The sequence below is a fragment of the Pseudomonas lini genome, from assembly GCF_964063345.1.
Taxonomy (GTDB): Bacteria; Pseudomonadota; Gammaproteobacteria; order Pseudomonadales; family Pseudomonadaceae; genus Aquipseudomonas; species Aquipseudomonas lini_B.
In genome coordinates this window covers 5449046-5506332 of sequence record NZ_OZ061318.1, presented here as the reverse complement: position 1 = coordinate 5506332, position 57287 = coordinate 5449046, and the positions used below count along the sequence as shown (strand labels likewise).

Below are 57287 nucleotides of genomic sequence, written 5' to 3'. Positions count from 1 at the left end.
TCGCCTTGGCGATTTGATGGCAGAAGGGAAAAGCGGACCTAACGGTTTTAAGCGATTGCACAGGACATCTGTCTTCTTTCGAAACGGCGCATGGCGCCAAAATTCTGGCAATTGTATCAAGATTTTTATATAGAGTAATCCTCCGTTGGGCTGGAACTCCCCCTGTAACGAGTGGAGTTCTACCTCCGATGACGTGCCTTGACACACCACACGCACCCAACCGGAAGCTGGCCTTTGTGCCGCAGCAGAAACTCAGTTTGGCTGTTCTGATGTGGGCGAATTCAGATACCGCACTGCGGATACGATGCGGCTGGGACCTAGCCTTTGATTCGGCAGCGCTCAACAGAATCCACCCAAAACCCTTGTTGCTGCCGACAGACCTTTTTTCACCGCAATGCGTGCCTTAGGGTTTGGCACCCCAACGACCAGCCTTAACATGTCGTTGTTTGCTCGGCGCGCATCACTCTTCTTTCGGATATGGACAGTTAGCTCTTGTCGATAACATTGGCAGGCGAAGATTCTGGCCGAAAGCAGACATGTGAGCCGAAATGAATATTCCTTTGCAGAAAACACTCGCCCACAAAAAAGCCCACTGACCGTCACCGATCCAGTGGGCTTTCCGATTACGCTTCTAGTTACAGAGCCATATCAGTCGCAGCATTAGCCTTCGGCGCCTTAGCCGGAGCGGCCGGAGCAGCAGCCGGAGCCGCCACCTGACCAATCGCCGGCGGCGGAGTCAGCTCCAACACCTTAGAGGTGTAAGCCCACTCTTGAGCCACTTTCTCAGGGCTGCTGTTCAGCTGAGTGCCATAGCTCGGCACGATCTGATGCAGCTTTTCCTGCCAGGCTGGCGAGGCAACCTTGTCCTTGAACACTTTCTGCAGCACGGTCAGCATGATCGGTGCGGCAGTCGATGCGCCCGGCGATGCACCCAGCAGACCAGCAATAGTGCCGTCAGCAGAAGCAACAATCTCGGTACCCAACTTCAGCACGCCACCGGCAGCTTCATCACGCTTGATGATTTGCACGCGTTGGCCGGCTTGCCACAGGCGCCAGTCTTCGGCTTTGGCGTTCGGGAAGTATTCTTTCAGGGCGTTGAGGCGGTCTTCGTCAGACAGCATCAGTTGGCCTGCAAGGTACTCGACCAGCGGGTATTCCTTGATGCCGACCTTGGTCATTGGCCACACATTGTGTGTGGTCGTGGTGGTCAGCAGGTCCAGGTACGAGCCTTCTTTCAGGAACTTGGTGCTGAAGGTCGCGAATGGGCCAAACAGGATGACGCGCTTGCCGTCCAGCACGCGGGTGTCAAGGTGTGGAACCGACATTGGCGGTGCGCCAACGGAGGCTTTGCCGTAGGCCTTGGCCAGGTGTTGTTCGGCGATGGTCGGGTTTTCGGTCACGAGGAACGAGCCGCCTACCGGGAAGCCTGCGTATTCCTGGGCTTCAGGAATGCCGGACTTCTGCAGCAGGTGCAGTGCACCGCCGCCCGCGCCGATGAAGACGAACTTGGCGTCGGTTTCGGTTTTGGTGCCGTCTTTCAGGTTTTTGTAGCTGACGCGCCAGCTGCCGTCTGCGTTCTTGGTGATGTCTTGCACTTCGCTAGACAGTTTCAAGTCGAACTTCGGTGTGGTTTGCAGGTGCGCGACGAACTGGCGGGTGATCTCGCCAAAGTTCATGTCGGTGCCGAGCGGGCTCCAGGTGGCCGCGACTTTCTGGTTCGGGTCACGCCCTTCCATCATCAGCGGAACCCACTTCTTGATCACAGCCGGGTCTTCGGAGTACTGCATGCCGGCGAACAGCGGGCTCGCTTGCAGGGCTTCGTAGCGCTTCTTCAGGAACTTGATGTTGTCATCGCCCCACACAAAGCTCATGTGCGGAGTGGAGTTGATGAACGAACGCGGGTTCTTCAGCACGCCTTGCTGAACTTGCCAGGCCCAGAACTGACGGGAGATCTGGAAGGCTTCGTTGATTTCAACGGCTTTCGCGATCTGGACATTGCCCTTGTCGTCTTCCGGGGTGTAGTTCAACTCGGCCAGGGCGGAGTGACCGGTACCGGCGTTGTTCCAGCCGTTGGAGCTTTCCTGGGCGACGCCGTCGAGGCGCTCGACCATTTCCATCGACAGGTCGGGTTCCAGCTCATTGAGCCAGACACCCAGTGTTGCACTCATGATGCCGCCGCCAATGAGCAGCACATCGACTTTCTTTGCCTCTTCCGCGTAGGCGGACGTGATCCCCATCGACAAAGCCAGCCCCAGCAGGGCCGTGTTCAGTTTCTTAAACATTTGTAGCACCTATGATAAACGCCATCCGCCCCCAATCCTCAACATGAGCAACCCAAGAGTACGGGTACGCAGGCAGCGTGCCGTGGGTTCCTGCACTTACAAGGATTTGGAGGTGGGCACACAAGGCCGACGTGTCTCCATCGACCTCAGTTATATGTCCCTCGCGTACTGATTTTTATCATTATTGGCTCAGCTACTTTGAGCGACATTGATTCTGTCGGACGTCTGTGGACGTACGAACCGAATAAGTCAAACCAAGTTAATGCGACAGAATATCACGCCTCGGCCAGCCTGCGCGCCCGAAAGGACTCAACAGTCTAGACGGGACGAGGCCCGCGATCGGCGTCTTTGCTCAAACGTTCCAGCACAAACGCCTTGGCGTTACGCGTCATCTGGTCGAGATGCCGGTCGCGCTGCTTCTCCGCATCGATCATCGCCCGCTTGCCGTGTTTGTGCAGCAGATACGTATGTATCTGCCGCACCTCCAGAGAACTGTAGATAAATGTGACATCCAGTAAGCCCATCAAGCCTTCGGTACCGTGATCACGGGTGTTCATCAGCACCTGAGTGCCGCGCACGCCCAACACCTGGAAGCCCATCGATTCGAACCAGGGCACCTTGGCGACCGTGCAGGTCAGTTCGGCATGCGGGTAGCGACCGAGCATGTCTTGCAGCATCGCCCGTGCGACACCCCGCCGCCGATGGCTGGCCTGCACCGCCATATACGCCACGCCGCACGCTTCGGGATCGTCCTTGACGGGCAGGTACAGCAGAAAACCGATGACCGTCTCGGGGTCTTCGTCATCCGTTGCAACAATCAGTTCGACAGCGATGCCTTTGGCGCCGCTGAGCGCTTCGAGGTAGAGATGAACCTCGTAGCCCACCGTGTATTGATAGACGTTGTACAACGGGTTGCTCGGCGCGATGCCCACCATGCTGATGTCGGTTAAATTGTCGACGACCATCTGCAGAATCTGGCTGTTGATGGGCTCCGGGCACGGGGTGGCAAAGTGGGTGAGCTGGGGCATTGGGTTTCTGACTCCGGGTTAAGCCCGCTATTGTCACAGATCGAGCCCCTCACAGGAAAATCAGCGCTCGGGCGCGACGATGCGGAAGCGGATGTTGATGTCGTTGGAGACAACCTTGTCGCCCCACTCCCCTTCCCCGATGTTGAAGTCCCTGCGCTTAACAATGATGTCGCCATCGAAGATCCCGATGGCTTTTTCCGGCTTCAACTGCACCTTCACCTGCAACTCGCGCGTCATGCCCCTGAGCGTGAGATTGCCGGTGATCAAGTAGCGATGGTCGCCCAGTGCTTTCACCCCGGTCGATTCAAAGGTCGCCACCGGATAGTCCGCCGTGTTGAACCAGGCAGGCTTTTGCAACTCGCTGTTGGCATCGCTGCCCCCGGCGTCGATGCTGGCAAGGTCGATGGTCAGCCTGGCGTGGGCCGCCGTGGGGTTCGCCGTGTCGAAATCGAGCGTGGCGTCGAACTTGCCGAAGGTGCCGTACGCCCGGGAGCCGAACTGGTTATAGGTGAAAGAGATCTTGCTGGCGGTGGTGTTCACCTGGGTGTACTCGACGGCATGGGCGCACGGCAAGGTGCCGAGCGTGAGGATGGCGAGCAATGCGGCGAAACGCGTGAATCGAGGGATCATGGGATTCTCTGGTTGAAGCGCCCTGGGATTTAAGCGCCGCATAGGTGTGCCTGCGATAGTTGGACTTAAGCAAATAATCGATGGTTATTCCAGCGCAGCCGTGCCCGCACGCCTTTACCCGCCGCGCCATTACTGGATAATGGCATCCCGCCACAATCAGGCCCTGACCTTGATATATCAAGGTTTTCTATTGCTACAGCCTGACAGTCGCCTTCAAGGATGGACGATCGGCTACGGAACAAGGAATCAGCACTGTGATATCTCCGCAAGATTCAGCAATATCGCTTACCCGCACTCAGAAATTCACCTCATTGATCACCCGCGGCATGGCAGGCCTCAGTGTCGTGCTGGGCGCCATGTGGGCGTTGATCACTTATGCCGTGCCGGACCCTAGCGTGTTCGGCTTCAGCTTCATCAGCTGGAAAAACGTCGTGTTGCTGGTAAGTACCTTTCTGTTTCTGGGGGCCGTTTCAATCGGCTGGCAGATTCGTAACTTCACGCCGATGCTCCGCGGTGCATTGCAGTTTTCCATGGTTGCCGGCTTGTCTTTCGGCTTTTTCATCCTGGGCACCGAATACGCCAAGCCCTCTTTCGAATTCGCCAAACTGCAAACCAAGATCGTCGAAAACGAAGGCAACAACCTGCTCGGCAAGCGCATGGAAGTGCTGGATAACGTACGTATCGAACTGGAGGGTTGCGAAAATATCGGCCGTTTGCCCACCTGCACATTTGAACTGACCAACCTTAACGTGGACCGCAGCTTTCGCTTCGATGACGGCACCCGGCTATTCGACGAGTCCGGCGGTCCGCTTGAGTTCGAGTCGATCCGGGTGGGCCAGGTCGAGGACAGCGCCCGGCTACGCTTTCAGCTGATTCGCAACGTACCGACACGCGTTACGCTGATCTTCCAGCAGAGCAACAGCAAGCTGAGCAAAACGCCTGCGATCAAACTGGCGTTTCGGGATGGGAATGATGAGGCGCTTACCGTCAAATTCAGTGAGATTGTAATGCGCTAGGTGCTGGAATAAGGGCTCTTTACCGGCTCCAGGAAAGTCCTCGATGTCGAGGACCTTCCTGGCTTTTTTTCAAACGGTAACGTCACCAACCCGAGGGATCAGACGCTCGGGTGGGTGTGGTAGATCTTACTGACGATGGTCCACTTGCCTTCTACCTTCAGCAGGTTGAAGAAGTCGGTGAAGCGCAACCCCGATACGTTGTCGGTATCGACCCGCGCACTGGCCGCCGTGCCGACGATGTCGATGCGCACGATGGCGGCTTTGGCTTCCGGGGACGGACGGAATGCGGTGTCGATGACGTCGTAGAGATTCTGGATCGCGCCGCCGACGAGCTTGTCGCCATCGACACCAAACATCGTGGCCTGCTCGTTGAAGGCGGGCTTCATTAGCGCGCTATCGGCCTTCGCGCCACCTTCGTTGTACTGGTTAAGCACCTCGACAATCGCGTTGTATTCCTGAACGTAAGTAAGACTGCTCATTGCATGACTCCTGATAAGTAACTGACACTGAATTGGTTTTTTCGCACTCATGCGCTGTTGCCAGGCGCCGGCCTGCAATCATTCAACCGGCGCTTTTTCGGGGATGAGGCCGCGCACTTTCAGCGCTAGCGTCGGTGGTGGGCCAGTCGGTGTAACCCTCTGCCCCACCGCCGTAGTAAGCCTCACGGTGTGCAACGACCAACTCGAAGCCAAAGCGCAGACGCTCGACCAGATCCGGGTTGGCGATAAAAGGTCGGCCGAATGCGACGGCATCGACCTTGCCTTGCGCGCGCCGCGAAACGGCCAGATCAAGGTCATAACCGTTGTTGCCAATATACGGGCCGTCGAACAACGCCCGTAGCGCGTCCAGGTCAATGCCTTCCGGTACATCGCGAGATGTGGCGGTGGCCCCTTCGACGATATGCAGATAAGCCAGTTGGAACGCGTTCAGTCGCTTGATCAGATAGCCGTAGGTGGCCATGACGTTGCTGTCGGGCTGTGTATTGCCCGCGTCCGGCGTCACCGGCGAGAGGCGGATGCCAACCCGGTTGCCGCCCCAGATCGCGACCACGGCTTCGGTGACTTCGAGGGTCAACCGAGTCCGGTTCTCGATGGAACCGCCGTATTGGTCGGTGCGCTGATTGGTGGAATCTCGCAAGAACTGGTCTAGCAGATAGCTGTTGGCAGAGTGAACTTCAACGCCGTCGAAGCCTGCGCGTTTTGCACATGCGGCTGCGTGCTTGTACTGCTCGATGATGCCCGGGATCTCCGATGTCTCCAGAGCGCGGGGCATGGACACTTCAACCACGCCGTTGGCGGTGTAGGTGGTGCCTTGGGCTTTGATCGCCGATGGCGCCACCGGAAGTCCGCCATCCGGTTGCAGGTCTACGTGGGAGAAGCGTCCCACGTGCCACAGCTGGCAAACGATTCGACCGCCCGCGGCATGGACGGCATCGGTCACCTTCTTCCAACCAACCACCTGCTCTGGCGTCCAGATACCAGGAGTCATGGCATAGCCGCGACCTTGGGCGCAAATATTGGTGGCCTCGCTGATAAGCAGTCCGGCGCTGGCCCGCTGGGCGTAGTAAGTGGCATGCAGTTCGTCAGGCACACCGTCTTCACCCATGCGGCTACGGGTGACTGGCGCCATGACAATACGGTTGGGGAGATCGAATGCGCCCATTCGGCACGCAGAAAAAAGATCGGTTCTCAGGCTGTTATCGGTCATGTTTTACCTCGAATAAAAGACCAGAGCCATCGCCCAGGGTTGGCCGACGGCTCTTTATCAATGGCTAGGTTTTCTGCACCACTCGGGCAACCCCTGAAGGCTCAATGCTGACCTTTTCCCACTTGGCGATGACCAAGGGCGCAATCGCATTGCCCAGCACGTTCAGGGTGGTGGTGCCGCTGTCGATAATCCGGAAGATGCCGGCAATCAGTGCGACCCCTTCCAGTGGAAGACCGGCAGACGCCAGGGTGGCGGACAGGATGATGATGGCGAATCCGGGGACGCCGGCAGCCCCTTTGGAGGTCAGCACCATCGTCACCACCAGCAGTATCTGCTGGGACAGCGACAGATCGATCCCATAGAGTTGCGCGACAAAAATCGTCGCCACGCCGAGGAAGATCGACGCGCCATCGAGGTTGAATGCATAGCCCACCGGCACCACAAAACTGACGATACGGCGCGGCACGCCATAGTGTTCCAGCTTGCTCATCAGCTGCGGCATGACCGACGCCGATGCGGCGCTGGAGAACGCCAGAATCAACTCATTACGCAAATACTTGATCAGTTTGAAAATATTCTCGCCAATCAGGTAGCAAATACCGCCCAGCACCACCAGCGCAAAGACAATCAGAGCCAGGTAAACCACACCGATCAACTTGAGCAAAGGCAATAGCGAGGAAAATCCGAAGGTCGCAACGGTAGCGCCGATCATGCCGAATACCCCGATCGGCGCATAAGCCATGACAATACTGACGACCTTGAACATGGCATCAGAGATGCCTTGAACCACCGCCACTACTGGTGCGCTTTTTTCTCTGGGGAGTGAGTTCAATGCCAGGCCAAACAGCACGGCAAAGAACAGTACCGAGAGCAACTTTGCTTCCGACATCGCGACAAAAACGTTATCGGGAACGATGTTCTGCAGGATGACGAGAGCGCCCTTCGAAGGCTCCATGTTGACCGACGCGGTACTGTGGGAAATGCCCGAAATATCGGTACCCGTGCCGGGCTCGAAGATATTGGCGAAACACAACCCCATCACAATGGCCAGGCCGGTAATCGCGAAGAAATACCCCAGCGACTTGATGCCCATGCGCCCAAAAGACTTGTTATCACCACCGCCGGCAATACCCAGAATCATGCAACAGAAGACAATGGGAACAACGACCATCTTCATCATCTTGATAAAGATATCGCCAAGGGGTTTGAGGATTTCAGAACTGATCCAGCCTTGATACTGCGGGTGTGTATTGAAGTACCAACCGACGAGCACGCCAAGCAACAGCCCGGCAACTATTTGCCAAACCAAAGGGATACGTTTCATGTCTAGCCTTCTTGTTGGAATGAAAGGACTGCGTTACGTAGCAGTTGCTAGAGTCATGAGCTTCCAGCTCATTTGAATTCGAATGGCACAACAAGGTTGTGTCATTCCTTCTATTACTTGGCGAAGAGCTGGCTCATATCCTTGAACGCCTTGAACTCAAGTGCGTTGCCACACGGATCGAACAGGAACATGGTGGCTTGTTCGCCGACCTGCCCCTTGAATCGAATGTAGGGTTCAATCACAAACTCTGTACCAAAGGACTTCAGGCGCTCGGCCAGGGCTTCCCACTGCTGCCATTCCAGGATGATGCCGAAGTGCGGGACGGGGACGTCGTGCCCGTCTACCGGATTGCTATGCACACTCTCCTGAGAAGCAGTTTTTGGGTGCTCATGGATAACCAGTTGGTGACCGTAGAAATCAAAGTCGACCCACTGCGTGCTGGAGCGCCCCTCTTGCAGACCGAACACTTCACCGTAAAAGGTGCGTGCCACCGCGAGGTCATAAACAGGGATCGCCAGGTGAAAAGGAGAAAGGCTCATCGGAACTCCAAAGGTGTTTTATCGGTTTTGTTTTTGATTACGGAGCTAATCGTAGAGCCGCAGACCAAGCAAAAAAATCAATATATATTTCTTAGAAACACAATTAATATTTGTGAATGATCAAAGAACTGAAAACACTTATCGCCGTCGCGCGGGAAGGCACCTTTGCCGCTGCGGGCAACAGGATCGGGCTGACCCAGGCCGCCGTGAGCGCCCAGATGCAGCGTTTGGAGGCCGAGCTGGGTTTTCAGATTTTCGACCGCAAGGGCCGCTCGGCTCACTTGAACAGGATGGGGCATCAGATACTTCTGCAGGCGCAGGAGCTGCTTCGCCTTTATGACAATCTGGGGTCCACCACGGTTGGGCTGCCAGCCAGCGTGTTGGTAAACATCGGTGCCATCGCTTCCGTGCAGCGCTCGTTCTTGCCGGACGCGCTCGCCAAATTTCACCAACAATGCCCGCAATGCCGAACGCGTGTGATCCCCGGTCTGTCGATGGAGTTGGTCAATCTGGTGGATGCCGGCGAGATCGACATGGCGGTGATCATCCGTCCGCCCTTCTCGCTGCAAAGCGATCTGCGCTGGACGACCCTGGCACTTGAGCCCTACCGGCTGATCGTTCCGCGCGATGTGCCCGGAGAGGACTGGTCGGCACTGCTTTGCAGCCAACCCTTCATTCGGTATGACCGATCATCGTTCGGCGGCAGGCAGGTCGATCGTTTCTTGCGGCAGATGCATTTCACTTTGCGTGAAGTGTGCGAGCTGGATGAATTGGAGGCCATTATCAAGCTGGTCGAAAATGGCGTCGGTGTAGCGCTGGTGCCGCAGACGGCGCCCAATCAGGACTGGCCCGCCGGGGTGCGCGTGCTGGATCTGGGGCAACACACCTTTCATCGTGATATCGGCCTCGTCCATCGGGCTCGGCAAAGTTTTACCGAGCCGGTTCGGGTACTGGCCCAACTGATCGTTGAGCAGGTTCAGAGCGGTTACGAATAAGCCCCAATCATCCACTTCACTTTTTCCAGCGCCTCCCTCAATGCGCCCATTTCCACCGAGCCCAGCGCCAGGCGAAACGCATGCGGAACGTTGGCCGAGGTGGCAAACGGTTCGGCGGTGGAAACCGACACATTTTCGCGCATCAACGCCATGGCGATCTGATCGGCCCTTGCGTCTTCCGACAACGGCAACCAAAGAAAATACGACGATGGATGACGAATGCAGCGCAGCCCCGCCAGTACCTCGCCGGCCACGACTTGCCGGGCCTGCGCGTCCTGGCGCTTTTGCGCTTCCAGTTGCAGGACGGTGCCGTCGTCGAGCCATGCAGTGGCAATTGCCGTCATCACGCCCGGGGTGTTCCAGGTGGTCGCTTTGATCGTGCGCTCCAGCGCGGGCACGTGTTGAAGGGGGGCGACGACGAAGCCGACGCGCAATCCAGTGGCCACACTCTTGGAGAGCCCTGAAACGTAAACCGTCCTCTCGGGGGCGAGTGCCGCCAGCGGTGCGGGGGGATTTTCCGCCAGGAAAGCGTAAGCGGCGTCCTCGATTATCAGCAGCTCATGCCGGCGCGCAATCGTCACCAGATAGTCGCGTTGATCGGCACTCATCACCCACCCCAGCGGATTGTGCAGGGTCGGCATTGTGTAAATGGCCCGCACGCGTCTATGCCGGCACAGGTTTTCCAGCGCCTCCAGATCAGGGCCGTGATCGAGCACTGGAATAGGCACGATTTCAAGGTGCAGGGAGTCGGCCAGGGCCTTGAATCCTGAATAGGTCAACGCGTCCGCTGCAATCACGTCACCGGGTTGCAACAGCGCCATCATCGTCACGGCCAGCCCCTGCTGGGCACCAGTGACGATCAACACCTGCTCCGCCTCAACCGTCAAACCCCGGACGCGCAGATGGCGCGCCACAGAGGCGCGCTCATGCGGGCGCCCCGCGTGTGGCTGATAGCGCAGCAGCGATTCCAGATCGCCGGCCGATGCGAGTTGGCGCAGGGCATTTCGCAACAGTTCTGCCTGCCCGGGAAGCGCCGGGTAATTGAAGTTCAGGTCCGTCATGCCAGCGGCAACGGCATGCTGGTCGATAGCCTGGTTGGGTGACCACGAGGTTTCCCTGACGAATGTCCCCCGCCCCGCTTCCCCGCTGACCAGCCCCATGGCTTCCAACTCCGCATAGACCCTGGTTGCCGTCACTAAAGCCAGCCCTTCGGTTGCCGCCAACTGACGGTGCGTCGGCAAGCGCGTGCCCGGCAACAGTCGCCCGGAGCGGATATCCGCCGCAAACGCATCCACCAGTGATTTGTAGCGTGAACGAGGCATGCGCAAGTGTATCCATGACAATATTTTGATTGTATTGAGTTTCGTCCATACGATGCCTCCCATGCAACCCGCATAAAGGGAGTCCTCAATGGAACGCACATCGAATCTGCAACACCACACCACGGAAAATGTCGCGAGCGGCTGGCTCAACGGGTTCATTGGCGTGCTCATTTTCAGCGGCTCGCTGCCCGCGACACGGGTGGCCGTTGTGGAATTTGACCCGGTCTTTTTGACGGTTGCCCGGGCCAGTATCGCTGCCCTTCTGGCGCTGTGCATGCTGCTGCTTTTCAATGAAAAGCGACCGGCCAAGCGTCAGCTTCTCTCCCTGGCAATCGTGGCGCTCGGCGTTGTATTCGGGTTTCCGCTGCTGACTGCGCTGGCGCTGCAATATGTGACGTCCGCGCATTCCATCGTCTTCGTTGGCCTGTTGCCACTGGCCACGGCAGCGTTCGGTGTCTGGCGCGGTGGCGAGCGCCCCCGGCCGGTTTTCTGGTTTTTCTCAGTGCTGGGAAGCCTGCTGGTGGTGGGGTTTGCCGTCTCCCAAGGCCTGACCGCCTCTCCTGCGGGGGACATTCTGATGTTGCTGGCCATCCTCGCCTGCGGATTGGGCTATGCCGAAGGGGCGAAGCTTTCCAGAACACTGGGCGGTTGGCAGGTGATTTCCTGGGCACTGGTGCTGTCGCTGCCCGTCATGATTCCGCTGACCTGGTATCTGGCCCCACCTTCGCTCTCGGGAATAACGCCGACCGCATGGTTCAGTCTGGCTTACGTCTCGCTGTTCAGCATGTTTCTCGGCTTCGTGTTCTGGTACCGCGGGCTAGCCCAGGGCGGGATTGCCGCCGTCGGTCAACTTCAGCTGCTACAGCCGTTTTTTGGCCTGGCGCTGGCGGCCACGCTGCTGCACGAGCAAGTCAGCCTTGGCATGTTGGGGGTAACCGTTGCGGTGATCCTTTGCGTGGTCGGTGCGCGCAAATTCTCGAAGTAGACGGCTATCCGTCAGAAACCGACTGTTGGTCGGCCTGGGGGCCGCAGGAATACTTACTTAGGACATTACCGAGAAGGAGGAAAGCTTCGAAATCACCGCTGAATTGCCAGGCATGGATCAGGAAAATATCGACATCAAATTGTCCAACGATCCCAGACAGTACTTCGCGCAAAAAAGCCCCTTGTCGGGAAGCCGGCACGGGGCTTTCTTGATGTGGTCTAAAAAATAACCGGGCGCGCGCGGCTAATGCCTGTCAGTTAATCCATGTGGGAGCGGGCTTGCTCGCGAAGGCGCCGGGTCAGCCAACATCAATGTTGAATGACACACCGCTTTCGCGAGCAAGCCCGCTCCCACAGGTTTCGTTCCTTAACTGACCGGCAATCAAGCGGGCGCGGCTCGTTATGAACGACCCTGCGTTCCCACGCTGAGCCGAGGCCATGAAAAAGAACGAGCAGTGGAACCTGTCCTACTTCGCGATCGCTTTTATCGTGCTGAGCCTCATGCAGATATTCTTTGGCGAGCGCCAAGCCGTGCAGCCCCTCCCCTACAGCCAATTCCTGCAACTGTTGAACGAGCAAAAAGTCAGTGATTTGAGGGTCGATAAGGACCAGATCAGCGGCAAGTTGCAAGAGCCCATCGACGGACACGATCGGTTCTCCACGATACGGGTCGATCCGGCGCTGGCGACCGAACTCTCTCAATCGGGCGTCGGTTTTACCGGAACCACCGAAAACACCTTTATGAACAGCCTGTTGGGCTGGTTGTTGCCGTTTGTCCTGATCATGGTGTTCTGGAATTTCCTGTTTCGCGGGATGGCGGACAAACAAGGGCTTGGCGGGCTGATGAACGTCGGTAAGTCCCGGGCCAAGGTGTTTGTCGAACGCGACACCGGCGTGACCTTCGCCGATGTCGCCGGCATCGACGAAGCCAAGGCCGAACTGGTGGAAATCGTCTCGTTTCTCAAGAACAAGGAGCGATACGCACGCCTTGGCGCGCACATTCCCAAGGGCACCTTGCTGGTCGGCCCGCCAGGCACCGGCAAGACGCTGGTGGCCAAAGCCATCGCTGGTGAAGCCGGTGTGCCGTTTTTCTCGATCTCGGGTTCCGAGTTCGTCGAGATGTTCGTCGGGGTCGGTGCGGCCCGGGTACGCGACCTGTTCGAACAGGCACGGCAGGCGGCGCCCTGCATCATCTTCATCGATGAACTCGATGCGCTGGGCAAGATGCGCGGCGTCGGTACGCTGGGCGGCAATGACGAAAAGGAACAGACCCTTAACCAGTTACTGGCCGAGCTGGATGGCTTCGATCCCCGTGAAGGCGTTGTGTTGCTGGCCGCGACCAACCGACCAGAGGTCCTCGACCCGGCGTTGTTGCGAGCCGGGCGCTTTGACCGGCAGATTCTGATCGACCGCCCCGATCGCAAAGGGCGGGAGGCGATCCTCAAGGTTCATCTGCAGAAAATCACCGTGGAGCCAGGGCTCGATGGCGCGCGTATCGCCGAGATCACCACTGGTTTCACCGGCGCCGACCTGGCCAATCTGGTTAACGAAGCAGCCATCGTCGCCACCCGGCGCGGTGCCGAAGCGGTCAGTCTGAACGATTTCACCGCAGCGGTAGAACGCCTCATCGCGGGGCTCGAACGCAAGAGCAGCCTGCTCGATCCCGACGAGCGCCGGGTCGTGGCCTATCACGAAATGGGGCATGCCCTGGCCGCCAGCACGCTGCCAGCGATGGATCCGGTGCATAAAGTGTCGATCGTGCCCCGCGCCATCGGTTCGCTCGGCTATACCCTGCAGCGACCGACCGAGGATCATTTCCTGATCAGTTGCCAGACCCTCAAGGACCGGATTGTCGTGCTGATGGCCGGGCGCGCCGCCGAGGACCTTGTCTATGGCCAGATATCCACCGGGGCCGCCGATGATCTGGGCCGCGCGACTGATATCGCCCGCCAATTGATCACCCGGTTCGGCATGAGCGCCGAACTCGGACAATCGGTGCTGGAGCGGCAAAACGCGACGTATCTGGGAGACCGCATGGCCACGGTGGGCGAGAAGGATTATTCAGAACAGACCGCCCGGGAAATCGACTTGGGTATCCGCGCCCTGCTCGATGAAGCCTACCAACGCGCCAAGGCATTGCTTGCGAGTCGCCGGGCCGATCTGGATGAGGGAGCCCGCCTGTTGCTGGAAAAGGAAACCCTCACCCCCGAGGAGTTCCCGCCTCTGCTGCCGTTGAAGCCACCCCCGGCATTGCCGCGACCGTGACGCCACTGATCCCCCATTTAGTGTTTTTTCCGGCACTGTTCGCCAACAACGCTAGGCTTACAAACAATGTGGTGATTATCGCCATTTTGCAGGGAGCGCAAAAATGGAAATCATTAACCGTTGGCAAAACCTCTCTCTCAGGATGGCCCAGGGAGGAATGCCGCAATGAAGCTTTCCAATCATTACAAATGGACTGCCCTGGGCGCCATTGCGCTGACACTTTTCAGCGTACTGATATTTTTGCTGATCAAATCATATTCCTACGAAACATCGACCTACTTCGAGTCCCGCGACTTCGTTCGCCAACTCAAGCAGTTCGATGCCAACTGGAACGTGAAGATTCTGCGAGCCAAAATCGGCATAAACAACAATTTGCTTCTGGTGGCGCACCCTGAAGCAGAGCAGCGTTGGGCGCAGCTCGACCACCTCAACGCTACCGGCCCGCTTTCGACCCTTTGGGAGTCTCGACGGCAGGGTTATCTGGATGCGGTGGAAAACAAAACCCGATTGGTTGAGCAATTCAAACAGCACAACACGGTGTTGCGAACTTCACTGGATGCCCTGCCTGAGCTGGAAGATGACATCCAGGCGCTGCGGGAAGATTTCAACGACAAACACCCGGTGGAGCATCTTGCGGCGGCCGCACTGGTGCTCGATCTTACGTTGGACACCCTTGAATACGCCCTCTATGTCTCCAACGAAAGAGCTGAGGAAATATCCGGACATCTGAAAGATCTGAATGAATACATCAATCAACTGCCGCCGGAACAACGCCCGCCTTTCACTGCCTTTGTAGGCGCTGTGAACGCGATCGTTCGAGAGCAGCCCATCGTCAATGACCTGCTTGATCGCATCAGTGTGATTCCGGTCGCACAGCAACTGGACAGCATCAACGAGTTATTGAACGAGACACAACGGCGAACCGGCGCGACAGACCGCCAATATCACCTTTATCTCGGGATATGCGCCGGCATCATGGCGCTGCTGTTGTTGTACCTGGCCGTCCGCCTGATTCGCAGCTACGCCCTGATCAACAAGATGAACAATGAGTTGCAAACGGCAAACGAACGGCTGGAACAACGCGTTGAAGAACGCACCCGCGAACTGTTGGAAGCCGAGCGCGAACTGGTCGAAGCCGCGCGGATGGCCGGCATGGCGGAAATCGCGACCAATGTGCTGCACAACGTCGGCAATGTGCTGAACAGCGTTAACGTCTCGGCAGATGTGATCACCCGCAAATTGGCGACCAGCAAAACCCTTGGCCTGGGTAAAGCGGTGAACATGATGAACGAGCATGCCGAAGACCTGGGGCAGTTCATCACGTTCGATGAAAAAGGCAAATTGCTTCCCCTTTACCTCAATCAACTGGTCGACTCCATCGCGGCCGAGCAATCGAGCATCGTTGATGAACTGTCACAACTCACCAAAAGCATCGATCACATCAAGGACATCGTTGCCACTCAACAGGCCTATGCTGGCGCCGCCAGGCTGGTCGAACCATTGAACATCGTTGATCTGTTTGAAGATGCGTTACGCATGAATTCCGGCGCCTTGAGTCGGCACCATGTCGTAGTCACCAAGGACTACCAGGACACGCCAACGATCATCGGCGACAAACACCGACTGCTGTTGATCCTGATCAACCTGATCAGTAATGCCAAATATGCAATGTCCAAGGTCAGCGACCGCCAACGCCATATGACGCTGGGCGTCAAGATTATCGATAACGCAACGTTGCGCCTCAGCGTTGAGGATCAGGGCGAAGGCATCGCTGCCGAGAACATGACCCGCATCTTCAATCACGGCTTCACCACCCGCAAGGAAGGTCATGGTTTTGGACTGCACAGTTGCGCGCTCGCGGCGGTAGAGATGAACGGGCATCTTCGCGTTCACAGCGATGGACCGGGGCATGGCGCGGTTTTCACGCTGGAGATACCGCTGGAGACTGCCGACGCATTGTCGACCGCTGGAATGTCAGTCAGTTAAGCGCAGAACCTGTGGGAGCGGGCTTGCCCGCGAAGAGGGAGTGTCAGTCGACATTAATGTTGCCTGACACACCGCCTTCGCGAGCAAGCCCGCTCCCACAGGGATTGTGGTTTTACTCACTGGCATTAGTCGCCCCGCCATCACGCCAACGAGCCTACCCCACCAAAACCATCAACTGTTGGCGCTGCGCATCCGTGAGCATCGGGCCGAAACCCGCACCGGCGTTTTCCGCCATGTAGCGCGGGTTGCCCGTGCCGGGGATGACGCAGGTCACCGCCGGATGAGCCAGCAGAAACTTGAGCGCCAGTTGCGCCCAACTATTGATTCCCACTTGCGCGGCCCATCCCGGCAGCGGTTTGCCTTTCAATCGAGTGAGCAAGCCACCGCCGCCGAAAGGCCGATTGCAGATCACCGCCACGCCACGTTCGCGACACAGCGGCAGGATTCGTTTCTCGACGCCACGATCGTCCAGGGCATAGTTGATCTGCAAAAAATCCAGCGGCTCTGCTTTCAACACGGCCTCCACTTCGTCGTAGGCCGACGCGGTGTAATGGGTGATGCCGATGTAGCGGATGCGCCCTTCTGCCTTCCATTGGCGCAGAATGGGCAGGTGGATTTTCCAGTCCAGCAGGTTGTGAATCTGCATCAGATCGATACGGTCGGTCTGCAACAGCTTGAACGACTGCTCCATCTGCGCGATGCCTTCTTCGCGCCCCTGAGTCCAGACCTTGGTGGCCAGAAACGCAGGCGAGCGAGGCCGATGGATTGACAGCAACTCACCGGTCGTCTGCTCGGCGCGACCGTACATGGGCGAACTGTCGATCACTGTGCCGCCTTTCTCAAACAACGCGATGAGCACGGCGGGCAGTTGCTTGTAGGCGGTGTCGGAAGGCGCGACATCAAAGCCGCGATACGTGCCCAACCCGACCATGGGTAACGGCTCGTTGCTGGAAGGAATGGCTCGGGTCAGCATGTTCTTGCCTCCTGTTTCCGTCGACGACGCCGATGCGGCAAAGGCCGGATCGAAGGTGAAGACTGCCGAAACACCAGCAGCCAGCGTGAGTATTTTTCTGCGGCTGAAAACAATCATAGGCAAAGACCAATGCCAGTCAGTGAAGCGCAATCCCTGTGGGAGCGGGCTTGCCCGCGAAAGCGGTGTGTCAGGCGACATCAATGTTGACTGTGATGCCGTCTTCGCGGGCAAGCCCGCTCCCACAGGTTCCTCACCTTAGCTGACTGGCATTGGTACCTCTCCTGTACAGCTGAAATTGCTGAACTACACTTTGGCGGCACTCAAGCAATAGCTGTCTCAAGGCCTAAAGCAGTCAATGTTGTCCACTAAACTTAGCCGAATGTCGCGAACCCTGGTGTTTCTCTTCGCTTTCATTGCCATTGCGTACCTGGTGCTCTGCGTCGCACTGTTCGTATTTCAACGCGCCCTGATCTACTACCCGCAACCCCGCGCCATCGACGCGCCCGAAACGCTGCTGACGTTGCAAGTCGCCGATGCGCAGGTGCTGGTGACCGTCAGGCCGCACGACGGCCCGAAGGCGTTGATCTACTTCGGCGGCAATGCCGAGGACGTTTCCCGCAGCCTGCCCGACTTTTCGCAGGCGTTTGCCGATCATGCGATCTATTTGCTGCATTACCGAGGCTACGGTGGCAGTTCCGGGTCGCCGTCCGAAGAAGCGATTCAGCGCGATGCCATGAGCTTGTTCGACATGGTCTACAACACCCATCCCTCTATCGCCGTGATCGGGCGCAGTCTGGGTTCGGGCGTTGCCGTGCGCCTGGCCAGCCAACGCCCGGCCTCGCGGCTGATTCTGATCACGCCCTACAACAGCCTTGAAGACCTCGCTGCCCGCCAATTCCGCTGGTTCCCGGTGAAGTGGCTGCTTCGGGACAAGTTCGAATCCTGGAAATACGCCGCCCACATCACCGTACCGACGCTGTTGATTGCCGCCGAGCACGATGAAGTCATACCGCGCTCAAGCACGGAAAAGCTCTACACACATTTCGCCAAGGGCGTGGCCTCGCTGCAGGTGATACCGGGCACGGGCCACAATTCGATATCCGAGAGCCCGCAGTACCTCAAGCAGATGGGTGCCGCGTTGTGAGGGCCTAAAGCACGGTCACAAAAACGACATGATTGCTTAACGTTTTTTTTACAACGCCGCAGGCACGTTATGCGTGTCTGCAGGCGCGGCGGCTCAAGATAAGCGCCGCGCAGACTTTTGACAGGGCAATGGAGCAAGAGGCATGGAGCCAACGGTGGTATCGACCCAAACACATACGCTGATCAGCACGCACTCAGGGGTGAATGTCATGCAAAGGCCTCCTTTGTGCACGGCGGAGATTGGTCGCGCAAAGGCGCGGGCCTCATGACAGTTCTGGTCACGGGCGCCGCCGGTTTCATCGGGTATCACACCGTCAAGCGTTTGTGTCGCGAAGGCCTTGAAGTGGTCGGTATCGACAATCTAAACGACTACTACAGCGTGGAACTCAAGCATGCACGGCTCAAGGAGCTGGAATCCTTGCCGGGCTTTCGTTTCCAGCACCTGGACATCGTCGATAAACCAGCCTTGATGGCGTTGTTCAAAGACCATGCTTTCACCGAGGTTGTGCACCTGGCGGCGCAGGCGGGCGTTCGCTATTCGCTGGACAACCCGGACGTCTATGCGCAGTCGAATCTGGTGGGTTTCCTGAATATTCTGGAAGCCTGCCGGCACCACCGCCCCGCGCATCTGATCTATGCCTCGAGCAGCTCGGTGTACGGCACCAACCGCAAAATGCCGTTCAGCGTCGAAGACGCCGTCGATCATCCCATTTCGCTGTATGCCGCCACTAAACGAGCCAATGAACTGTTGGCGCACAGCTACTGCCACCTCTATGGCCTGAAGGCCAGCGGCCTGCGCTTTTTTACCGTTTACGGGCCTTGGGGGCGCCCCGACATGGCGCTGTTCAAGTTTACCGAGGCGATCATCAAAGGCTTGCCGATCGACATCTATAACCATGGCCAGATGTCGCGCGACTTCACTTACATTGACGACATCATCGAAAGCATCGCTCGCCTGCGCTCAAAACCACCGGTACCGAGCGAGCCCGGTGATGGCGCAAACCGAATCTTCAACATCGGCCGTGGCCAACCGGTGCCGCTGCTGGAGTTCGTCGATTGCCTGGAATCGGCGCTGGGCATCAAAGCCCAACGCAACTTTATGCCGCTACAGGCAGGCGATGTGGTCAAGACCTGGGCCGATATTTCGGCATTGGCCGAGTGGGTCGATTTCCGCCCTCAGGTGACGGTTGAAACAGGCGTGACGGAATTTGTGAAATGGTATCGCCACTTCTATCAGATATGAAACGTAAGCCCTTGATAATAAAAGACCAAGGAGCAAAGGGGACTCTATGAGCCAAGACATTTTTGTATCTGTATTGATTCCAGCAAAAAACGAAGCGAACAACCTCAAACCGTTACTTGAGGAAATCCGCACCGCATTGGCCGATGAGGCTTACGAAATCATTGTCGTGGACGATGGCAGCACCGACTCCACCTTGCATGAGCTGCGGCAGATGAAAAACAGTGGCCTGAGTGAATTGCGCATCCTGCGCCATGAGCGTTCGCTGGGGCAAAGCACCTCGCTCTACCATGCGGCGCTCAACGCCCGGGGCCAATGGCTGGCGACACTCGATGGCGACGGTCAAAACGACCCCGCGGACATCCCCGGGATGTTGGCGCTGGTGCGTGGTGAACAGGGTCTGGTCGACGTTCAGTTGGTGGCCGGGCACCGGGTCAACCGCCGCGACACCGCAAGCAAGCGCTGGGCTTCGCGTTTCGCCAACGGCCTGCGCAGTCGCCTGCTTAACGACGCGACCCCGGACACCGGCTGCGGGCTGAAGCTAATCGAGCGCGAGGCATTTTTGCGCTTGCCGTACTTCGACCATATGCATCGGTTCATTCCCGCGCTGATCCAGCGTCACAACGGCCGCATGATCGTCCATCCGGTCAATCATCGCCCCCGCACGGCCGGGGTGTCCAAATACGGCAACATCGACCGCGCCCTGGTGGGCATTTTCGACCTGTTCGGCGTTTGGTGGCTGATCAAGCGCACCCGGTTGAACACCAACGCACAGGAGATCGAAGGATGAACCTCTCCCGCGAAACCCTGTGGCTGGTGATCGGCTTCGGTGGCCAGATCGCCTTTACCGGTCGCTTCGTCTTGCAGTGGCTGTACAGCGAATACAAGAAACGCAGCGTGATCCCGGTGAGCTTCTGGTACCTGAGTATCGTCGGCAGCACCCTGCTATTCGCTTATGCCATTTACCGCGAAGACCCGGTCTTCATTGTCGGTCAGGCGTTTGGCTCCATCGTCTATTTGCGCAACTTGCAATTGATTGCTCGCAGCAGACATTTAAAGGACTGAGCCATGCGCAAAACCCTGTCGCCCGGGATCGAATGCCTGGGCTTGATGCTGCTTGCCTTGCTATTGATCGGCGCCGGGCTGGGGCTGCGTCAACCGCAGAATGTGGACGAGGAACGCTTCCTCGGCGTGGCACTGGAAATGCTGCACAACGGCGCGTGGTTCATCCCACACCGCGCCGCAGAGATATACGGCGATAAGCCACCGATCTTTATGTGGACGGTGGCGTTCTTCGCGTGGCTCACCGGCCTGCCTGCCCTCGCCCTTTATATTCCGGGGCTTTTGTCGGCCGCGACGGTCACGGCCATGGTCTACGATCTGGGCCGCAGATTATGGAATCAGCGCATCGGCCGGACGGCGGCGCTGTTATATCTGGCGACTTATCAGACGTACAGCATCCTGCGAACCGGGCAGATCGACAGCCTGTTGATTCTGTTCACGTCGCTGGGCCTGTATGGGCTGGCTCGGCACCTGCTGCTCGGCCCCGCCTGGCGCTGGTTCTATGTGGGCTGCGCCGCCATGGGCATTGGCGTGATCACCAAAGGGGTTGGCTTCGTCCCGGTCCTGATGCTGATTCCGTATGCCTACGCGGTACGCAAAAACTGGTCCGGTGTAGTGGCCATGCCCGGCGAGAAGCGCAAGTGGTTCCTCGGCTTGCTGATCGCGCTCGGCGCCATCGCAATCTGGCTGCTGCCCCTGGCGCTTTCCATTGTGCTCAATGGCACTGCGGAAGAAGTCGCCTATGCGCGAGAAATCCTGCTGCGCCAGACGGCGGGACGCTATGCCGCCGCGTGGGACCACCGCGAACCATTCTGGTATTTCTTCGTCCACGTGATCCCGCAATATTGGCTGCCATTGGTTCTGGCCCTGCCGTGGCTGGTGCCGGCCTGGCGCAGACAACTGCGCAAACACGACGGTCGAGTGCTGGTGCTGCTGGGCTGGGTCGTGCTGGTGGTGCTGTTTTTCTGCCTGAGCAGCGGCAAACGCAAGTTGTACATCTATCCGGCGCTGCCAGGGCTGGTGCTGGTGGCAGCGCCGCTGATTCCCTGGTTGCTCAAGCGTTGGTTCGGCAAACGCCCGCGCGGTCGGCGAATATTCCAGGGGCTGGTGGTGACCTGGTTTGTTCTGTGGTTCGCCCGCGGTTTCGTCGAGCCGATAAAGGACGGTTCCAACCCCCATGAAGCGATCATGGCGCAGGCAGCGACCATGACCCATGGCGCCGACCTGGTGTTGGTCAACTGGCGCGAGGGCCACTGGTTATTCGCCCGACAGCCGATCGTGCATTTTGGCGTCAGAAACTCCTCGGTCGAACAAGCAGCGCAGTGGTTGCGTGACCACCGTGAGGCGTACGCCTTGGTCCCGGGCGCAGTGTTGAGCCAGTGTTTCAATCCTCAAGCGGCCCATCCGCTGGGCGAAACGTCTCGTGCGCAGTGGTCGATTGTAGGCGCCGATGCCGATAACGGACGTTGCCATCCCGGACAGCCGCCCAAGGTCTATCGCTTCAGCTGGGACAAGGAAAAGTCATGAGCAAGAGATGGAGAACTGGAATATTTTTCATTGTTGTACTGCTTGGCGCCTACGCGGTTTCCGCATATTTCATGGTCCGCCAGCAGCTGTACGCACACTGGCAAAACCGCTGGCACGGCAATCAGGCGCCGGACAAAAACATCTGGTTGCCGGATTATAAAGCCGTGGTCCAGGCCAAGCCTATTGCGAGCGTCACCGATTTGTCCGGCATCACCTATGACCCGGACCGGGATCGTCTGTTGGGGATCACCAATAGTTCTTCCATGTCGATTGTCGCGCTGAGCCGTAACGGCGATCTGCTCGAACGTTATCCGCTGATCGGGTTCCAGGACACCGAAGGCATTGCCTACCTGGGTAAGGGGCGAGTGGTGATCGCCGATGAAATGTTGCAGCGACTGTACGTCGTCACCTTGCCGAGTACCCCTGAACCCATCCATGCGGAAAATGCACCGTTTCTCGCCATCGAGATCAACCTGAGCGAACACAACAAGGGCTTTGAAGGCGTGACGTATGATCCGGTCAATGATCGTGTCTTCGCGATCAAGGAACGCGATCCGCGGCAGCTGTATTCGGTCACGGGCATGCTGGCTTCCATCGACGGCTCGTTGCAGGTGCGCATCAAGGACTTGACGAACTGGATCGACCGCAGCGTCTTCGGCATGGATCTTTCGGAGGGTTACTACGATCCGCGGACCGGTCACTTGCTGATACTGAGCGAGCAGTCCGACAACGTGACCGAACTCGACGAGAAAGGTAACTTCGTCAGCATCCGCTCACTGCTCGGCCTGACGGATGACCTCGAAAAGAACATACCGCAAGCCGAAGGCATGACCATGGACGCCGACGGCGAGCTTTACATTGTGAGCGAGCCCAATCTGTTCTACCGGTTCAGCAAATCGAAGGCCGCTGTGGCGGAGAATCAGCAGAATAATTAATGAGTTTTGTGTTGGATGGGCCGGCCTCATCGCGGGCAAGCCCGCTCCCACAGTGATCGGTGTCGTTCACAAATCTTTTGGTCAAAGCAGATACCTGTGGGAGCGGGCTTGCCCGCGATGAGGCCCGCAAGAACACCCTCATATATAACCACTGGTTTACTCTTCAGCTCAGCCTCGACATGACCTTGCGCCAAGTCGAGAAATTCGACCATGTAGGTGTCCTTGAACACGCTCAAGGCTTCGGGATGTGTTTGCCTCATCAACGATGAGACTTTTGCGGGATTGATGACGCTACGTTCGAATAATGCGGCTTTGAACTGGCGCTCGAGCTCCCGGCTCGACCACTTCTCCTGAATCGCCATGCGCAGGTAAAACGCACGTTCTTCCGGGCGTTTGCTTTGGTTGAGAATGATCAGGTTTTGGGTCCAGGGCAATTGTCGCAGCAGTGCTGCGACAATTGCGTCATGTCTGTATGCCTCGTAAAACTTGCGCATGCGAAAGAGATTGGCTCTGGTAAAACCGCGCAATCCCGGTTGAGTACACGCGAGGTGAGTAGCCAATTGAGCGACCACTCCATCCCCCCACTCCGCCGCTTCGATCTTTCGGCTGATGTAAGCCCCGACCTGCCAATGCAGTTCAATCAACTCTGTGTTGACTGCCTGCACCGCTCGCTGCCGGGCAGTGATAATCAGTTGCGTGATTTCGTTAAAGCTTGCACCAACGGACGGAGCAGTAGCGCTGAGGTCATTCACGTGAAGGCGTTCCTTTTTAGTAGACGACCTTCTCTAGTACTCCTCACCTTGAAACAATAAAAATCACGAAGTGTTTCGGCGTGAAACAGTGTCCGCTCCTATCTGATTTCAATCGGCGTCCTGTCCGGCACCAACGTCCAGATTTTTCGCATTTCGCTATTGGTTACTGCAATGCAACCATCGGTCCAGTCCCACAGATGATGAAGCGGTTCAAGCCACCCCCATCCATTGGGCAGACCATGAATCATGATATTGCCGCCTGGCGAATACCCCTTTTGACGAGCCGATGCTTCGTCCTCTGGATTCGGATATGAAATGTGCAAGCTCAGGTACGCCATCGATTTTGGATTGCGCCAATCGATGAAATAACGTCCTTCAGGTGTTTTCTCATCCCCCTCTTGTTGCTTTGCGCCGTCATTCGCCGCAGCTCCAAGCGCTATACGATATTCGGCCAGTACCGCACCTTCCCGCCATAGGAACATCCGCCTTTCCTGCTTATTGACGGTTATCAAATCAGCCTGTTTGTTTGGCTGATCAAGCGCCAACGTTGGAGCGGGACCTCCGCCCAAACGGCCCATGATGGTCGTATATCCAAATGCCAATATCAGTAGAAATAACCCAGAAAGCGTTAAGCGCTTTAGCATGTCCAATCCTGTCAAGAAACGGTGGTGATCAGCCAGTCAGGGGGTGCCCTTCTCTGCCTTTTGGATAAAAGAAGAAACTAATAACTCACCACTCAGTCATCTCCTGACGGCGTCGGGTGCGGCTGCCTCGACGGCTGCTTCTTCGGAAGAAGCTGATCGATCCAGGTCTGTTAAAATCAATTTTTCAAAATTCACGCTATCAATGACCACTAACTCGCCTACCGCCATTTTAATGGCTGCGAAAGAATCTTTTATAAACCGGTCAGGACTGTCGAACATCTGACTACCTTTATAGTGCGACATAACAAGCCCGATCTGCCCAATGACGCGGGGCTTTATAAGTGCCAGCTCGACCGATTGAAGGTCGTTGTATTGAGTGTATATATCCGCCATCTTGCCCGGCGCCACATGCCAGACAACTGATACATCAGCATTAAATTCATGAAGATCTGACGTGTAGTTGTGGACGCCTGCAATATCAAAAATATTATTCTGACTTGAGATTCGGAACACTTTATCGACAATCGGAAGCTTCCACCCCAGCCCTGGCCCTACTTCAGAAAGAACCTCGCCATTACGCAACACCAAGCCCAGCTCTCTTTCATTGACAGTATAAAAAGAGGAACCTGCCACTAGACACACCAGCATCAGGCCGCCTAACCACGAGGCCATCAAACAAATCGTATTTTTTGTTTTTGCAGTTTGCATGCACCGACACCCTATTCAATGTGTATGCTTTTCATGTGCACGCTACCAATGTCTACACTTTCAATTATGACAGGCCCGTCAATAGCGCCCCTGATCGCAGTAGAAAAACTGCGAATAAACGCCTCCCGATTTTTCAGTGCCTGTTCTGTATTGTAATGAGACACTACCAGCCTGGCTTGTTCTGTCACCTTAGGTATCAGCAAAGCATTTTCGACAGCTTCGAGAGTGGTGTATTTTTTATACATTTTCAAAACTTCGCCTGGCGCTACGCGCCAAACAATAGAAATCTCCAACTCCATCAAATCCAAATCTTCAGTTCTTGCTTGAAAAGCGCCCCAATAGGCGAGGTTTCTTTGCATTGAAATACTGGTCACTTCATCCACAAGCGGAATCTTCCAACCCAACCCAGGATGAGCCTCGGTCAAAAATTTGCCGTTACGCAGGACGATACCGCGATCTTGTTCATTGATGGTATAAAACGACTCGCTAGCGACAAAAACAACTAAAGCCGCCAACAATAAAAAAATGATTCGCTTGACGTAACCAGACTTAACAACCACTTCCCACCCCTGCACTTAGTCGTGAACAGCAAGATAATGCAAACTAATTTTGTTTGTCGCAGCCGTGCTGCGACAAATGCCAAATAGTGTCAGCAGTGCTGTCACAATTACCCCTTACGGATAACTAAACCCCTTCACCAACGTCAATTCCCCCACCGCCCGCATCGGCACCAGGAATGTCTCCATCTTCTCGTTCGGCGTCCCCTCCTCCGTAATCACCGTGATCTGCGCGGTGGTCAGGGGCTGAACAGCCTCTTCCTGCCCGTCCTCATCACTGCGATACCCGCCACCGTAGTAGTTCACGTACACCAGGTATTGCCCCTTGATCGGCGCCGGCATGGCGAAGATTTCCGGGCCGTAGCCGGTGGTGACATCGACGTCGAGTGCACCGCCGTTGGCCGCGACGCGGTCGCCGTACCAGATGTGCCCACCGTCAGGCGTGACGAGGTGCAGGTCGATGTCGGTGCCGTCGCTGTCCCAGGCCAGCAATACCCGCAACTTGGCCGGGGTAGCGCCGCCGCTGGTGTTGAGGAATTGGGTGCGATGCCGCTGTTGACCATCGGGGCTGCGCACTTCAACGCTGTTGCTGCCGTTGGGGAATGAGAACGGGCGATCATAGCGGCCGGCGGGGTCAATTTTCAGCGGCATGCTGACACCGTTGACGATGAGTTTGCCGGGTTCATTGCCCTTGGGGGTGGAGTTGATCTGGCCGGTGATGCGAGCGGTATTCGCCTGCCCCACCGGCGTGTTGACCGAGGACGCCGGGTAATTAACCGTCTGACGAAAGTTTTCGCCTTCGCCTTCGGGCGCGCCCGTGCGCCAGCCGCCGACGGGCGTGTCGAGTTTGACCGCGCTATCGGCGGCGAACGTGGTCGGCCATACGCAAAAGGAACAAAGGAACAGGAGGACCTGTGGGTAACGGAGTTTCATGGCCTATTCCAGCAAGAGGTGGCGGGCGAGCCCTTCGATGTAGGTTTCATCCTGGCCGTTGGGGTGTGCTTCGAAGGCCAGGTGCAGGTATTCGTGGGTCAGGTCGAGGCGGTCTTGCAGCGACAGCACGCCGCGCACGTAAATGCGCTGGCGTTCGCGGTCGACAAAAGGACGGCCGAAGGCCAGGCGGCAGACGGCGAAAGTGTTGACTTCGTTGTAACCCACTTCGCTTTCCAGCCGTGGACGCCAGCCGCGGCGTTGCTTTTGCAGCCAGTCTTGCGCGGCGGGCAATGCGTCGCAGGAAGCGACGGGATTGTCCCAGCGGCTGAGGCTGGCGCGCGGATAAGCGTGCAGCAGAATGGCGTCGTAGCGTTGCCCGGCATTGGCCTGTTCGACGGCTTGCTGCCAGGAGAGCTTGTCCGGCCCCGGTTGATCGGTGTGATAGGTGACGTTGCTGCCGGCGAGGACCAGGTCGCTGGTCCACGCGGCGATGTTGCGCGATTCGGTGGCGGCCGGGCGTGGGGCGACGCGTTGTCGGCTGCTGCTGTCATCGATGCTCAGGCAGTCGCCGTTACGGGTAGCGTTTTGCAGCAAGTAGGTGCGGATCGCGACGCTCAGGGCTTTGGCGGCTTCGGCAGGTTCCGGTCTGGCTTCGCGCTGCAGAACGCGGGCGACGTATTCTTCGCGGTCCAGGCGGGCGACCAGTTTGTCCTTGAGCAAGAACAACTCGCCGTCGCTGTGGATATCGAGTTGATTGCCGTTGGCGAACTCAACGCGATAGTCACCTTGCAAAGGACCGGGCGCTAACACGCGATCCCCCGACAGCACGCGTTTCAGCGGATAACGCGCGAACAGGCCGACCTCGACGCACTTCCCCGCCTCCGCTGGCCATGACGAAGGCAACACCGTCGCCAATGCCTGACCGTAATTGCGCAAGACCATTTGACTGGTGCCACGCCCACCAGCCCAGATCGGCGTGCCATCCGCCGTCCAGCCAGCAAATCCGCCTTGGCGCGACGAGGGATCCTGATCCCCCAGCCAGCTCCAGGTTTTCACCCGCAACCGGCCGCCAAGCTCACCGACGACATTGCCGTCAGCAGCATTCAGCACCACATCGAGCAACACCCGCCGCGCCTGATCCTGCGCCGGCATCACGGCCAATACCTTCAGCAACTCAGCCACCGAAACCCGGGTCTGCGGTTGCAACGACGGCAAGTCCAACAACCACTTCGGTGCTTGTCTAGCCTGCCAATACTCGCGCCATTCAGCACCGGCAATGCCCAACCGGGCAGGCTCAAAGTACAAGCCGCAGGACTTCACCAACGCCTGATCACGATCGATCTTGCCGCCGCCGGTGCAGCAATAGACCTCTTCCTTCGATTGCCCGCGACACTCATAAGCCGGTTCACGCGCGCCGGTCTCCACCAGCCAGCCGTAGACAAACAGTTTCCACAAACTGCCCAGCGGCGTCTGCAGATCAGCAGGCAATGGCTCACGCGAGATCACCTGCGTCTGGCTCAACGAAAGCAATTCACCCTTGAAGCCCAGACGCAACGGCTCGTCCTGCGCTGTCGCCAGCGCAGGCATCAAACACAACAGCCACCAGACCAGACGCCGGGTCATGTCAGTGAACCGTGACCTGACCGAGTGCCGGCGTCTGTTCCTGAGCCTGGTTCTGCGGTGCGTAGACCTGAGTGAAACGCACCGGCGGCAGATTGAACTGGCCTTTTTGCGAGAAACGCACCAGATGACGCAGGCGCAATTCACCGCTCAGGGCATCCACCGGGATCGCGTAAGCCAGTTGCCCCGGTTCGAAACGGGCCTTCTCCAGCGAGGTCGGCTCGGTGCCGGCCTTGCCCATCAGCTTGATGCCCCACGTGGTGCGCTCGACGTCCGCGCCCGGTGGCAGCGGCACTTCGAGCATGCCATAGCGCAGCGGTTTCGCAGCCTTGCTGGTGATGATCACTTCGTCCAGGTACAGGCTGTCGCTGGACAACGGTTTGCTGCCGACCGCTTCGAGTTTGAATTCAAACGCTTCGTCACCCGGCACCAGACGCGACAGACGACGAGTGATGGTCACGGCCATCGAGTCCACTGGCGGTTGCTTGCTCTGGAAGCTCAACGCTGCACGAAGCGGACGCTCTTGCTCCCCGGTCAGCGACAACACTGCCGGCACGGACGCAGCACCCTGCCACGTCCAATACATCTCACCGGTATCACCGTATTTTTTCTTCCAGCCTTCACCCGGCGCCAGTGCGATGGTGGGCGAGGCCTGTTCGATGCTGCGTTGCAGCCAGGTCAGCGCCAAGGCGCGTTCCAGGGTCGATTGCTGCGGCAACAGGCGTTGCAACAACGCTTGCGCATGCGCCTGATCGAAAGCTTGCAGCGACAGGTTCAGCGCTTCGACAAATGGTTGAGAGCTGGCGGCCACTTGTTGTTGCGCAGCCTCCAATTGACCATTGAACGCCGACGGCAGATTGACCTTGGCCTGACGCGCCAAAGACGCGGTCAGCACTCGAGCGCTGGCCAGCCCCAATGCCGAATCCGGATCGCTCATGACCAGGCTTTCTTCGCCATCGTCCATCATGCTCGCCGCATGGCCTTCGCCGGCTTTCACCAGATCGTCGATCAAACCGCTGAGCAGCGTGTTCACCGGCAATTGTATCTGCTTGGCGAACGACAGAATCAACGCGCGCTGCAACAGCGGCGTGTTCTGCGACTGCTTGGCGTACACCTCCAGCACCCGCTGCCAATGCTCCGGCGGCAGGCTCAGTTCCAGCGCTTTGCTGGCGTGCCAGTCGGCGTAATAGGCGTACGCGGTGAGGAACGCGTCCGGTTCACCGTCAAAGCCCCACCAGGTGAAGCTCGCCGACGGTCCGGCCATTTGCACCAGGCGCAGGCGGCTGTTCTGCATGATCAAACGCAAGCGATCGCGGATCTGCGGGTTCGACGACAAGGTCGGATAAGCGATGCTCAGCGGCAGCAAACGGCTGGCGGTCTGTTCGACGCCGCCGTACGGATAGCTCAGCAGATCATCAAGCGCCGAACGGAACAGCGCTTGCGGACTGTCATCCAGGCGCAGGCGAATATCCGTGGCGTCGGCCGGCAAGGTCAACGGCGTATCACCGCTAGCCACGTCCAGGCTCTGGCTCTGAGTCACCTGCCAGCCTTCGCCGGTCGCGGTCAGGCGCACGGCCAAGGCATCAGCGGTTTTGCCGTCCTGCACCAGCTCGGCGGTCCACTCGCCATTGGCCACTGTGAAAGCGGGCAATGCGATGTAGTTGATGCCGTTGTTCAAAGTGACTGGCACACGTTGTTCGGCGCCCGCGTAATGAATCACCAGTTCAGCCTTGACCGGTTTCTCGGCCTGACTGAAAGCGAACACACCGAGATCCGGTTTGTCGCTGTTGCGGAATTTGGTCGGGCCGCTCCACTTCAGGTACAGCGGTTTTTCCGAGCGCACGAACTGCTTCTTCTGCCCGACCTGGCCGTCATCGGCGATGGCCCGGGCGGTGATGCGCCAGCGGGTCAGCGAGTCCGGCATCTTGAAGGTGAAGCGGGTTTTGCCATTCGCATCGGTGATCAATTCAGGCTGCCACGCGGCGGTGTCGACGTCTTCGCGACGTGGCCGCTCCAACACTTTGACACCGCGCTCGCTGCGGTTGGCTTTGCCCGGTGCGCCTGGGCTGCCCGGCAATGCCACGTCGTAGCTGATGAACGACAAACTGGCGCTGGTGCGCACGTTGTTGCGGCGCGGGTGATAGAAGAATTGGTCGATGGTCGGCGCGACTTCCGGTTGCAGCGCGTAGACCATTTCATCGACCACACTGACCGTCAGGTGCGCCGGAATCGGCTTGCCGGCGAACTGCGTGGTCAGGTCAACCGACACGGTATCGCCGGGCTGATACGCCTCTTTATCGGTGGCGATTGCGACGTCGATTTGCGGCGCGATCACCTTGATGCCGGCGTTCTGGAAGCTGTACTGACCACCCTTGGTGTAAAGAACCGAGAACGTCAGGTTCGGCGCGAAGTTGTCCTTCACCTGGATGCGCGCGCGGTATTGGGTGTCGCTGAGTTTTTCCATCTTCAGCCAGTCGCTGCCCTTGGACAGCAGCGCGGTGGCCTCGACTTTGTCACGCTCAAGCGACAACAACGCATCGATGATCGGCTCGGGGAAAGTGATCAACGCGAGGGCTTCGTCGCCCGCCTTGTACTCGGGTTTGTCGAGGACGATTTCCACGGTGCCGGGCACCGCTTTGACGCCGTCGCCAGTGACCGAATGGCCGGTCGCACCAAGCACGCGGCCATGATCATCCTTCAGCGTCAGGTTGTAAGTGCCCGGACGGTCGAAGGCCAGGCTGAAGCCTTTATCTTTGGCGGCAAGTTTGCCTTCGCCAGTGGTTTGATCTTCAAGTCGCACCCAGCTGTAGCTGCTCGGGTTGACCGCTTTGCTTTGCTCGCTGCCACCTTCGTTGGCATAGCTGAATGCAACCTTGCCGCCCACTGCGCTGAACCGCTGCGGCGCGCTCAGACGGAAACTGGCGGCACCGCGGTCGATGAGGATTTCCTTGGTGGTCTTGACCCGATATGCCGCGCCATCGCTGGCGAACACGGTGAGCATGTAGCGGCTCGGTTTCTCGGCGGCGGGCAGATCGAGGCTCGCGTTGCCCTTGGCGTCGGTGGTCAGCTCGGCACTGGTCAGCTCCACCGGGAATTGCCCGAGGTATTGCAGTTCGTTATCGACCATCGACAATTGTTGGGCCCGCAGGCTCAGGCTCAACTTGGCGTTGGCCACCGGTTTGCCGTCCGGGTACAGCAGCACCAGACTGCCCTTCACCGGTTCGCCAGTGCGGTAATCCTGCTTGGCCAGGTTCAGGGAAATCTCGAAGTGCGGCTTGATGTATTCAGCGACACGGAAGGCACTGCTGTAGGCCTGATCCTTGTAACTGAAACGCAGTTCATAACCGCCCGCCACCGCGTTGTCCGGCAACTGGAAACGGCCCTGAGTACCGGCCTTGGAGTCGAGCTTCAGCGCCAGCGATTGCAGCGCGGTGCCCGTGGCGTCGAGTACGGTGACGTTGACGTCGGCAGCGGTCGGTGCCACGGAGTCCCGTGCATTCTTGAACTCGCGGCCGACGATTTTCAGCGACACCCAATCCCCCGGCCGATACAGCGGCCGGTCGGTGAACGCATAGAGTTTGGTGTCGTAGATTTCGCTGTCGTAATAGAAGTTCTCGGAGACGAACACCCCGCCCTCTTCGTCCTCGCCGATCACGAACGAACGCTCCGGGCTGACGTGTTTCAGACGCAGCAAACCGTCGGTATCGGTAGCGCCGCTGCTCATCACGCCCAGGCCGTCGGTCCACAGCACATTGACCTTGGGCACCGAACTGCCTTCGTGTTTGCGCGCGGCCCACACCAGCAATTCATCACCGGCAATTTTGCTCACGGCCACGGTGTTGGAGACGAAAACCATGGTGGTCGCGCGGTACTTGCCGATCAGCGCTTCCACCAGATACAGGCCTGGTTTCAGGTTGCCTAACGGGATGTACACGTTGCCCGGCGAGACACTGACGAACTCGCTGGAAGAACCGGCCAGGTTCACGCCCTCAGGCGGCTGGATCGGTTTGGCTTGCCACAGCGGATAACGGAATTGGCTGACTACCGGCAGGCCCGGAATCAACGCGAATTGCGGCTGAGCGTCGTAAGGCGTTGGCGCGGCGATGGCGGTGCCCATCTTCAGTTCCGGCACTTCCTCGGTGACTTGTTGGCGCGACTCGTAGGAAAACGCCCGCTGCATCACCCGACGGGATTTGCGGTACCAGTTGTCCCACAGGTACGCGAGGGTGTTCGACAGGCCTTCGCCCTTGAACTGGCCATCGCTGACCACGCGGTGCAGGTTCTTCTGGCGCTTGAGGAAATCCAGCGGCTTGTCGATGCGATACACGCGAATGTCCGCGCCGCCGTAAGGTTCCATGCGGAACCGGCGGTAATCGCGGCCCGGCGCTTCGAGGCGAACCATTGCCTGTTCGTCGCTGGCGAAACTGCTGTCGGCCAGCAGGAAGAAACTCTCACCGGCCACCGGCGTGTAGCCGCTTGGCTCGACGGTGTCTTCAGCGTTGACCGCGGCCAGCGGCATGAACAAGGCCAACAACAAAGGCAGTTTTGAGCAAATGCGCAGCATGCGGGCACCGATCATTGGGAGAGGAAGTTCAGTCGATAGACGCCGATGAAGTTGGGGTTGGCTGCGTCGGGTATCCATCGGGTGTCCTTCCATGTCATGAGTTGTTGCAGGCTTGCGGAGCGCATGCCGTTGTCAGTGGGGGTGGTAGTGCCGGTGTGATAGGCGATGAAGCGGCCCATCCAGATCATCAGGTGCTGGTCATCGCCCTGATCGAAAAACATCAAGTCGCCGGGCCGGGCCTGGGCTAGATCGCGGCCGACCAGATGACTGTTGAACTGAATCAGTTTGATCGCGTTGACGTAGGGCCCGACCTTGCCGCCGCCCTGCTGCCATTGCTGGGCGAGGCCGCGTTGGGCATCGCTCAGTTGCAGTTCCGGCGGCAGGTAACGATTGGACAGGCCATTGCTGCGCAGCCATTTGTCGTCATGAACTTTCAGCGCTTCGTTGGCGGCAAACCGCACCAGCCCGGCGCAGTCCTGCTGATACCAGCGCGGGCTCGGGCCTTGGGTCAGTTGTTCCTGAGCGATGCGCACGAACCAGGCGCGGAATACCTGGGACTGCTGCGGGTCGAGCGCTGCGGCTTCGCTGGCAAAGGTGCGAGACCCCAGCAACAACGCCAGCAGGCCGAGGCCTCGGATGAGTGCGGTCACAGGGCTTTCCACTCCAGCGGCAGCCATTGCCAGTGGCCGTCGGGCTCGCTGCCTTTGGGCAAGGTCAGGGCATATTTGCCATAGCCGCCGAGGGTGCGCAGTTTCGGGATCAGGTAGGTTTGCGCGGCGTTGTAAAACACCGGCTCCATGTCCTGCGGCAGGCTGTCGAGGGTTTCCTGTTGCATCAGTTGCGCCATGGAATCCGGGCCGAAGTAGATCGGCATCAGCAGGTCTTTCGGCACTACGTCAGCCATGGGCGGGAAACGCTTGTCGAGGGTGCCGAGGGCTTTGTCGACGAGTTTGTCGTCGAGGGAGAACAGCAGCGTCGAACCGTGGCGCGCCAGGCTTACGCGCATAAAGGCTTTGCCGGTGATCGCGTCCGGTTGCTCGGCATCCTTGGCCTTATAGGGGCCGAAGTTGGAGCTGACCTGGCGCTGCCACTGATGGGTCTGGCCTTGCTGTTTCTCGACCACCGGGAACGCGTGATCGGCAACGTTGCCTTCGTAGGCGCCGACCATCGAGCCGAACAGGTTGCCCAGGTCGCCGTCGAGTTTGGCGCTGTCATCGTCGTTCAGGCTAGCCACCAGCAGCGGCGTGTACAGGCGCGAATCGGCGTACCAGCACAGGCCGGCGGCACCGGCCATGTGTTCGGTCAGGGCTTGAGCCACGGACTCTTCGGCGCCGAGTTTCACCAGCAGCGGTTTCTGTGGTTCGGCGGCCAATGGCAAGGCGACGCAGGCGCTGGCGCCCATCGGCATGGCTTGCCAGATCGGTTTGAAGTCGAAGTCCGGCTGGTTGTCCAGTTCGTCCATGGCGAGGAAGCTGTGCCAACCCTTGTCATCCATGTCGAAACGCAGGCCGGCGAAGTTCGGGATGAAGCGCTGGTAACCCATGGCCAACACGCTGGAATTGACCGAGAGGCGCTGTTTCACCTCGGGCGTACGCGCTGGCAGGCCGAAGGCTTCAGGGAACAGTTTGTCGCCGTTGAGCAACGCGCCGATGGCCTTGGTCGAAACGCTGCCGGTGTCCTCCGAGGCGCCATTTTCCGGATCGTAGAGCTTGGCCGGATTGGACAGCACCACCAGTTTGTCGCCATGGGAGGCGAACACCAATGACTTGCTGGCGTTGTAGTTGAGCTGATAAAGCGTGACGGCGTCGGCGCCGACTTTCACCTCGCTGAGTTTGCTCAGCTGCGTATCATCCAGCGCCACTTTCGCCAGCGGCTCCAGCACCTTAGCCAGCCCGCCGCGATCCATCACCAACAGGAAATCCTTGAGACGCCCATCAGCCCCGCGCCACAGCGCCACATCCGCCGGTTGATCGAACAGCTGCTCGATCAGGCTGTCCTGCAGCTTCAGGTCATGCTCGTAAATGATCCGCCGCAGGCTGCCAATCAAACCGAGACGGTCGGCGTGGGCTTCGTAATAGAAGACGAAATCTTCGGTCAGGGTTTCCTTGAGAAACGGCACCGCCAGCAGATCCTTGGGCAATTGGCTCAGGGAGTGGGTTTCGAGCAAACCGTCCGGGCGGCTCATGCCCAGTTTGTCACTGGCCAGTTCCGCAGGTGGAGCCTTGGGTTTGTTCAGGAACCACCCCAACCCGCCTGCCACGCCGGCCACCAGGCACAGCCCGATTACCAGCGCCGGCCAGCGACGGGAAGTGTTGGCGGCAGGTGCGTCGGCGGCCGGGGAAACAGTCTTATCACTCATGTTCAAACCCAATTCATCCGTGGTGCGGGATGTTTAATAGTTGAAAGTCTTGACCAGCAGCAGGTCGCCGATCGCCCGCAAAGGCACGATGAAGGTCTCGCGTTTTTCGTCGACGGTGTTTTCGTTGAGCACCAGATTGATTTGCGAGGTGATCACCTCGTTCTGGTTGCTGGTCTCATCGAAGTTATAGCCGCCGCTGCCGAAGTTACCCCAATAGTTCACGTAAACCAGATAAGTGCCATGCATCGGCGCCGTCATGGTGAACATTTCTGGACCGGGGCCATCGACCCCGTCCGGGTCCAGACCGCCGCCATTGCTCATCGCCGGGCTAGCCCAGAACGCATGCTGGCCGTCGGGGGTAATGATGTGCAGATCGAGTTCGGCCTTTGGATCATCCCAGCCCAGCACCACGCGAATGCGCGCCGGCGTGCGCAGGTTGTTGGCTTCATAGAATTGAACGCGCTTGAGCGACTTGCCCTCGGAACTGCGCACTTCGACGCTGTTGGACCCGGCGCCGAACGCATACGGCCGGGCAAAACGCCCTTGGTCGTCGGTGTACAGATTCAGGGGATTGCCGTTGACCGCCAGGCTGTGGGGCCCCCGGAGCGTGCCGAGGGCCTTGAGCTGGCCTTCGATCATCGTGCGATTGCGCTGCACACCCCGGTCGATGGGCGGCGTAGGATAGGCGACTCGCGGATTTTCACTGCGGTCCAGCAGGCCGTGATAGCGCCAGCCGCCCACAGGCTCCGACAACTCGGCCGAGGGCTCGGCCCATGCCACCTGGGCGCAGACCAGCGTGGTCAGCAGTGAAAGAACACAACGCATGTAACGCCTCCTGCCATGCATAACGAAACCTGGCGCCCAATCCTCGGCGCGTTATTTGATCTGACTGCTGGACCGTCGGACCTCAAAAAATGAGGGCCCAGACGCCTAATGTAAGTTAAGGCGCGGAACCTGTGGGAGCGGGCTTGCCCGCGAAGATGGCGCCACATCCAGCATAGATGTCGCCTGACACACCGCTTTCGCGAGCAAGTCGGATCGCCGCACCGCCGCTCCCACATGGATGGATTGCGCTTAACTGACTGGCATTAGGCCAGAGGCCGGCAATATAACATTGCCAGCAGTGCAATTTTCTGCTCTTTTTGTGAACCAGGCGTTCTTTTACCCAATACCCCGATCGTCGCGCCCACTGCCATCGAACACATTCCGGGTCTTTAATAGTTGCAGGATTTCAAGCCACCCCACCCCACCCCAGCGCACACGCATCGGGAGACTCGTCATGAAAATCGTCGTCATTGGCGGCACCGGGCTGATCGGCAGACACCTCTGCAAAAACCTGCAAGACCTGGGGCATGAAACCCTGGCCGCATCACCCAGCACCGGCGTCAACGCCCTCACCGGCGAGGGATTGCAAGATGCCTTGCAAGGCGCCGACGTGGTGGTCGACGTGGCCAACTCGCCCTCCTTCGAAGACGCTGCCGTGCTCGAATTCTTCGAAACCTGCGGGCGCAACCTGCTTGCCGCCGAGAAAACCGCCGGGGTCAAACACCATGTCGCCCTGTCGGTGGTGGGCACCGAGCGCATGCTCGACAGCGGTTACTTCCGGGCGAAAATAGCGCAGGAAAAACTCATCAAGGACTCTGGCATCCCCTACACCATTCTGCGGGCCACGCAGTTCTTCGAGTTCATCGGGGCGATTTCGCACTCGGGCGTGCAGGAAGGCGACACCGTGCGCCTGACTTCCGCCGAGCTGCAACCGATTGCCGCGGTCGATGTCGCGACGGCGATGGCGAAAGTCGCCGTGCAAGCGCCGAGCAATCAGACCCTCGAAGTGGCCGGCCCAGAGCGCTGGCCGCTGGTGGAATTCGTGCGCCTGTTTTTGCAACACACCAACGACCCGCGCCAGGCCCAAGCGGACGACACGGTCCCTTACTTCGGCGCGCCAATCGATGACCATTCGCTGACGCCGGGAGAACACCCTATCATCGGGCCGACGCGCTTCGAAACCTGGCTCAAGAGCAGCGTTTGATACTCAAACGATGCCTACACCAACCGCTCAATTTTCTGATGCTGCCAGACCATTTTGTAATACAGCGTCTGCAGGATCAGCATGCCCAGATACGCCACCGGAAACGCCATCCAGACACCTTGCAGCCCAAAGCGCGCATCCAGCAGATACGCCACCGGCAACTGCACCCCGACCACGCAAACGATCGAAACCGCCATCGGCACCAGCACCGTGCCACTGGCGCGCATGATGCCGCCGACAATCGCCTGAAAACCAAACACCAGCAGGCTCCAGAGCATGATGTGCAACAGGTGTTCGGCCATCGCCCGCGTGGAATCATCCGTGAGGAACAACCCCAGCAACCAGTGCGACAGCAGGTAACCCAACACCACCAGACCGCCAGTCAGGCACACGTTGATCAACAACCCCGTGCGCAAAATCGGCCCCATGCGCTCGATGCGTCCGGCGCCAATGGCCTGTGCGCCGAGAATCGATGCGGTGATCGCAATCGACAGCGCCGGGAACTGCACGTAATTGACGATCTGCGTCACCGCCCCGTACGCCGCCGTCGCCTGAGAACCGTGCTGGTTCACCAGCGCCAGAATCACCAACTCCGACACCGACAACACCACCATCTGCAACCCGGTCGGCAGCCCGATGCGCAACACCTTGCCGAGGATCTCCAGATCCAGCCGCATCGACGCAAACATCTCTCGATCCGGCGCCAACGGATGCCCCTTGCGAATCAACCGCCACGCCAGCCACCCCATCGCCGACAAGTTACCCGCCAACCCCGCCCACGCCGCACTCTGAATCCCCATCGGCGGCAACCCCAACCAACCGAGAATCAACGCCGGCGTCAGCGCCAGCCCAACACACGTCGACACCACCAGCGCCAACAACGGCGACACCGTATCGCTCACCCCACGCAGCAACTGCGTGAACAACACAAACACCAACAGCGACGGCAAGATCCACATCATCACATGCGCATACGCCACCGCATCGTCCAGCACATCCACCGGCGTCCCCAACCCCTGCAACGCCGGTCGGGCAAACACACTGCCCAACACCGCCGCCACCAACCCGATCATCGCCCCCAACAGCAACGTCGAACCAGCAATCGCCTTCACCAAATGCAACTCGCGAGCGCCCCAGGCTTGACCGATCAACACCCCGGCGCCCGCGCCAAGTCCGATGACCAAAGCGATGAAGAAGAACACCACGGGGAACATACCCGATACCGCCGCGAGAGCCTGGGTGCCGAGCAATTGGCCGATGTAGATGCTGTTGATCGTGCCGGACATGGATTGGAGGAAATTGGAGAGGACCATGGGGGCGAGGAATAGGAGGTAGGTTTGCCAGAGGGGGTGGTGGGTGGTGGGGGTTTGCATTGAGGTTCCGTCTCGGGTGGGGATAGGACACTACATAATCGGAGGATTGTAATTGGATTTACGTAGGCATGAACAATGGAACTTGATGCCGGTGAGATTGATTTTTTAAATGTGTTCGCTAGGAAACACGAACAGAAATACGCAGATACATCACGAGGATCTTGGTGGCGGAAAATGCATCTACGCTCAATCCAACCCCAGACGGGTTAAGCACACCACCAAAGGAAGGTACCCATGCTTTATATACCGTGTATGAAGGTAGGCAGAACGATGTAAAAGCACTGATTAATCTAGAAGATCCACGTAAAGAATTGGTATCCCCACTTCTCAACATGAGAGGCATGGAGCGTCATCTTAATGATTTTCTTGCGGGCTGGGGTGACCACCCTTATTTGATGGATATATCTAGATCCCCGCTTGACATTGCCAGCGACGTGATAGGTGAAAGAGACCTGCACAATCCAAAAAACCACTTTGAAAATAAACGCAATTGGTTCGCAGAGGTGAAAGCAAAAAACAACTCATTAATCCCAGTCGTATCTTGGCTGGATACTGACAACGCCCGCGACATCATACAACTGGCAAGACTATTGCTAACAGACTTCAACATCATCGCAGTCAGGGTTGTTTGCCCCCCTGAAATTGTTGGCCAAGCTGGGACAGGGCCATAAATATTCTAGACGCCATATCAGCCCCAGAAAACATACTTGTCATTTTGGATTTCGGAGATAAATCTCCAATATCCACTATCAATGGCGGCACTCTCGATCACATCTTATCCGCACTAAACAACTACGAAGTTCATAGCACAACCCTAATTAGCTCATCATTCCCAAGTCAAAAACCTCAATCAGGAAGCTCCAGCACCGCCATATGTCACGACATTGTTTGGCAAGCTGAGGCCAAACAATTAAATGACTCAACAAACTTAATTTATGGCGATTACGCGGGCACCAACCCTGGCGCCGCAGTTGAGTATATCCAAGGCATGGCCGTCATACCCTTCGCCAGTTATTACACACCTAATGAATGGTGGTTGAAACGCCTGGGAAGAGATAAAGAATTCGAAAATTATGTTCAGTTAGCAAGAGATATTCGTCAACTGCCTGACTACCACGGAGATGATTTTTGCTGGGCGACCAGAGAATATGGACGTATCAGCCAAACTAGTGAGCGGTATGGTAACAACGGAGTGTGGAACGGCCTAAGAGCCAATCAACATATTTGCGCGACGCTCCAATTTCTTCAGCAAGATGATGGCGACAACGTATCCATCGACGACATATTCTGACCTCCAGAATAACGAACCTTAAGCCTGCTTAAAACCTTATCTCGAATAAGCTCCCACTCCAGCGCCTCGATCACTTCGAGGCGCACCTCCTTTATCCTCATAGCACTTTTCGTTTCAAGTTGAAATTCTTTGCAAATCTCATCTAATTCCGACCGCCACAATAGCCCTGTGAGTGTAAATTTATCGCGCAACTTATTGTGGGTGGCTTTCCTGACCACAGCGATAGATCCAAGATCATCAACCACAAGAATTCCGACGCTCCGATGAGTTACGCCGAACGCTTTCTCGATGTGTTTGGAATGACAGCAAAGCCAAACCTGATCAAAACAACTGAGATACGCATCTTGCTGCCCTTCCCATCGGGACAAGCTATCTGAGGCGGATTTTATTTCGAACGCCGTTAGCTGGCCGTTGGCATGCACAAGATCTGCGCGCCTTGCTTTGTTGATGAAGCAAAGCTCCCCAATGAAGACATCGCCCTCACCATGAGGCATGGTCTTGGCGACCCATTTTTTGAGCAGTTCGCGGATATGATCTGGATTGTGCATGGCGCAGGAGTATAGCTTCTCTCCCCTCTGAAACCTATGCGTCATATGATTCCAAGAGACGCAGGAAAGGTTCGTCCACCACTTCCTACACCAAGCTCAGATTCCTGCACCTTGCCCGCCTAGCCCGTTGACGCTTATAGTCCGTCCGTCGCCCAAATGGCGACCAGATTTGGCGACCTGCAGATCGGATCAGTCCTTCATTAATCTGATTCGGAGTTTCACCTATGGAAAGATACATGCCCCTCACCGGAATCGACCTGATCCCGGCCTCCCTGCTCATCGACACCCAAGCCCCCCTCGATGTCCTGCACGCCATGGCCGACTACCGCATTCGCGCCGTCACCCAAGTACTGGAAAACATCGCATTCCGCGCCGAGATCGGTTGCGACACTGTGGTGCTGTCGGACTTCTCCAAACTGCTGGCCATTCCGTTGCGCGATGGCTGTGATTTGATGGATGTGATCGGTAGACGCTTGCGGGCGCAGGCAGCGGAGTAAATAAAAACGGGTGCCTTACGGGCACCCGTTTTTTTGTCGGTGATCGCGCAGAATCATAGAATCCATCGCTCACCTCACTTCGCAAAGACAGTGAATGCCTTCCTGATAAGAAGTCAGAAGGTGTGAACCTTATTCAGGACGATGCAGAATGGCTGCAAAAAGCCCCGCACTTCAACCGAAGGCGGGGCTTTTGAGCTGGCTGGCGTCACTTCACATCAGTTACATCGCGGTATGGAAAATCTGCTCGATCTCGTCCTGATTGGCAGGACGCGGGTTGGTAAAGCCGCAGGCATCCTTCATGGCATTGGCTGCCAGGATCGGGATATCGTCGGCCTTGGCGCCCAGTTCGGCGAGGCCGCTCGGAATACCGACATCCGAAGACAGTTTACGGATGGCGGTGATGGCTGCGGCGGCGCCTTTTTCCGCATCCAGATGCTGGGTGTCGACACCCATTGCGTTAGCGATATCTTTAAACCGGGCCGGGCATACGCTGGCGTTGAAGCTGGCTACATGGGGCAGCAGGATCGCATTACAGACGCCGTGAGGCAGGTCGTAGAACCCACCCAGTTGGTGCGCCATGGCGTGGACATAGCCCAGCGAAGCATTGTTGAAGGCCATGCCGGCAAGAAATTGCGCGTAGGCCATATTTTCCCGGGCGGTCATGTCGTCACCCTGGGCAACGGCAGTGCGCAGGTTGGCCGAGATCAATTCCACGGCCTTGAGTGCACAGGCATCGGTGATCGGCGTTGCCGCAGTCGACACGTAGGCTTCGATAGCGTGGGTCAGTGCGTCCATGCCGGTCGCGGCGGTCAGGCCTTTGGGCATGCCTGCCATCAGCGAAGGATCGTTGACCGACAACAGTGGGGTGACGTTACGGTCGACGATGGCCATTTTAACGTGCCGGACTTCGTCGGTAATGATGCAGAAACGGGTCATTTCACTCGCCGTGCCGGCGGTGGTATTGATCGCAATCAACGGCATCTGTGGCTTGGCGGATTGATCCACGCCTTCGTAATCACTGATGTGCCCGCCGTTGGTGGCGCACAGGGCAATGCCCTTGGCGCAGTCATGGGGTGAGCCGCCGCCCAGGGAAATAATGAAATCACAATCGCTACGGCCAAGCAGCTCGAGGCCTTTCTCGACATTGCTGGTCGTCGGATTCGGTTTGGCGCCATCAAACAGGGTGGAGTTGATGTCCTGCTGGGCCAGAAGGCTGGCTACCTTGGCGGCCACGCCAGCTTTGGCCAGGCCTGCATCAGTGACGATCAAGGCTTTACGGAAACCATATTTGCGGATGGCGAGCATCGCTTCGTCGAGACTGCCAATGCCCATCATGTTCACGGATGGAATGAAGAAGGTGCTGCTCATGATAAATCCTCTTTTATTCTGGAAACCCGGAAATCAGGTGAGGTTTTCTACTCATATCGCAGGCTGTGAGGCTCGTCTGATTGTCATCAATGACAACGTTCAGCGGGAGACGGTGCTGCATCAAGTGTTCAGACGAACAGTGTTTTAAGATGCAGTGATGGATGGGCCATTACAGCCGGTATCTTTTGATCGTGGGATTGAGCCTAAACCTATGACGCCAGACTGGAATGGTCCTTTAGTTTTCATTGGCACCTCCTTTAGTACTGGGAGGTAATGCGCCCCGACAAGGCCGTCGCGAGACTGGGTAGATGAATTGGCCCTGATGAGACATTTACTGCCTGGCTTGATCAGAGTGTCCAGCAGCACCGAACCTTCTCACGCTGATTGTCTGCGCCAAGTGCCGGGCGATGTGCCGAACTGGCGTTTGAATGCGCGACTGAACGCGGCTTCGGATTCGTAGCCAACCGCAAAGCCGATTTGCGCCACATTACCGCGACCTTCGCGCAGCTGTTGAGCCGCTACGTGCATACGCCAGAGCGTCAGGTATTGCATCGGCGGTTGTCCGACCAGTGCCGTGAATCGCTCCGCGAATACCGAGCGCGACATGCCCACTTCAAGCGCCAGGGCTTCTGCAGTCCAGCCCTCGGTTGGACGAGCATGGAGCAGCGCCAGTGCGCGCCCTATATGCGGATCTCGCAAACCCGCCAGCCACCCGCGCCGCTCAACGGGGAGGCTCGCGACATACTGGCTGACGGCTTCGACGAATAGCAATTCGGAGAGCTTGGCGATGACCGTTGTCGAGCCGAGACGCCCCGCCGAAATCTCACTGACCGCGAAACGGAATGAGCTTTCAATCCAGGCTCCCGAAGCCGTCGCGCGCAAGTCTAATTTCAATAAGGAGGGCAGCGACGAAAGCAACGGACTGAAGGGGGTTTCAGAGCCGAGGAATCCGCACAATAGTTGCGTGACTTCGCCGCCCCCGCCGTACTTGATTCGTGAAATAGCGCCGACTTCTGGGGGCTGAATAACTTCGCCCGCCGGCATGGGTGCAATGCTCAGGTCGCTGCCAAAAGAATGAGCGTCATTGTGAGGAAGCAGAACGAGTTCGCCTGCCCGAACGTCAATGGCGGCACCACCGTCGACTTGTAATTGCATATGCCCTGCGGCGACAAAATGCGACGCAATGATATGTCGAGGTGCCGCCAGGAACGGTTTGCAATCGTCCGCAGAGATTCTTCCCTTGATGCACCAGGGCGCAGTGAATTCCGCCTCGAGGAAGACCCCTCCAGACAGCCGAATCACACGCAACACATCCGAAAACGCATCCAACAATTGCCAGCCCTCCTTTCCGGAGTCCGGAGCATGTAATCAGGCGGACCGGTCATTCACCGCCTGAACTGCGAGGCCCAGATTAGCACCAACGCGGACTCAGCGATCGAGACTATCCCCAGAGGCTTCACCGATGGTCATTGGCTCCGACGTTAACCGTAATTGCCCCATTCCAACTCGACCAGGCAAGCAGGAGATCGATATGAACACCGTTGCTACCCTACCCAGCTCAGATTCGGACAACGCCGACCGTTATGCTCAACTTGTCAGAGCATCGAAGAAAGCGGAATGGCAGATCGATCGTGATTTGCTACAGGACCGGAGTTTCGACTTCTCGCGCAAATTCTTGCCCGACGGACTGTCGCGAATCGACCGCCTGACCTTTCTCGACACGGACGAGGCGCGCCTGCTCAGTCAGATTCAGGGCCGAACCTATGCGTATATCTTTGGCTTGGTCGAGCGTTTTATCAGCGCCAAAATGCTCGATCAAGGTCGAGCCCATGTCTTTGACGATCAACTCGCACTCGAAGCGCTGGTGCGCTTTTCTAACGACGAGATCAAGCACCAGGAGCTGTTCCGGCGCATGGAGACGATGATGGGTTCGCAATTGCCAACGGGATATCGTCAAGTTGCCGATCCAAACGATGTGGCGCGCTCGGTACTTGCGGCCAGCACCTGGTCGGTGCTGGCGCTGACCTGTCATATCGAGCTGTTTGTTCAGGCGCACTACGTGCAAAGCATCGCCCCGCGTGAGGAGCTGTGCCCACTCTTCAAGGATGTTTTCAAGTTTCACTGGAAGGATGAAAGCCGGCACGTCGTACTCGATGAACTGGAGTGGAAAGCTGAGCACGCGAAACTCTCGCCAACCGAGCGCGACCAGGCAGTGAACGATCTGATTGCACTGGTGGCGGCCGTCGATGGAATCCTGCAGGCACAATCGGTATCCGATGCCGACTACTTTATTCGCAATGTTTCACGATCATTCAGTGTCGATGAGACAGCACAAATCAACGCCTGCGTGCTGAGCGCCTACCGCTGGCAATACATAATCTCGGGCGTGGAGCATCCACACTTTGGCCGGTTGCTTACGCACATGACAACACCCGCACAGATGTCCACGATTCAGGCCGCACTGACGCCAATCATGAGCAATTGATCGACAGGGGCGGCCGACCGTGCGTCGGCCGCCCGGCTGTGGGATGACGTGCTGAAAAAATGATTTATCGAGGCTGGCGCCATGACAATCCCGATGTGGATGTTGCTTGGATTTGCGACCTGGACTTTGCTGCTGTTGATGGCAACCGTCGGGGTGTATCGCTGGGTCAGAATCTTGTTCTCGAATGTTCCGATTGCCTCTTTCCGATGCGATCAGCTCGAAGGCGAGGATTGGTATCGACGTGGGATAAGAGCACACGCGAACTGTGTGGAAAATCTGCCTGTCTTCGGCGCCATTGTGTTGGTGATTTCAACTCTTGGTGTCGACGGCCCTGCAGTGAGCTACTTGTCCGTAATCGTCCTGATTGCCCGCGTGTGTCAGTCTCTGATTCACGTATCCCATGTGCAAACCAATACGTTCGTGGCGGTTCGGTTTACCTTCTTTTTCGTTCAGTTGGTCTGTTTTCTCGCGCTCATTGTTATAGCCGCTAGTTATGGCGTATGAATCTCTAAAAATAGAGAGATGAATCCAGGCCTGGTGCTCAGGAAAATCGAGAGTCACTTTATCTGATTCAATGGATAAAGACCGGCAAGCCGCGGGGCATCAAAAATGACTATGTGTGCCGACACGATGGCTGATATCTTTCCCGCGCACCAAATCGCGCCCAGTCGACGCCGACCCCATCAAGGAAGATAAAAACGATGAAAACATTACTCATCGCTTCGCTAGGCATTTTATCGCTAGTTCAAACATCACTATCCTTCGCGGATAATGTTAATGGAAAAAACCTCTACTTACAGCGATGCACCATGTGCCACGGAATAGATCTAAAAGCAACAGGACCACTGGCCAATAAAAGCAATCCCCCTACACCTGACCTAACAACATCCGCTTTCAAAAAACGATTAAATGATTATCCGGGCGTAATTGTATCATCGATAATACTTCGTCCAAATGGAGACTTGATTCCCAGAACTTTGCGAGAGAATGGTGTAAAGCTATCGCCGCACTCATGGACGATTAAAGATCTGCGCGATTTAAATCAATACATGGGTGGTGTGATCTCAAAAAATCGATGATTTTTGAGATGAGAGTTAGGCACAGAAATCTAAAAGCCATTTTGAGGGCCTGTGGGGCAATGCCGGTGAGCCAGTCGACCTCTGGCGGGCACATCGCTAATGAACAATCTCGGATTAATACAAGCTCGGGCGGCACTTCGCATCCAGCAGCAGTCGGCTACGGTCGTGACAGGCAAGTAACGGCCAGAAGCGGACATTGCAAAACAACAACAATGTTTGACCGTATCTGTAATGGCGAACAGATTGCTGCCATTCTCAAGCATTGCTGTTGTAATGTTGGTTTTTCTGCCTAGAAATTATGTAGAGGCCGACCACACGGCTAGCTCATAGCCATCTGGGTCGATGAAGTGGAAACGGCGCCCACCTGGGAACGAGAAAACTTCACGACTAATCGTAGCGCCTGCTGCCTTGAGCCTGAGCTCAGTACACTCTAGATCTTCCGCGTAGAGGATGATCAATGGCCCGCCCGTGCGCACAGTTTCTCCTGTAGTGAATCCACCTGTCATACGACCGTCGCTGAACTCGCTATAAGTCGGGCTGTAGTCGACGAAACTCCAGTCGAATACGCTTCCGTAGAAGGCCTTGCTTCGAGCTATGTCGACGACATTGAACTCGATGTTATCGATCTGACGGTCTTTTCCTCGAATGCCCATTGACGCTTCCTTGCTGATTAGGAGGAAGCGAGTTTAGGGCATTCGGCCATACATGTGTTGATGCGCGTGGCTATTACCGTCTATGTTCATTGCAGGAATTGACGAGTGACTGCTAAGGGTCGATGCGTTAATCCACTACGAACAACTTGGCACCCGTCGTGCTGGAAGATCGATGCCCCTCAGCGTTGCTGCCCACCTGATAGCTCATCCCCGCGGTGAGTGTGAACTGACGACCATCCTCCAACTCCGTGTGCAACTCGCCTTCCAGGCACAACAGGATATGACCTCTCCAGCACCAGTGATCGGCCAGATAGCCAGGACTGTATTCAACCATCCGCACACGCGTCGAACCAAACTGGCAGGTTCGCCAATAGGCGGTACCCGTCTGTCCAACATACTCCAGAGGTTCGACAGTCGACCAATCGGTCGTACCAAAGGGAACAGCGGTCAGGTACATGGTTGCCTCATCAATGAAAGGGTGTCTGTGACACCGTACCCATCCAGTGATCCTTTCGATAGACACAGATACCCCGCATTTATGAGATACAGGCGCCCGCTCAAGCGTGAAAGCTAAAGGAAGCTCTCGGCCAAAAGCAGTCACTTACAGCCCCAAAAAAAGTGAGCCATAACAGCGTATGGGATATCTTGCCGGCCTCGAAACCGACTTGTACTCATGGAGGAAAAATTGCGGATTTACATTTCAGGTGCTTCGTGTGCTGGCGTGACCACTTTGGGTCAAAACCTCACAACTCTGCTCGGTGTACGACATGTCGATGTCGATGATTATTTCTGGATGCCCACCAACCCTCCTTTTACGACCAAGCGACCTCCCAGTGAGCGTGTGTCATTGATCCAGCAAAAGTTCGGTGACGACGATTGGGTTTTGACCGGTTCTTGTATGGGCTGGGGAGAAGCGCTGATTGCCCATGTCGATCTGATTGTGTTCGTTGTAACACCAACGCCCGTTCGCCTCGAACGGCTGGCCGCACGCGAAAAGGAGCGCTTTGGAGATCGGATAGCACCGGGTGGTGACATGCATGAGATACATGTGGCCTTTCGGGAATGGGCCTCGCAGTATGACAACCCGGACTTTTCAGGACGCAACCGGGTATGGCACGAGGCGTGGCTATCAGAACAAACCGCTCCGGTCTTACGGATCGACGGGATGGACAGTGCTGAAACGATGGCTGCGGATGTCATTCATGCGTTGTCGCAAGTATCGCAATAGCTCAAAACTTGGACGGCCGAAGCTCGGCCCTCAACACGCTTTAGTGATGTACGTTTTGGGTCGCTTTGTGCCACTCGCGACGGGCAGAAAACGGCCAATTTCGGCCCGTCAGAAAAGACCAGAAACGGCCCGAAGGGGACATCAATCTTTGGCATTAATACTCTTGCTGTAGTTAGCAGAACGCAGAAATGCTCAAATTACCGGACCTGAAACACTGGGCGGCGCATCAATCCGAAAACTGATTCGTGTCCGGATTGTCTGCTTTGGGTTTTGGATTCAGTTACCAAGTAGTTCTACCAGAAAAGGGAGCGACCCTATGAAGCCCGTCAGAATTCGTACCCTACAAAGTACTGATGCTGAGGCGTTGCTGGCGTTTGAATTGGACAATCGCGAGTGGTTCGAGCGTTTCATTGACGCGCGCGATGCTGCTTTTTACTCGCTGCAGGGCGTCACCGATCACATTGCGGCTTATTTGTCTGATTTGGCCGCCGGAACCTGGCACCCATTTGTCATCGAAGAGGCTGGCGGAAAATTAGTTGGACGGGCGAACCTGAAAAGCATCGACATGTCCGAGCGGTCGGCAGAAATTGGCTATCGGATTGCTCAAAGCGCCTGTGGACGAGGACTGGCAACACTGGCGGTGAAGCATATGATCCAGGAGGCGCAGTTACATTGGAACCTTAAACAACTGGTGGCCAACGTATACGCTGGAAATATCGGCTCGGCAAAAGTACTCGAACGGTGTGGCTTCTTGATCGAACCTCTCCCCCGGCAAGAAGGGACAGAGCACGAATATTGGTTTGGTCTTTCGATTTAGTTGAAAAAAGGACGCCTTGCCAGCTGTCCGTTTTTTTTACAATTGGCCATCGCAGTTTCTGACAACGAACCCGGCTGATACACAGAGGTCAAAGCAGGTGATGACGTCGCCAATGATCAAAGACCTCATTCAAGGGCGAAGTCAGTAGCTCACATACTTTAGGGTGCGCCGGATAGTTTCAGCAGGCTCGGATTCTTCCGAGGGGATGGTGCTGGCTGCTGCTCACATCCAATGCTCCCGTATCGGAGTACTAACATGACTCAGTCAATGCGGTTCTTCCTATCGATCGTCCTTGCGACAGCTTCACTGGCATCGGCCAGCTTCTTGAACACGGCGGGTGCGGCAACCGCCGAGGATCTGGATGTCGACTCTCGGCAAGCGCTGCAAACGCTCTACAAGTCCACGCCATTTGCTGAAAACATTTCGCACAAAGCCAAAGCGATTCTTGTCTTCCCGAAAATCATCAAGGCGGGCCTTGTGTTTGGCGGCAGCTATGGCGAAGGCGTACTGTTGAAGGACAAGAAAGTTGAGAATTATTACAACTCCGTAACCGGGTCCTGGGGGCTGCAAGCCGGCGCCCAGTCGTATGGCTATGCGGTTTTCCTGATGACCGACAAAGCCGTCGACTATGTACGTAAAACCAAGGGTTGGGAAATCGGCGTAGGCCCCACCGTTGTAATGGTTGATGAAGGGGTGGCGAAGAATCTGTCCAGCACGACAGTGAAGGACGATGCCTACGCGTTCATTTTCGACCAGCAGGGATTAATGGCCGGGATCAGCATCGAAGGAACCAAGATTTCCCTGATCAAGCGCTAAAACCGGTGTTTGGCGCATGGATGCGCCAGTCCATAAATGCGCCCTCTTGAAGCCATGCGCAGTCCAGCTGCTGATTAAAGCGCTCTGCCCAGTCAACGACCTATACCAGCACTGTCAACCAGGCCGACACCAGCAGCAAAAAAGCCAGTGCCGTGTTCATGCGTTTGAACGCCTGTGGCGAACCAAAAGCCCGAGCACTGCCCACGCCGAGTAACGCCCACAGGGTCATGCACGGCACGGAGACCAACAGAAACATCAGCGACAACACCACCAGCCGCAGGGTCTTGTCGCCGCCACCGACAAATACGCTGACCACCGCCACCGCCATCATCCAGACTTTGGGGTTGACCAATTGCAGAGTGGCGGCACCGAACACGCTGAGCCCCTCGTCGCGCGGGGTGGTCGGGTCCAGGGATGGCGGTGCGCTTTGAAAGATCTGCCAGGCCAGCCAACTCAACCAGAGCACCCCGGCCCAAGCCATCGCCTGCTGCACACGCGGAAACTGCAGCAGCGTTTCGCCTACGCCGAGCCCGACTGCAAACACAATCAGCGCCGCCGCCCCGCAGGCGCCAAAAATAATCGGCAGCGTGGCACCCAGCCCCCGCCGCGAACTGTGGCTCAATACCAGAATATTGGTCGGCCCCGGGGTGATCGAGGCAACGAACGCAAACAGCAGGAACGGAAACAACGACTCCATGACTCAGACTCCCTGAAGGCGCAGCGAAGGGGCAGAAAAGAACAGCGAAAAAGACATGGCATGGACTCCTTGATCGAATAGGAAACCATGGTCGCGAATCAGCGGGATTCAGTCTGGAAGGTTTGAGCAGCGCTTGCGGTAATCCGCTGGCGTGAGCTGGTAGGCACGGCGAAACCAGCGCCCCATATGGCTCTGATCGGCGAACCCGAGGGCACTGGCCACCTGCGCCGGCGACTCGCCACGCGCCAGCAGCTGCCGTGCCTTGGCCAGGCGCAGCTGGATCAAATAAGCATGAGGCGCCAGCCCAAAGGCTGCCTTGAAGGCCCGCGTCAGGCGAAAGCGATCAACCCCACAGGCTTGGGCCAGATCATCCAGCCCGATGTCTTCATAGACATGGGCATGCAAATAGTCACGCGCGACCTGGGCCACCCACGGCAGGCGCGGATCAAAGGCCTGACGCTTGCGCCAATCAAGGTGGCAAGTGAGCGCCCCCAACAAGGTGTCGATGGCGCTCTGGCGCACAATGCGCAAGTCGCCCTCATGGAGCGCGTGGAAGGCTTGAAAAATGGCAGTGGCCAGGCGCTGATCCTGGCTCAGGGTGTCGGCAAAACCCGGCTGACTGTTGGCCGGCGCGTGCTCGAACAACGCGTGCAACTCCCGCTCCAGCCAGTGCGGATCGAGGTAGAGCATGGAATAGGTAAACCCCTCCTCGGTCGGCGCATGCCCATCGTGGATCTCCCCCGGCTCCAGCATGAATACCTTGCCCGGCGTACTGAGGTGGCGAACGCGCCGGCAATTGAACTGCTGCACCCCCTGCTCGGTGACCCCCACCAGAAAACTGTCATGCCAGTGCGGATCGTAGGCATGCCCCTGAAAATGGGCACGAATCGATTCAATCCCGGTATCGGCGTCCTGGGACAGCTCAATCCAGTTGCGTCTATCCACGCAAGGCTCCCTAGGTAATGGTTCAGCGTTGATCTGTGCGGACGACCAAATTACCGCGCAATGGAAAAGAACGTTTAGAAGATTTGTGCAGATTGGTTGTTAACACGATTCCATAAAACCACTGCTTTCTACCTGTAATGACAGGAAGCTTCGCTACCCTTCAGTGAGTCCCTTCCCGCACCAACCGCCTGACCTCGGCCTGTATGGCATAAGCCGGCGCCTCCACAGCATTGAAGTCTTGTGTATACCGCTGGGCAAATCCTTCTACCCCCCACTCCTGATACTGCTGCACATGCTTTAATTCGTGAGCCCAGAGCGCGATGTTCTGCTCTGCGGTTTGAGCGTCCCGGAAGAGGATGATGTCGATCAGCGTCACGGCACCGACATCGGGGTTTTGCAGCATGGCAGTCGCGGCGTTGAATTGGCCGTTGTCGCTAACTTTGTAGCGCGCGGCATCGAGAACGCTGGGGGCGTACCAGCGCAGCAATTGCTCGCGGATGTGCGGTGGAACGGGTTGGATGCCGGCGCTGGCTGCTTCAGCGCGGGCTTGGGTCAGCCACAGCGCCAGGGCAGGTGCTGCGATCTGGTAGATGCCATCAGGCAGGGGACCGAGTAGCGGTCCCACGTCTGGCAGGCAGATGCAGCCGTCCAGGCACACTTCTTTCTCACCAGCCGGGCAGGCGTTGGTCTGGGCTGGCACTTCAAGCGTCAGGCAAAGAACAAACAGCGCCACCAGGCGCGTGGTGATGGGCGGCATCGGGCACTCCAGGGACGGATGTAGCGCAAACGGTGGGTCACAATTGATCGACGACCCGCGTAGCTTTAGCGTAGTCCCGAACCAAGGCCCCCAAGATAATCGCAGGAAGCGACAGACCACCTGCTCACGGCTGAGAATGCACGGCTTTGCTTGAACGAAAGACCACCCAACTCGCCGCCACTAACACCCACGCAGCAATACCGCCATACACCATCACCCAGCCAAACCCGTGTGCCAAAGCTGCGTTGGCAACATCAACCGGAATCGTAGCCCCCTGGCCAGTCTGCGCCCACAGGGCAGAGTTGCCGGATGAAATATTTTCCGCCAGCAACCTCAGTTGCACATCATCGGGCGCGCCAGATAACTGGTTGCGCAGGGAAGACAGGATGCCTTCCACCAGGATGAATCCCATCAGCGCGATATTGATTGCAAGGCTGATCATACGAGCGCTGATATCGATGCCCGATGCCATGCCAGCACGCTCACTGGGCACCGATCCAGTGGTGGTATTGGTGACAGGTGTATTGGTCAGCCCCAGTCCGATCCCGGCGATCAGGCAGCCAGGAAGCATCGTCAGCCAGCTGGCATGCGTGACACTGCTGCCCCATTTCATCAGCAGGAACCCCAGACCTATGGTGAACAAGCCAGCGGGAATCACCACATCAGGTCGATAACGCAACGCCAAGCGTTCGCCCAACGGCGGGATAAACAGTGTCGGCAGCGTATACGCCAGTAGCGCCATACCGGTACCGATACTGGCGTAGCCCAAGCTATTTTGAAAGTACAAAGGTAGGTAGATCATGAAGGGCCAGAAGCTGAAGTTCATGCCTGCCGACCCTAGCAAGGCACCCGAGAAGCGGCGGATGCGAAATACAGAGAAGTCGAACATGGGATCGACATAGCGTCGCTGGGCGATGACAAAGACAATGAAGCTGACCATTGTCACAATCAGGCTGATGATGGCCGAACCGCTGGAGAAACCCTCCCCTGCTCCCTGAGTGATGAACCAGGAAAGGCCTAACACTGCCAGCGATAACGAAATAATGCCCAACACATCCAGCCTGCGGCGCTGCGGATCACGTGATTCATCGACACCGACGAGCACCAGCACCAGCGCAAGCACGGCAATGGGCGCGTGCACCAGGAACACCCATTCCCAACTCGACAATGCCGCGATAGCTGCGCCGATAATCGGACCGAACCCCAAACCGATGCCGAACACGATCCCCCAGGCACTGAACGCTTTGCCGCGCGCAGCTCCCGACTGGAATCGGTGAGACAGCACTGCCACCTGACAAATCAGCATGGCACCACCGGACATACCTTGCAGAAATCGGCTTGCGATCAACACGCTGGTGCTTTGCGCCCATCCACAGCTCAGGGAGGTAATGCCGAAAAGTACCAGGCTAATGACAAACACTCGCTTGCGCCCATACCGATCCGCCAGTGTGCCGGTGGCCATCAGCACCGTGGTGCAGGCGATGGTGTAGGCATTCATGATCCACTGCATATCTTTGAAATCGCTGTGCAGAACCGATTCAAGCGTGGGCAGGATTGCCGGCACACTTGAGATTTCCAGGCCGAACATCAGCGAGGCCAAGCAAACGGCGACTATTGTGAAAACATCCTTTCGCGAAAAAGAGAACTGCATCGAGACCTTCCAGATCAAGTTGATGGGCACTGGCAAGACCGTCCCAAGGGAAGTTGGCGCGATAGCCTCACCAGCGTCACCAGACATAACTCCAAGTGACCGGCCGCATTCTGGAAGTAATTAAAAAATGACAGAAATGATTTAATTTCGTAAGTTTTATTACTATTCATCATGAGTTGACTAAATGGACTTCGACCCAGCGCTGTTGCGGGCTTTTGTCGCAATCAAGGAGACCGGTAGTTTCACTCGTGCCGCAGAGCGGCTGCACTTGAGCCAGTCAGCGATCAGTCATCAGATCCGGCGTCTGGAAGAACAGGCCGGCACCACCCTGCTGGTGCGCACCACCCGACGTTTGACGCTGACAGAAGATGGCGAAGATTTTCTGCGCCACGCCGAACACGTCCTCAAAGCGCAAGACGCCCTCTCCCGGCGTTTCGAAGCGTCATCGGTATCCGGGACCGTGCGCTTCGGTGTGCCAGAAAACTTTATCGGCGACGGCCTGCCGCCGTTACTGACTCGGTTCGCCAGACAATTTCCCGCAGTACGTCTGGATGTAACCGTCGGCACCTACCTCGATCTGCGCGCGCAGGTCGATGCCGATGGACTCGATCTGGCCGTGGTCATGGCATTGCCGGGCAGCCAGGTCGGCGGTACCGTGCTGCGCGAAACCCGGTTTGTCTGGGCCGCAGCGCAAAATTTCGACTTTACCGGCGAGGCTCCTTTGCCGCTGGCGTTTGCACCAGCGCCCTGCGTTCACCGCCAGGTGGCCGTAGAGGCATTAGAAAGTTCCACCGTGGATTGGCGAGTTGCCTTTACCTCTCCAAGTCAACAAGGACTGCGGGCGGCGGTATTGGCGGGGCTTGCCGTCACCGCGCTACCACTGGGAGATCTAGAGCCCGGCATGGTGGTGATTGACGGGCAATATGGCCTGCCACGGCTACTGGATGCTGATTTCCGACTGATATGGAGTGTCACAGGAAAGACGCCTGCGGCCCATGCATTTGGGCAACTGCTGGTGGAGATGTCTGAGGCGCCATCGATCTAGAACAAACTGCCATTGGCATTCCAGGGCAAGAGCCCTGTTGATTGGCGAATGGTTGCTTTGGATCGCGAGCTGCCCTTCACTACCGGCGGCTCTCGTTACGAAGTGGTCATCGAACCTTGCGGCATCCATTTTGCCCTCCTGCTGACTCTTTCAATCCCACCTTCAAGGACCGAACCTGTGATCGCATCCCCCGCCAAACTCCTCTTCCTGCCCGGAGCCTCGGGTAACACCCGGTTTTGGTATCCGGTTGCCGAGCGCCTGACCCACTCGGCGCAGCAGGTCCATATCGGCTGGCCCGGCTTTGGAGACACTCCGCCCTTGCCTGGCGTGACCGGCATGGATGATCTGGTGACTCGCGTGCTGGCCGAGATCGACCGGCCCACAGCGCTGGTGGCTCAGTCCATGGGCGGTATAGTCGCTGTGCTTGCAGCGCTTGAACGCCCTGAGCTGATCACGCACCTGACGCTGACCGTCACCTCTGGCGGGGTGGATATGTCTGCTCTGGGCGCGCATGACTGGCGCCCGGATTTTGCTGCCGCCAACCCGACACTGCCGAGTTGGTTTCTCGACGACCACACCGACCTCACGCTCCGGTTGGTCGAGTTGCGCATGCCAGTCCTGCTCCTCTGGGGAGATTCTGATCTGATCAGCCCCGTTCGCGTCGGCCAGCGCCTAGCTCAACTGTTACCCCGCGCTGAACTACACGTTTTCCCTGGCGCCGATCACAGTCTGGGCTTTACTCACGCAGGCGAAGTGGCAAGGTTGATCGAGAGACATCTGGCTTGCTGGTGAGCGGAGCACTTGTTGCCATCGCGTCGAACTGATTGTGCGACCCCGTGCGTTTCAAGACCTCTTGGATAACGGACAGACAAGCGGAGGCATATCGCTCCTAACCTCGCCGGATACTCTGGGAAAACCGCATAGAGATGAGAAAAGCGTCGTTAAAAGTGTACGAACCCAGATTGAGTCTATGACATGCGATTTTGCACCTCGTTAACCTGCTATGCGTCCATTTTCTGCCGACTGTGACAGGCAGCAATCGGCCAGAAGCGATCTGTCGCTCAAAACACTCAAAAAAACTGATTACTAAAGTAGTCAGGATCCGGAATAGCTCACTCGGCAGAAGGGACGGACGCTTTGCTGCCCAAGCGGATTAGTTCATTGGAGAAACACAGGCCGACGATGATCAGTGCAGCTCCCGCGTACAGGCTTTCGCGCGGTACTTCGTTGAGCGCCACAAACGCCAGCAGCGCGGCGAACAGTGGCTCGGTCAGCTCCAGCGCTTGCACTTGGGATGGTTTGAGATACTCGATGGCCTTGGTGGTGCAGAAAAAGCCCAGGATTGTCGGCAGCGTGGCCAGCGCCAGCAGCGCGGCGATCGCCAGCGGCGACAGCTCGCCCATCGCGAAACCATCGGCCGCAGCCGGCATCAGCAAATACAGGCTGCCAAAGAACAACAATTGTCGGGTGAAGTGCAGCCCCCCCGACACCCCCATACGCTTCATGGCAACCGAAAAGGCCCCATAGCCGGAGCCGGCCATGGAGGCGAGCGCAGCACCTTGCAGGGTAAAGCCCTGCTGCAGATCGCCGCCGAAGATCACCGAGATCCCGGCGATAGCCAATGCGGCACCCACGGTAGCGTTCGCGGTGATGGCATCCTTGAGGAAAATGCGCCCCAAAATGATCGAGGAAATTGAGGCACTGGCCATCAGCACCACCACCACACCTGCCGCAGCGTAGTGTCGATAGGCGGACGTTTCGAAATGGAACAGCACAAAGATGCCAAGGAATGCGCAGATAGCTGCCTGAGTCCATTTGGTCGACGCCGCCGGGCGCTTGAGGAAAAACAATAAGATCGAGAGAAGCACGCAACCCAGTACGGTCTTGATGACAGCGACACTGCTAGCGGTGAAACCATTACTCATGAGAATTTTGCTGAGTACACCGATCGTTGCGTTCAGTGCCGCAGCGGAGAGTGCAAATATGACGCCTTTGCTGAAAGTGGATTGCATTGATGACGATCCCTGTCGCTGAATTGTCGTTCGATAGAGTGCCGCCCTGTATCGACGGCGCAAAGTTTGAGGATAAGAAGATCCCACCAACCCCAGTATTTATTGTGGCATAAGCAGTGGATCGCCCAGTAGGATGCTATTCGCCATCTTGTCGCCGCCCTGGGAGAAGTCAGAGGGCCTGGCCCTTGGCTATGCAATATGAGTTGACGAACGTTGCAGTGTGCCGCAAAGACTGACGTATATCCGGTTTGGCTATTCCATGCCTGTTGGCAAATTGCTCGACCGCCGCTGTATTAAAACGAGTGGTCTGGATAAAGTCCAAGGCTTCGGGTTTTGTATTCAAAAACCACGCGATCGGAGGAATACTCAGTAGCAACTTCAGCAATCGGAGTGAAATGTGATGCTTGGGAGACTTTAAACCCAAAGGTTGTGCCACCTGTATCAGGAGTTCTCGCAAGTTTGGAGTTTGGTCATCAAGCGCCAGCAGTTCCTGGCCCACCATGGCAGGATCAAAAGCACAAACTGCCACCAGCTCAACCAGGTAATCCACGGTGACCAGTGGCAGCCAGTGCTCGGCAGTACCGGGCACTGCAGTCAGCTTTCCCTGCACAAGGTTGCGTATCAGCTCCACCAGCGGCTGACCGTCAAGGATATGCCCCGTACGGCTGTGGCCACAGACAGTCGCAGGGTGGACAACGGTAATCTCCCCGCCCTTGGCGGACATGACCTCCAGGGTCGCAAAATGCGCCTCCAGCTTGCTTCCCTCGTAACCACCGACATGTCGGTAGACGGCAGACCAATTCGTCAGCTCCGGATGACGAGGGTCAATTCCGATGCGTTGCAGATGTTCATGGTTTTTCAACATGTAGCCGCCGATCATCACTAAACGGCTTTTTTGCTC

Annotated in this window: 54 protein-coding genes and 3 pseudogenes (1 of these 57 cut by a window edge); 26 read left to right on the top strand and 31 right to left on the bottom strand. The window is 57.3% G+C overall.

The features are described from left to right. Positions 1–635: 635 nt before the first annotated feature. The 3 genes from mqo to AB3226_RS25060 form a co-directional block, all read right to left on the bottom strand. The gene (gene mqo, locus AB3226_RS25070) at positions 636–2282 is read right to left on the bottom strand and encodes a malate dehydrogenase (quinone) (RefSeq protein ID WP_367375045.1); all 1647 of its coding nucleotides are present in this window, start codon (positions 2280–2282) and stop codon (positions 636–638) included. A gap of 317 nt (positions 2283–2599) precedes the next feature. Then, positions 2600–3310 carry a GNAT family N-acetyltransferase gene (locus AB3226_RS25065; RefSeq protein ID WP_367375044.1) on the bottom strand — a complete coding sequence of 237 codons (711 nt, stop codon included), beginning with the start codon at positions 3308–3310 and terminating at the stop codon, positions 2600–2602. Between the two features lie 60 nt (positions 3311–3370). Further along, positions 3371–3940 carry a YceI family protein gene (locus tag AB3226_RS25060; RefSeq protein ID WP_367375043.1) on the bottom strand — a complete coding sequence of 190 codons (570 nt, stop codon included), beginning with the start codon at positions 3938–3940 and terminating at the stop codon, positions 3371–3373. Between the two features lie 326 nt (positions 3941–4266). On the opposite strand from AB3226_RS25060, the gene AB3226_RS25055 reads away from it, so the two are divergent. Continuing rightward, positions 4267–4956 (top strand): hypothetical protein, encoded by a 690-nt coding sequence (locus AB3226_RS25055; protein ID WP_367375042.1) that lies wholly within the window; start codon positions 4267–4269, stop codon positions 4954–4956. Positions 4957–5054: 98 nt separating this feature from the next. On the opposite strand, the gene AB3226_RS25050 is transcribed toward AB3226_RS25055, so the two are convergent. The 4 genes from AB3226_RS25050 to AB3226_RS25035 form a co-directional block, all read right to left on the bottom strand. After that, positions 5055–5435: a nuclear transport factor 2 family protein gene (locus AB3226_RS25050; protein WP_367375041.1), complete on the bottom strand. Its 381-nt coding sequence runs from the start codon at positions 5433–5435 to the stop codon at positions 5055–5057. Positions 5436–5517: 82 nt separating this feature from the next. Then, positions 5518–6663, bottom strand: coding sequence for an alkene reductase (locus AB3226_RS25045; protein ID WP_367375040.1), 1146 nt, complete (start codon positions 6661–6663; stop codon positions 5518–5520). 64 nt (positions 6664–6727) lie between these two features. Further along, positions 6728–7987, bottom strand: a complete 1260-nt coding sequence (locus tag AB3226_RS25040) for a cation:dicarboxylate symporter family transporter (protein ID WP_367375039.1) — start codon at positions 7985–7987, stop codon at positions 6728–6730. Positions 7988–8100: 113 nt separating this feature from the next. Then, a complete protein-coding gene (locus AB3226_RS25035) occupies positions 8101–8526 on the bottom strand; it encodes a VOC family protein (RefSeq protein ID WP_367375038.1) in 426 nt (141 codons plus the stop codon). Positions 8527–8642: 116 nt separating this feature from the next. On the opposite strand from AB3226_RS25035, the gene AB3226_RS25030 reads away from it, so the two are divergent. Further along, a complete protein-coding gene (locus AB3226_RS25030; RefSeq protein WP_367375037.1) occupies positions 8643–9521 on the top strand; it encodes a LysR substrate-binding domain-containing protein in 879 nt (292 codons plus the stop codon). On the opposite strand, the gene AB3226_RS25025 is transcribed toward AB3226_RS25030, so the two are convergent. Next, positions 9512–10843 carry a PLP-dependent aminotransferase family protein gene (locus AB3226_RS25025; RefSeq protein ID WP_367375036.1) on the bottom strand — a complete coding sequence of 444 codons (1332 nt, stop codon included), beginning with the start codon at positions 10841–10843 and terminating at the stop codon, positions 9512–9514. The genes AB3226_RS25030 and AB3226_RS25025 overlap by 10 nt on opposite strands. A gap of 88 nt (positions 10844–10931) precedes the next feature. Between AB3226_RS25025 and AB3226_RS25020 the strand changes: the two genes are divergently transcribed. From AB3226_RS25020 to AB3226_RS25000, 5 genes and pseudogenes are all read left to right on the top strand, one after another. Further along, the gene (locus AB3226_RS25020) at positions 10932–11828 is read left to right on the top strand and encodes a DMT family transporter (protein ID WP_367375035.1); all 897 of its coding nucleotides are present in this window, start codon (positions 10932–10934) and stop codon (positions 11826–11828) included. Positions 11829–11889: 61 nt separating this feature from the next. Further along, positions 11890–11976, top strand: a pseudogene (locus tag AB3226_RS25015) (Hsp20/alpha crystallin family protein); the annotation flags it as partial. Positions 11977–12088: 112 nt separating this feature from the next. After that, positions 12089–12187 (top strand): annotated as a pseudogene (locus AB3226_RS25010) (metal ABC transporter ATP-binding protein); the annotation flags it as partial. Positions 12188–12265: 78 nt separating this feature from the next. Beyond that, entirely contained in the window at positions 12266–14092 is a 1827-nt protein-coding gene (gene ftsH, locus AB3226_RS25005; protein WP_367375034.1) for an ATP-dependent zinc metalloprotease FtsH, read from the top strand. A 165-nt stretch (positions 14093–14257) separates the two neighbouring features. Beyond that, positions 14258–16078 carry a DAHL domain-containing protein gene (locus tag AB3226_RS25000; RefSeq protein WP_367375033.1) on the top strand — a complete coding sequence of 607 codons (1821 nt, stop codon included), beginning with the start codon at positions 14258–14260 and terminating at the stop codon, positions 16076–16078. 154 nt (positions 16079–16232) lie between these two features. On the opposite strand, the gene AB3226_RS24995 is transcribed toward AB3226_RS25000, so the two are convergent. Next, positions 16233–17051 carry an aldo/keto reductase gene (locus AB3226_RS24995; RefSeq protein ID WP_367375032.1) on the bottom strand — a complete coding sequence of 273 codons (819 nt, stop codon included), beginning with the start codon at positions 17049–17051 and terminating at the stop codon, positions 16233–16235. On the opposite strand from AB3226_RS24995, the gene AB3226_RS24990 reads away from it, so the two are divergent. The 7 genes from AB3226_RS24990 to AB3226_RS24960 all read left to right on the top strand — a co-directional run bounded on the left by AB3226_RS24990 (position 17050) and on the right by AB3226_RS24960 (position 22958). Then, positions 17050–17310, top strand: coding sequence for a hypothetical protein (locus AB3226_RS24990; RefSeq protein ID WP_367375031.1), 261 nt, complete (start codon positions 17050–17052; stop codon positions 17308–17310). The genes AB3226_RS24995 and AB3226_RS24990 overlap by 2 nt on opposite strands. 96 nt (positions 17311–17406) lie before the next feature. Further along, positions 17407–18195, top strand: coding sequence for an alpha/beta hydrolase (locus tag AB3226_RS24985; RefSeq protein WP_367375030.1), 789 nt, complete (start codon positions 17407–17409; stop codon positions 18193–18195). Positions 18196–18459: 264 nt separating this feature from the next. Then, the gene (locus tag AB3226_RS24980; protein WP_367375029.1) at positions 18460–19437 is read left to right on the top strand and encodes an NAD-dependent epimerase; all 978 of its coding nucleotides are present in this window, start codon (positions 18460–18462) and stop codon (positions 19435–19437) included. Positions 19438–19483: 46 nt separating this feature from the next. After that, positions 19484–20224, top strand: coding sequence for a glycosyltransferase family 2 protein (locus AB3226_RS24975; RefSeq protein WP_367375028.1), 741 nt, complete (start codon positions 19484–19486; stop codon positions 20222–20224). Then, on the top strand, positions 20221–20499 hold the full coding sequence (locus tag AB3226_RS24970; RefSeq protein ID WP_367375027.1) for a lipid-A-disaccharide synthase N-terminal domain-containing protein: 279 nt from the start codon (positions 20221–20223) through the stop codon (positions 20497–20499). The genes AB3226_RS24975 and AB3226_RS24970 overlap by 4 nt, the downstream gene beginning before the upstream one ends. Before the next feature lie 3 nt (positions 20500–20502). Continuing rightward, the gene (locus AB3226_RS24965; protein ID WP_367375026.1) at positions 20503–22023 is read left to right on the top strand and encodes an ArnT family glycosyltransferase; all 1521 of its coding nucleotides are present in this window, start codon (positions 20503–20505) and stop codon (positions 22021–22023) included. Next, a complete protein-coding gene (locus tag AB3226_RS24960) occupies positions 22020–22958 on the top strand; it encodes an SdiA-regulated domain-containing protein (RefSeq protein WP_367375025.1) in 939 nt (312 codons plus the stop codon). The genes AB3226_RS24965 and AB3226_RS24960 overlap by 4 nt, the downstream gene beginning before the upstream one ends. 164 nt (positions 22959–23122) lie before the next feature. On the opposite strand, the pseudogene AB3226_RS24955 reads toward AB3226_RS24960, so the two are convergent. From AB3226_RS24955 to AB3226_RS24910, 10 genes and pseudogenes are all read right to left on the bottom strand, one after another. Further along, positions 23123–23710, bottom strand: a pseudogene (locus AB3226_RS24955) (DUF1016 N-terminal domain-containing protein); the annotation flags it as partial. 98 nt (positions 23711–23808) lie between these two features. Further along, complete coding sequence (locus AB3226_RS24950; RefSeq protein WP_367375024.1) at positions 23809–24354, bottom strand: murein L,D-transpeptidase family protein; 546 nt, start codon at positions 24352–24354, stop codon at positions 23809–23811. 96 nt (positions 24355–24450) lie between these two features. Then, the gene (locus tag AB3226_RS24945) at positions 24451–25062 is read right to left on the bottom strand and encodes an SPFH domain-containing protein (RefSeq protein ID WP_367375023.1); all 612 of its coding nucleotides are present in this window, start codon (positions 25060–25062) and stop codon (positions 24451–24453) included. An 11-nt stretch (positions 25063–25073) separates the two neighbouring features. Continuing rightward, positions 25074–25622 carry an SPFH domain-containing protein gene (locus AB3226_RS24940; RefSeq protein ID WP_367375022.1) on the bottom strand — a complete coding sequence of 183 codons (549 nt, stop codon included), beginning with the start codon at positions 25620–25622 and terminating at the stop codon, positions 25074–25076. 114 nt (positions 25623–25736) lie between these two features. Further along, positions 25737–26552, bottom strand: a complete 816-nt coding sequence (locus AB3226_RS24935; RefSeq protein ID WP_367375021.1) for a YfaP family protein — start codon at positions 26550–26552, stop codon at positions 25737–25739. Between the two features lie 3 nt (positions 26553–26555). Continuing rightward, complete coding sequence (locus AB3226_RS24930) at positions 26556–28175, bottom strand: DUF2300 domain-containing protein (protein WP_367375020.1); 1620 nt, start codon at positions 28173–28175, stop codon at positions 26556–26558. Position 28176: 1 nt separating this feature from the next. Then, positions 28177–32751 carry an alpha-2-macroglobulin gene (locus AB3226_RS24925; protein ID WP_367375847.1) on the bottom strand — a complete coding sequence of 1525 codons (4575 nt, stop codon included), beginning with the start codon at positions 32749–32751 and terminating at the stop codon, positions 28177–28179. Beyond that, positions 32748–33386, bottom strand: a complete 639-nt coding sequence (locus AB3226_RS24920; RefSeq protein WP_367375019.1) for a DUF1175 domain-containing protein — start codon at positions 33384–33386, stop codon at positions 32748–32750. Before AB3226_RS24920 ends, AB3226_RS24925 begins: the two co-directional genes overlap by 4 nt. After that, positions 33383–35095, bottom strand: a complete 1713-nt coding sequence (locus AB3226_RS24915; RefSeq protein ID WP_367375018.1) for a DUF2138 domain-containing protein — start codon at positions 35093–35095, stop codon at positions 33383–33385. The genes AB3226_RS24920 and AB3226_RS24915 overlap by 4 nt, the downstream gene beginning before the upstream one ends. A gap of 33 nt (positions 35096–35128) precedes the next feature. After that, entirely contained in the window at positions 35129–35920 is a 792-nt protein-coding gene (locus tag AB3226_RS24910) for a YfaP family protein (RefSeq protein WP_367375017.1), read from the bottom strand. Positions 35921–36374: 454 nt separating this feature from the next. Between AB3226_RS24910 and AB3226_RS24905 the strand changes: the two genes are divergently transcribed. Then, on the top strand, positions 36375–37124 hold the full coding sequence (locus AB3226_RS24905) for an SDR family oxidoreductase (RefSeq protein ID WP_367375016.1): 750 nt from the start codon (positions 36375–36377) through the stop codon (positions 37122–37124). A gap of 14 nt (positions 37125–37138) precedes the next feature. On the opposite strand, the gene AB3226_RS24900 is transcribed toward AB3226_RS24905, so the two are convergent. Then, on the bottom strand, positions 37139–38497 hold the full coding sequence (locus AB3226_RS24900) for an MATE family efflux transporter (RefSeq protein WP_367375015.1): 1359 nt from the start codon (positions 38495–38497) through the stop codon (positions 37139–37141). 164 nt (positions 38498–38661) lie between these two features. On the opposite strand from AB3226_RS24900, the gene AB3226_RS24895 reads away from it, so the two are divergent. Further along, the gene (locus AB3226_RS24895; RefSeq protein ID WP_367375014.1) at positions 38662–39168 is read left to right on the top strand and encodes a hypothetical protein; all 507 of its coding nucleotides are present in this window, start codon (positions 38662–38664) and stop codon (positions 39166–39168) included. Continuing rightward, complete coding sequence (locus AB3226_RS24890; protein ID WP_367375846.1) at positions 39165–39788, top strand: beta family protein; 624 nt, start codon at positions 39165–39167, stop codon at positions 39786–39788. The genes AB3226_RS24895 and AB3226_RS24890 overlap by 4 nt, the downstream gene beginning before the upstream one ends. Here AB3226_RS24890 and AB3226_RS24885 read toward each other — a convergent pair. Further along, positions 39743–40336, bottom strand: coding sequence for a sce7726 family protein (locus AB3226_RS24885; protein ID WP_367375013.1), 594 nt, complete (start codon positions 40334–40336; stop codon positions 39743–39745). The genes AB3226_RS24890 and AB3226_RS24885 overlap by 46 nt on opposite strands. Positions 40337–40560: 224 nt before the next feature. On the opposite strand from AB3226_RS24885, the gene AB3226_RS24880 reads away from it, so the two are divergent. After that, positions 40561–40833, top strand: a complete 273-nt coding sequence (locus AB3226_RS24880; RefSeq protein ID WP_367375012.1) for a hypothetical protein — start codon at positions 40561–40563, stop codon at positions 40831–40833. A gap of 219 nt (positions 40834–41052) precedes the next feature. Here AB3226_RS24880 and yiaY read toward each other — a convergent pair whose 3' ends face one another. After that, positions 41053–42201 (bottom strand): L-threonine dehydrogenase, encoded by a 1149-nt coding sequence (yiaY, locus tag AB3226_RS24875; RefSeq protein WP_367375011.1) that lies wholly within the window; start codon positions 42199–42201, stop codon positions 41053–41055. A 375-nt stretch (positions 42202–42576) separates the two neighbouring features. Next, positions 42577–43533: an AraC family transcriptional regulator gene (locus AB3226_RS24870; protein WP_367375010.1), complete on the bottom strand. Its 957-nt coding sequence runs from the start codon at positions 43531–43533 to the stop codon at positions 42577–42579. A gap of 199 nt (positions 43534–43732) precedes the next feature. On the opposite strand from AB3226_RS24870, the gene AB3226_RS24865 reads away from it, so the two are divergent. The 3 genes from AB3226_RS24865 to AB3226_RS24855 all read left to right on the top strand — a co-directional run bounded on the left by AB3226_RS24865 (position 43733) and on the right by AB3226_RS24855 (position 45765). Continuing rightward, entirely contained in the window at positions 43733–44686 is a 954-nt protein-coding gene (locus tag AB3226_RS24865) for a diiron oxygenase (protein ID WP_367375009.1), read from the top strand. Between the two features lie 81 nt (positions 44687–44767). Further along, on the top strand, positions 44768–45190 hold the full coding sequence (locus AB3226_RS24860) for an MAPEG family protein (RefSeq protein ID WP_367375008.1): 423 nt from the start codon (positions 44768–44770) through the stop codon (positions 45188–45190). Positions 45191–45387: 197 nt separating this feature from the next. Beyond that, complete coding sequence (locus AB3226_RS24855) at positions 45388–45765, top strand: c-type cytochrome (RefSeq protein WP_367375007.1); 378 nt, start codon at positions 45388–45390, stop codon at positions 45763–45765. Between the two features lie 296 nt (positions 45766–46061). Here AB3226_RS24855 and AB3226_RS24850 read toward each other — a convergent pair whose 3' ends face one another. Together AB3226_RS24850 and AB3226_RS24845 are read right to left on the bottom strand one after the other, a co-directional pair. Then, positions 46062–46418 (bottom strand): VOC family protein, encoded by a 357-nt coding sequence (locus tag AB3226_RS24850; RefSeq protein ID WP_367375006.1) that lies wholly within the window; start codon positions 46416–46418, stop codon positions 46062–46064. 127 nt (positions 46419–46545) lie between these two features. Next, complete coding sequence (locus tag AB3226_RS24845; RefSeq protein WP_367375005.1) at positions 46546–46875, bottom strand: DHCW motif cupin fold protein; 330 nt, start codon at positions 46873–46875, stop codon at positions 46546–46548. A 228-nt stretch (positions 46876–47103) separates the two neighbouring features. Here AB3226_RS24845 and AB3226_RS24840 point away from each other — a divergent pair, with 228 nt between their 5' ends. The 3 genes from AB3226_RS24840 (at position 47104) to AB3226_RS24830 (ending at position 49279) form a co-directional block, all read left to right on the top strand. Beyond that, complete coding sequence (locus tag AB3226_RS24840) at positions 47104–47646, top strand: adenylate kinase (RefSeq protein WP_367375845.1); 543 nt, start codon at positions 47104–47106, stop codon at positions 47644–47646. Positions 47647–47962: 316 nt separating this feature from the next. Continuing rightward, on the top strand, positions 47963–48463 hold the full coding sequence (locus tag AB3226_RS24835; protein WP_367375004.1) for a GNAT family N-acetyltransferase: 501 nt from the start codon (positions 47963–47965) through the stop codon (positions 48461–48463). Between the two features lie 255 nt (positions 48464–48718). After that, entirely contained in the window at positions 48719–49279 is a 561-nt protein-coding gene (locus tag AB3226_RS24830) for a YSC84-related protein (RefSeq protein WP_367375003.1), read from the top strand. A gap of 100 nt (positions 49280–49379) precedes the next feature. Here AB3226_RS24830 and AB3226_RS24825 read toward each other — a convergent pair whose 3' ends face one another. The 4 genes from AB3226_RS24825 to AB3226_RS24810 form a co-directional block, all read right to left on the bottom strand. Beyond that, entirely contained in the window at positions 49380–49976 is a 597-nt protein-coding gene (locus tag AB3226_RS24825) for a LysE family translocator (protein WP_367375002.1), read from the bottom strand. A gap of 108 nt (positions 49977–50084) precedes the next feature. Further along, the gene (locus tag AB3226_RS24820) at positions 50085–50921 is read right to left on the bottom strand and encodes an AraC family ligand binding domain-containing protein (RefSeq protein ID WP_367375001.1); all 837 of its coding nucleotides are present in this window, start codon (positions 50919–50921) and stop codon (positions 50085–50087) included. A gap of 160 nt (positions 50922–51081) precedes the next feature. Continuing rightward, positions 51082–51678, bottom strand: a complete 597-nt coding sequence (locus AB3226_RS24815; protein WP_367375000.1) for a DUF4157 domain-containing protein — start codon at positions 51676–51678, stop codon at positions 51082–51084. A 124-nt stretch (positions 51679–51802) separates the two neighbouring features. After that, positions 51803–53329: an MFS transporter gene (locus AB3226_RS24810; protein ID WP_367374999.1), complete on the bottom strand. Its 1527-nt coding sequence runs from the start codon at positions 53327–53329 to the stop codon at positions 51803–51805. Between the two features lie 184 nt (positions 53330–53513). Here AB3226_RS24810 and AB3226_RS24805 point away from each other — a divergent pair, with 184 nt between their 5' ends. Continuing rightward, positions 53514–54374 carry a LysR family transcriptional regulator gene (locus tag AB3226_RS24805; RefSeq protein ID WP_367374998.1) on the top strand — a complete coding sequence of 287 codons (861 nt, stop codon included), beginning with the start codon at positions 53514–53516 and terminating at the stop codon, positions 54372–54374. Between the two features lie 177 nt (positions 54375–54551). After that, the gene (locus AB3226_RS24800) at positions 54552–55166 is read left to right on the top strand and encodes an alpha/beta fold hydrolase (protein ID WP_367375844.1); all 615 of its coding nucleotides are present in this window, start codon (positions 54552–54554) and stop codon (positions 55164–55166) included. Positions 55167–55486: 320 nt separating this feature from the next. On the opposite strand, the gene AB3226_RS24795 is transcribed toward AB3226_RS24800, so the two are convergent. Continuing rightward, entirely contained in the window at positions 55487–56386 is a 900-nt protein-coding gene (locus AB3226_RS24795; protein ID WP_367374997.1) for a DMT family transporter, read from the bottom strand. Between the two features lie 169 nt (positions 56387–56555). Then, positions 56556–57287 carry the 3' portion of an SDR family oxidoreductase gene (locus tag AB3226_RS24790; RefSeq protein WP_367374996.1) on the bottom strand. The gene runs 348 nt beyond the window's last position, so 732 of the gene's 1080 nt are visible here — the last part of the coding sequence; its start codon lies off the right edge, out of view — the gene reads right to left on this strand; its stop codon occupies positions 56556–56558.

Bases quoted from the DNA above. Each gene is read 5' to 3' on its own strand.
- mqo (WP_367375045.1), bottom strand. From the start codon at position 2,282: ATGTTTAAGAAACTGAACACGGCCCTGCTGGGGCTGGCTTTGTCGATG.
- AB3226_RS25065 (WP_367375044.1), bottom strand. From the start codon at position 3,310: ATGCCCCAGCTCACCCACTTTGCCACCCCGTGCCCGGAGCCCATCAAC.
- AB3226_RS25060 (WP_367375043.1), bottom strand. From the start codon at position 3,940: ATGATCCCTCGATTCACGCGTTTCGCCGCATTGCTCGCCATCCTCACG.
- AB3226_RS25055 (WP_367375042.1), top strand. From the start codon at position 4,267: ATGGCAGGCCTCAGTGTCGTGCTGGGCGCCATGTGGGCGTTGATCACT.
- AB3226_RS25050 (WP_367375041.1), bottom strand. From the start codon at position 5,435: ATGAGCAGTCTTACTTACGTTCAGGAATACAACGCGATTGTCGAGGTG.
- AB3226_RS25045 (WP_367375040.1), bottom strand. From the start codon at position 6,663: ATGACCGATAACAGCCTGAGAACCGATCTTTTTTCTGCGTGCCGAATG.
- AB3226_RS25040 (WP_367375039.1), bottom strand. From the start codon at position 7,987: ATGAAACGTATCCCTTTGGTTTGGCAAATAGTTGCCGGGCTGTTGCTT.
- AB3226_RS25035 (WP_367375038.1), bottom strand. From the start codon at position 8,526: ATGAGCCTTTCTCCTTTTCACCTGGCGATCCCTGTTTATGACCTCGCG.
- AB3226_RS25030 (WP_367375037.1), top strand. From the start codon at position 8,643: ATGATCAAAGAACTGAAAACACTTATCGCCGTCGCGCGGGAAGGCACC.
- AB3226_RS25025 (WP_367375036.1), bottom strand. From the start codon at position 10,843: ATGCCTCGTTCACGCTACAAATCACTGGTGGATGCGTTTGCGGCGGAT.
- AB3226_RS25020 (WP_367375035.1), top strand. From the start codon at position 10,932: ATGGAACGCACATCGAATCTGCAACACCACACCACGGAAAATGTCGCG.
- ftsH (WP_367375034.1), top strand. From the start codon at position 12,266: ATGAAAAAGAACGAGCAGTGGAACCTGTCCTACTTCGCGATCGCTTTT.
- AB3226_RS25000 (WP_367375033.1), top strand. From the start codon at position 14,258: ATGAAGCTTTCCAATCATTACAAATGGACTGCCCTGGGCGCCATTGCG.
- AB3226_RS24990 (WP_367375031.1), top strand. From the start codon at position 17,050: ATGTTCTTGCCTCCTGTTTCCGTCGACGACGCCGATGCGGCAAAGGCC.
- AB3226_RS24995 (WP_367375032.1), bottom strand. From the start codon at position 17,051: ATGCTGACCCGAGCCATTCCTTCCAGCAACGAGCCGTTACCCATGGTC.
- AB3226_RS24985 (WP_367375030.1), top strand. From the start codon at position 17,407: ATGTTGTCCACTAAACTTAGCCGAATGTCGCGAACCCTGGTGTTTCTC.
- AB3226_RS24980 (WP_367375029.1), top strand. From the start codon at position 18,460: ATGACAGTTCTGGTCACGGGCGCCGCCGGTTTCATCGGGTATCACACC.
- AB3226_RS24975 (WP_367375028.1), top strand. From the start codon at position 19,484: ATGAGCCAAGACATTTTTGTATCTGTATTGATTCCAGCAAAAAACGAA.
- AB3226_RS24970 (WP_367375027.1), top strand. From the start codon at position 20,221: ATGAACCTCTCCCGCGAAACCCTGTGGCTGGTGATCGGCTTCGGTGGC.
- AB3226_RS24965 (WP_367375026.1), top strand. From the start codon at position 20,503: ATGCGCAAAACCCTGTCGCCCGGGATCGAATGCCTGGGCTTGATGCTG.
- AB3226_RS24960 (WP_367375025.1), top strand. From the start codon at position 22,020: ATGAGCAAGAGATGGAGAACTGGAATATTTTTCATTGTTGTACTGCTT.
- AB3226_RS24950 (WP_367375024.1), bottom strand. From the start codon at position 24,354: ATGCTAAAGCGCTTAACGCTTTCTGGGTTATTTCTACTGATATTGGCA.
- AB3226_RS24945 (WP_367375023.1), bottom strand. From the start codon at position 25,062: ATGCAAACTGCAAAAACAAAAAATACGATTTGTTTGATGGCCTCGTGG.
- AB3226_RS24935 (WP_367375021.1), bottom strand. From the start codon at position 26,552: ATGAAACTCCGTTACCCACAGGTCCTCCTGTTCCTTTGTTCCTTTTGC.
- AB3226_RS24930 (WP_367375020.1), bottom strand. From the start codon at position 28,175: ATGACCCGGCGTCTGGTCTGGTGGCTGTTGTGTTTGATGCCTGCGCTG.
- AB3226_RS24925 (WP_367375847.1), bottom strand. From the start codon at position 32,751: ATGATCGGTGCCCGCATGCTGCGCATTTGCTCAAAACTGCCTTTGTTG.
- AB3226_RS24915 (WP_367375018.1), bottom strand. From the start codon at position 35,095: ATGAGTGATAAGACTGTTTCCCCGGCCGCCGACGCACCTGCCGCCAAC.
- AB3226_RS24910 (WP_367375017.1), bottom strand. From the start codon at position 35,920: ATGCGTTGTGTTCTTTCACTGCTGACCACGCTGGTCTGCGCCCAGGTG.
- AB3226_RS24905 (WP_367375016.1), top strand. From the start codon at position 36,375: ATGAAAATCGTCGTCATTGGCGGCACCGGGCTGATCGGCAGACACCTC.
- AB3226_RS24900 (WP_367375015.1), bottom strand. From the start codon at position 38,497: ATGCAAACCCCCACCACCCACCACCCCCTCTGGCAAACCTACCTCCTA.
- AB3226_RS24885 (WP_367375013.1), bottom strand. From the start codon at position 40,336: ATGCACAATCCAGATCATATCCGCGAACTGCTCAAAAAATGGGTCGCC.
- AB3226_RS24880 (WP_367375012.1), top strand. From the start codon at position 40,561: ATGGAAAGATACATGCCCCTCACCGGAATCGACCTGATCCCGGCCTCC.
- yiaY (WP_367375011.1), bottom strand. From the start codon at position 42,201: ATGAGCAGCACCTTCTTCATTCCATCCGTGAACATGATGGGCATTGGC.
- AB3226_RS24865 (WP_367375009.1), top strand. From the start codon at position 43,733: ATGAACACCGTTGCTACCCTACCCAGCTCAGATTCGGACAACGCCGAC.
- AB3226_RS24860 (WP_367375008.1), top strand. From the start codon at position 44,768: ATGACAATCCCGATGTGGATGTTGCTTGGATTTGCGACCTGGACTTTG.
- AB3226_RS24855 (WP_367375007.1), top strand. From the start codon at position 45,388: ATGAAAACATTACTCATCGCTTCGCTAGGCATTTTATCGCTAGTTCAA.
- AB3226_RS24850 (WP_367375006.1), bottom strand. From the start codon at position 46,418: ATGGGCATTCGAGGAAAAGACCGTCAGATCGATAACATCGAGTTCAAT.
- AB3226_RS24845 (WP_367375005.1), bottom strand. From the start codon at position 46,875: ATGTACCTGACCGCTGTTCCCTTTGGTACGACCGATTGGTCGACTGTC.
- AB3226_RS24835 (WP_367375004.1), top strand. From the start codon at position 47,963: ATGAAGCCCGTCAGAATTCGTACCCTACAAAGTACTGATGCTGAGGCG.
- AB3226_RS24830 (WP_367375003.1), top strand. From the start codon at position 48,719: ATGACTCAGTCAATGCGGTTCTTCCTATCGATCGTCCTTGCGACAGCT.
- AB3226_RS24825 (WP_367375002.1), bottom strand. From the start codon at position 49,976: ATGGAGTCGTTGTTTCCGTTCCTGCTGTTTGCGTTCGTTGCCTCGATC.
- AB3226_RS24815 (WP_367375000.1), bottom strand. From the start codon at position 51,678: ATGCCGCCCATCACCACGCGCCTGGTGGCGCTGTTTGTTCTTTGCCTG.
- AB3226_RS24810 (WP_367374999.1), bottom strand. From the start codon at position 53,329: ATGCAGTTCTCTTTTTCGCGAAAGGATGTTTTCACAATAGTCGCCGTT.
- AB3226_RS24805 (WP_367374998.1), top strand. From the start codon at position 53,514: ATGGACTTCGACCCAGCGCTGTTGCGGGCTTTTGTCGCAATCAAGGAG.
- AB3226_RS24795 (WP_367374997.1), bottom strand. From the start codon at position 56,386: ATGCAATCCACTTTCAGCAAAGGCGTCATATTTGCACTCTCCGCTGCG.